Origin of the sequence: Alistipes sp. UBA1686, assembly GCF_002320215.1 — a bacterium.
Classification (GTDB): domain Bacteria; phylum Bacteroidota; class Bacteroidia; order Bacteroidales; family Rikenellaceae; genus Alistipes; species Alistipes onderdonkii.
In genome coordinates, this window is the sequence record NZ_DCKA01000021.1 from 113,984 (window position 1) to 171,654 (window position 57,671).

Annotated in this window: 39 protein-coding genes (1 of these 39 cut by a window edge); 16 read left to right on the forward strand and 23 right to left on the reverse strand. The window is 61.1% G+C overall.

All coding sequences use genetic code 11. The annotated features are described in order from the left end of the window. Positions 1-178: 178 nt before the first annotated feature. Genes B3C38_RS10590 through B3C38_RS10600 form a run of 3 tightly spaced genes read right to left on the reverse strand, consistent with a single transcriptional unit; the run spans position 179 to position 5,097 of the window. Positions 179-508: a glycerophosphodiester phosphodiesterase family protein gene (locus tag B3C38_RS10590; RefSeq protein WP_022333194.1), complete on the reverse strand. Its 330-nt coding sequence runs from the start codon at positions 506-508 to the stop codon at positions 179-181. 23 nt (positions 509-531) lie between these two features. Further along, entirely contained in the window at positions 532-3,699 is a 3,168-nt protein-coding gene (locus B3C38_RS10595; RefSeq protein WP_022333195.1) for a fibronectin type III domain-containing protein, read from the reverse strand. Positions 3,700-3,714: 15 nt separating this feature from the next. Beyond that, on the reverse strand, positions 3,715-5,097 hold the full coding sequence (locus B3C38_RS10600) for a BACON domain-containing protein (RefSeq protein WP_286727042.1): 1,383 nt from the start codon (positions 5,095-5,097) through the stop codon (positions 3,715-3,717). A gap of 558 nt (positions 5,098-5,655) precedes the next feature. Here B3C38_RS10600 and B3C38_RS10605 point away from each other — a divergent pair. Genes B3C38_RS10605 through B3C38_RS10615 form a run of 3 tightly spaced genes read left to right on the forward strand, consistent with a single transcriptional unit; the run spans position 5,656 to position 12,745 of the window. Next, positions 5,656-9,291, forward strand: coding sequence for a SusC/RagA family TonB-linked outer membrane protein (locus B3C38_RS10605; protein WP_286727043.1), 3,636 nt, complete (start codon positions 5,656-5,658; stop codon positions 9,289-9,291). A gap of 12 nt (positions 9,292-9,303) precedes the next feature. Then, positions 9,304-11,136, forward strand: a complete 1,833-nt coding sequence (locus B3C38_RS10610; protein WP_286727044.1) for a RagB/SusD family nutrient uptake outer membrane protein — start codon at positions 9,304-9,306, stop codon at positions 11,134-11,136. A 19-nt stretch (positions 11,137-11,155) separates the two neighbouring features. Further along, positions 11,156-12,745 carry a calcineurin-like phosphoesterase family protein gene (locus B3C38_RS10615; protein WP_286727045.1) on the forward strand — a complete coding sequence of 530 codons (1,590 nt, stop codon included), beginning with the start codon at positions 11,156-11,158 and terminating at the stop codon, positions 12,743-12,745. Positions 12,746-12,913: 168 nt separating this feature from the next. On the opposite strand, the gene B3C38_RS10620 is transcribed toward B3C38_RS10615, so the two are convergent. From B3C38_RS10620 to B3C38_RS10665, 10 genes are all read right to left on the reverse strand, one after another. Further along, complete coding sequence (locus tag B3C38_RS10620) at positions 12,914-14,392, reverse strand: RagB/SusD family nutrient uptake outer membrane protein (RefSeq protein ID WP_286727046.1); 1,479 nt, start codon at positions 14,390-14,392, stop codon at positions 12,914-12,916. A gap of 12 nt (positions 14,393-14,404) precedes the next feature. Then, complete coding sequence (locus B3C38_RS10625) at positions 14,405-17,950, reverse strand: SusC/RagA family TonB-linked outer membrane protein (RefSeq protein ID WP_286727047.1); 3,546 nt, start codon at positions 17,948-17,950, stop codon at positions 14,405-14,407. A gap of 74 nt (positions 17,951-18,024) precedes the next feature. Beyond that, positions 18,025-18,990 (reverse strand): FecR family protein, encoded by a 966-nt coding sequence (locus B3C38_RS10630; protein ID WP_087403462.1) that lies wholly within the window; start codon positions 18,988-18,990, stop codon positions 18,025-18,027. Between the two features lie 269 nt (positions 18,991-19,259). Continuing rightward, on the reverse strand, positions 19,260-19,472 hold the full coding sequence (locus tag B3C38_RS10635) for a hypothetical protein (RefSeq protein ID WP_286727048.1): 213 nt from the start codon (positions 19,470-19,472) through the stop codon (positions 19,260-19,262). Further along, positions 19,424-20,200, reverse strand: a complete 777-nt coding sequence (locus B3C38_RS10640) for a glycerophosphodiester phosphodiesterase (protein ID WP_286727049.1) — start codon at positions 20,198-20,200, stop codon at positions 19,424-19,426. Before B3C38_RS10640 ends, B3C38_RS10635 begins: the two co-directional genes overlap by 49 nt. Before the next feature lie 83 nt (positions 20,201-20,283). After that, entirely contained in the window at positions 20,284-22,332 is a 2,049-nt protein-coding gene (locus B3C38_RS10645; RefSeq protein WP_286727050.1) for an FISUMP domain-containing protein, read from the reverse strand. 30 nt (positions 22,333-22,362) lie between these two features. Further along, on the reverse strand, positions 22,363-23,877 hold the full coding sequence (locus tag B3C38_RS10650; protein ID WP_286727051.1) for a RagB/SusD family nutrient uptake outer membrane protein: 1,515 nt from the start codon (positions 23,875-23,877) through the stop codon (positions 22,363-22,365). A 38-nt stretch (positions 23,878-23,915) separates the two neighbouring features. After that, complete coding sequence (locus tag B3C38_RS10655; RefSeq protein ID WP_286727052.1) at positions 23,916-27,182, reverse strand: SusC/RagA family TonB-linked outer membrane protein; 3,267 nt, start codon at positions 27,180-27,182, stop codon at positions 23,916-23,918. A 40-nt stretch (positions 27,183-27,222) separates the two neighbouring features. Continuing rightward, entirely contained in the window at positions 27,223-29,775 is a 2,553-nt protein-coding gene (locus tag B3C38_RS10660; RefSeq protein ID WP_286727053.1) for a GLUG motif-containing protein, read from the reverse strand. Between the two features lie 387 nt (positions 29,776-30,162). Next, positions 30,163-30,759, reverse strand: a complete 597-nt coding sequence (locus B3C38_RS10665; RefSeq protein WP_022333208.1) for an RNA polymerase sigma-70 factor — start codon at positions 30,757-30,759, stop codon at positions 30,163-30,165. Between the two features lie 143 nt (positions 30,760-30,902). Between B3C38_RS10665 and B3C38_RS10670 the strand changes: the two genes are divergently transcribed. The 4 genes from B3C38_RS10670 to B3C38_RS10685 all read left to right on the forward strand — a co-directional run bounded on the left by B3C38_RS10670 (position 30,903) and on the right by B3C38_RS10685 (position 35,633). Next, positions 30,903-31,985 (forward strand): PHP domain-containing protein, encoded by a 1,083-nt coding sequence (locus tag B3C38_RS10670; protein WP_286727054.1) that lies wholly within the window; start codon positions 30,903-30,905, stop codon positions 31,983-31,985. A 97-nt stretch (positions 31,986-32,082) separates the two neighbouring features. Further along, complete coding sequence (locus B3C38_RS10675) at positions 32,083-33,258, forward strand: mannitol-1-phosphate 5-dehydrogenase (RefSeq protein WP_032135683.1); 1,176 nt, start codon at positions 32,083-32,085, stop codon at positions 33,256-33,258. Then, positions 33,255-34,253: a glycerophosphodiester phosphodiesterase family protein gene (locus B3C38_RS10680; RefSeq protein WP_055210269.1), complete on the forward strand. Its 999-nt coding sequence runs from the start codon at positions 33,255-33,257 to the stop codon at positions 34,251-34,253. The genes B3C38_RS10675 and B3C38_RS10680 overlap by 4 nt, the downstream gene beginning before the upstream one ends. A gap of 21 nt (positions 34,254-34,274) precedes the next feature. Beyond that, on the forward strand, positions 34,275-35,633 hold the full coding sequence (locus tag B3C38_RS10685; protein ID WP_278718997.1) for an MFS transporter: 1,359 nt from the start codon (positions 34,275-34,277) through the stop codon (positions 35,631-35,633). A 146-nt stretch (positions 35,634-35,779) separates the two neighbouring features. Here B3C38_RS10685 and glmS read toward each other — a convergent pair whose 3' ends face one another. From glmS to glmM, 5 genes are all read right to left on the reverse strand, one after another. Further along, positions 35,780-37,624 (reverse strand): glutamine--fructose-6-phosphate transaminase (isomerizing), encoded by a 1,845-nt coding sequence (gene glmS / locus B3C38_RS10690; RefSeq protein WP_286727056.1) that lies wholly within the window; start codon positions 37,622-37,624, stop codon positions 35,780-35,782. A gap of 205 nt (positions 37,625-37,829) precedes the next feature. After that, the gene (locus tag B3C38_RS10695) at positions 37,830-38,612 is read right to left on the reverse strand and encodes an inositol monophosphatase family protein (protein WP_286727057.1); all 783 of its coding nucleotides are present in this window, start codon (positions 38,610-38,612) and stop codon (positions 37,830-37,832) included. A 4-nt stretch (positions 38,613-38,616) separates the two neighbouring features. Beyond that, a complete protein-coding gene (locus B3C38_RS10700; protein ID WP_286727058.1) occupies positions 38,617-39,984 on the reverse strand; it encodes a dipeptidase in 1,368 nt (455 codons plus the stop codon). Between the two features lie 12 nt (positions 39,985-39,996). Then, a complete protein-coding gene (locus tag B3C38_RS10705; RefSeq protein ID WP_055201883.1) occupies positions 39,997-40,434 on the reverse strand; it encodes a copper resistance protein NlpE in 438 nt (145 codons plus the stop codon). A 20-nt stretch (positions 40,435-40,454) separates the two neighbouring features. Continuing rightward, complete coding sequence (gene glmM, locus B3C38_RS10710) at positions 40,455-41,846, reverse strand: phosphoglucosamine mutase (RefSeq protein ID WP_286727059.1); 1,392 nt, start codon at positions 41,844-41,846, stop codon at positions 40,455-40,457. A 125-nt stretch (positions 41,847-41,971) separates the two neighbouring features. On the opposite strand from glmM, the gene B3C38_RS10715 reads away from it, so the two are divergent. From B3C38_RS10715 to B3C38_RS10750, 8 genes are read left to right on the forward strand one after another with little or no spacing between them, the layout of a single operon-like run. Beyond that, entirely contained in the window at positions 41,972-42,850 is an 879-nt protein-coding gene (locus B3C38_RS10715; RefSeq protein WP_286727060.1) for a nucleoside phosphorylase, read from the forward strand. 40 nt (positions 42,851-42,890) lie between these two features. Beyond that, positions 42,891-44,015: a DNA polymerase III subunit beta gene (gene dnaN, locus B3C38_RS10720; RefSeq protein WP_141405617.1), complete on the forward strand. Its 1,125-nt coding sequence runs from the start codon at positions 42,891-42,893 to the stop codon at positions 44,013-44,015. 10 nt (positions 44,016-44,025) lie between these two features. Further along, positions 44,026-44,793 (forward strand): 3'-5' exonuclease, encoded by a 768-nt coding sequence (locus tag B3C38_RS10725; protein WP_141405618.1) that lies wholly within the window; start codon positions 44,026-44,028, stop codon positions 44,791-44,793. Beyond that, on the forward strand, positions 44,790-46,634 hold the full coding sequence (locus B3C38_RS10730; protein WP_414630910.1) for a PBP1 and LysM peptidoglycan-binding domain-containing protein: 1,845 nt from the start codon (positions 44,790-44,792) through the stop codon (positions 46,632-46,634). Before B3C38_RS10725 ends, B3C38_RS10730 begins: the two co-directional genes overlap by 4 nt. Positions 46,635-46,644: 10 nt before the next feature. Then, on the forward strand, positions 46,645-47,301 hold the full coding sequence (locus B3C38_RS10735) for a redox-sensing transcriptional repressor Rex (RefSeq protein WP_286727062.1): 657 nt from the start codon (positions 46,645-46,647) through the stop codon (positions 47,299-47,301). Further along, positions 47,298-48,140 carry an FAD synthetase family protein gene (locus tag B3C38_RS10740; protein WP_286727063.1) on the forward strand — a complete coding sequence of 281 codons (843 nt, stop codon included), beginning with the start codon at positions 47,298-47,300 and terminating at the stop codon, positions 48,138-48,140. The genes B3C38_RS10735 and B3C38_RS10740 overlap by 4 nt, the downstream gene beginning before the upstream one ends. 5 nt (positions 48,141-48,145) lie before the next feature. After that, on the forward strand, positions 48,146-48,559 hold the full coding sequence (locus B3C38_RS10745; RefSeq protein WP_022332075.1) for an acyl-CoA thioesterase: 414 nt from the start codon (positions 48,146-48,148) through the stop codon (positions 48,557-48,559). 19 nt (positions 48,560-48,578) lie between these two features. Continuing rightward, a complete protein-coding gene (locus tag B3C38_RS10750; RefSeq protein ID WP_216600639.1) occupies positions 48,579-48,917 on the forward strand; it encodes a GNAT family N-acetyltransferase in 339 nt (112 codons plus the stop codon). A 322-nt stretch (positions 48,918-49,239) separates the two neighbouring features. On the opposite strand, the gene B3C38_RS10755 is transcribed toward B3C38_RS10750, so the two are convergent. Beyond that, positions 49,240-51,123 (reverse strand): thioredoxin-like domain-containing protein, encoded by a 1,884-nt coding sequence (locus tag B3C38_RS10755; protein WP_276655262.1) that lies wholly within the window; start codon positions 51,121-51,123, stop codon positions 49,240-49,242. Positions 51,124-51,263: 140 nt separating this feature from the next. Then, entirely contained in the window at positions 51,264-53,324 is a 2,061-nt protein-coding gene (htpG, locus tag B3C38_RS10760; RefSeq protein ID WP_141405620.1) for a molecular chaperone HtpG, read from the reverse strand. A 175-nt stretch (positions 53,325-53,499) separates the two neighbouring features. On the opposite strand from htpG, the gene B3C38_RS10765 reads away from it, so the two are divergent. Further along, on the forward strand, positions 53,500-54,018 hold the full coding sequence (locus tag B3C38_RS10765; RefSeq protein ID WP_286727065.1) for a nitroreductase family protein: 519 nt from the start codon (positions 53,500-53,502) through the stop codon (positions 54,016-54,018). Between the two features lie 248 nt (positions 54,019-54,266). Here B3C38_RS10765 and B3C38_RS10770 read toward each other — a convergent pair whose 3' ends face one another. The 3 genes in view from B3C38_RS10770 to dnaE are tightly spaced (at most 30 nt apart) and all read right to left on the reverse strand, a layout consistent with a single transcriptional unit that may run on beyond the window. Next, a complete protein-coding gene (locus B3C38_RS10770; protein ID WP_022331676.1) occupies positions 54,267-55,259 on the reverse strand; it encodes an aldose 1-epimerase in 993 nt (330 codons plus the stop codon). 1 nt (position 55,260) lies between these two features. Next, positions 55,261-55,575: a thioredoxin gene (gene trxA / locus B3C38_RS10775; protein ID WP_018695986.1), complete on the reverse strand. Its 315-nt coding sequence runs from the start codon at positions 55,573-55,575 to the stop codon at positions 55,261-55,263. Positions 55,576-55,605: 30 nt separating this feature from the next. Further along, a protein-coding gene (gene dnaE / locus B3C38_RS10780; protein WP_286727066.1) for a DNA polymerase III subunit alpha crosses the window boundary here: on the reverse strand, positions 55,606-57,671 show its 3' portion. It continues 1,591 nt past the right edge of the window; only the last 2,066 of its 3,657 coding nucleotides appear in the window; its start codon lies beyond the right edge, outside the window — the gene reads right to left on this strand; it ends in the stop codon at positions 55,606-55,608.

The following is a 57,671-nucleotide window of genomic DNA, read 5'->3' on the forward strand; positions in this document are numbered from 1 at the left end:
GCGCAAAGTTAGAAAATATTTGCAGATTGGCGAGCCCGCCTGCCTTTTTTGTTTTCCGCAGGGCAATAAAAACGGCGGCGGGCATGATACCCGCCGCCGTCGGCTGTCGGTCGCGCCTTCAGGGAACTGCGGAGTGCCGGGTGAATTCCCCGGGCATGCGCGCACCGCCCTGCGGCAGTCAGTTGGCCGACACGAATGTCCTGGTGAGGAGCTCCTTCAGGGTCTCGGGGTTGTTGGTGGTGATGAAATCCATTCCCCATGCGATGCAGGTCATCATGTCCTGCACCGTGTCGACCGTCCATACGTTCGTGACCATGCCGTTGGCATGTGCCTCCTTGACCCATCCCGGATTGCCCGAATAAGCCGAGAAGCGGTAGTCGATACCCCCGATGCCGTCCTGCCGGACTGCGGCGGGAGCCAGGTCGCCGTTCAGGTATTGCACCATGGCACCCGGGAGGGCGTTGACGATGCGTTTGCAGGTCGTATAGTCGAAAGCGATGTATTCCACACGGTCGGTCAGCCCCTTTGCCTTTACGGCCTCGATGACGGCATCCGCCGCACGGGCGTTGCCGACGAGGAGTTGTCCATAGCCGAACCGTCGTTGCGGAACACCACGTCGAGCAGGTCGGCCGTCGGAAGGAGCGGCTCGCCGCCGCTGTCCATGGTCGTGGCGTTCGCCGTTTCCGACCAGTCGGAATCGAGGCTGCCGACCGCCTTGACCTTGGCCCAGTAGGAGGTGTTGCTTTCCAGGTTGGTCAGCTCCTGCGACGTTGCCGTGGACGCGATGCCGGTCTTGTAGGCATACTCGCTTTCGGGGGCTGAGGCCGAACCTTTCCAGTAGGCGACCGTGTAGGAAGTCGCATCGGGGACAGCGTTCCATTTGAGCGTCAGCCTGTCGGCCGCCGCTGCGGCGTCGAACGAAACCCCGCCCGGTGCTGCGGGTTTGGTCGCGGGGGTGATGGCCGTGCAGGTGACGACCACGTTGTCCAGCAGGGCGCGTTTCTCGCTCGTCGAGATCACGATGCGGCAATCGGGCGTCACGTTCGTGAGGGTTGCCTCGAACTCGCGGAACCGGGCTTTGGCAGCCGAAATATCCACGGGGTCGGCCGCGGAGACCTCCGTGACCGTGCCGGTGATGGCGCCCTTTGCGCCGAGCACGGCGCCGCGGACGGCCTTGACGAGGATTTTCCCGGCATCGGCGCCCGAACCGTCGTATTTCTCGCTGTAAGCCTGTGCCGAGAAGCGCACCTTGACGGTCGCCGCATCGGGCAGGGCGGTCAGTTCGGGGGTGTAAAGCGAGGCGGCCGCACTTCCGGCGCCCATCTTGACATAGCCCGGGCGGCCAGCGATGTTGCCCGACTTGCCCCAGGCCGAAAGGCCCGTGCCCTCGGTGTAGGGCGCAGCCACGCCGCCGCCGCTGAACAGGTCGAACTCATTGGCCGTACAGCGGGTGGCCGAGAACCCCGAAGGATTGTCGCCCGAAGCTGCGGCGTAAGTCCCGCGGTTCGAGCTCGGGGGATAGTAGCCCGCGGCGAAATTGGCGATGTCGCCGCCGTGGATCACCTTGGAGAAATCTTCCGCCAGGAGGATGTCGCCCGCCTTTGCCGAGCCGGGAGCGGTGGCACCCGCCTGCGGCCCCGCGGCGGCAGTCGCATATGCGAGCGGGTCGGAGAAGAAATCGTTGGTCTTGTCGTCCACGCAGACGTAGTAGGTCGTGGCGGGGGCCAGTCCCGAGAAGGTGAAGCGGAAGCGGTTCCCGGCCGTGATGCCGAAGACGTTCGAGGCATTCCAGCCGACGAAGAGATCCTTGCATTCGGCGTCGCTGTAAAGTTTCACGTGGTAGACCTGCGCACTGCTGTTGACACACGCCTGGCCGTCCGCACGGGCCCATTCGACCGTGAGGGTCGAGGAGGTCGCCAGCACTTTCGACACGACGATCCCGGCCTGTACCGGGGCTATGTCCGTCTTCTGCGACACGACGGCGGAGTAGTCCGAATCGTAGCCGGGGTTGTTGTAGCGGCACGCCTTGACCTTCGCGTGGTACTCGGTGCCGGCCTCCAGTTCCTTGAGCAGGTACGAGGCCGAGGTGATGCCCTCCGCTATCGTGGCGTCCTTCTCCTCTGTGCCGTCGGCCCACCAGGCCACCGTATAGGAAGCCGCCCCGGCCACTTCGTCCCATTCGAGGGTCAACTTGTCGGAATAGACGGCTTCGGCGTCGAATTTCACGTTCGCCGGAACGGTGAGTTTTTCCAGTTTGGTCTCGCCGTCGTAAACCACGACGATGTCGTCGAGCAGGTAGCGGGTCTTGTTGGCGCCCGCCTGTGCGGGGTTCGACGAAAATGCGATGCGCGACGTGGGCGAGAGGCCGTCGAGCGTCACCGTGAAGGTTTCGAACCGGCCTACGGCCGACGAGATGTCCACGACCTTCGAAGCCACGGCCGTGCCTTTCTTGCTCACGGAGTTGTTCGACCCGAACTCGGCGCCCTCGATGGCCTCGACCACGATGTCGCTGCCATAGACGTTTTCGCCTTCGGCATAGGCGCTGGCCGAGAAGCTCACCGTTACGGTCGTGTTCTTGGGCAGGGCCGCCAGCTCGGGCGTATAGAGGATGCCGATGCCGCCGCCACCGCCGCCGCACTTGATGTAGCCGGGGCGGGTCGAGGTGTTGCCCGACGACCCCCAGCCCGTCATGCCGAGGCTTTCGACATACTCGGCCGAGGTTCCGCCCGTGTGGATGTGGAATTCCGTAGCCCAGTTGCAGACCGGACGGTCGCCGTCGGCCTGCGGGTTCTCGCCCGTGGCGGGTTCCCAGGCCTTGCGGTAGTCGGTCCCCGATACGGCGTTGTAACCTGCCGCCGAGCGGACGATGTCGCCGCCGTGGATGAATGCCGCGAAATCCTGCGCCAGCACGATGTCACCGGCCTGTGCCGGATTGTTCGGCGAGGCTTCGGGCCCGGCCTTGGCCGTGGTTCCGGCGACGACGGGGGTCATGATATTGCCGAAGCTGGCATTGGTAACCCGGGCGTAGTAGGTCGTTTCGGGATCGAGCCCCGAGAAGGTGAACCGCACGACGGGATAACCCGCCAGGGCGGTGAAGATGCCTTTGTCCGACGCGAGTTTTCCGTCGGCCAGCCAGCTGACATGCAGCTCGCTGCACGCCTCGTCGCGGAACAGTTCGATGTTGTAGAGGCGCGTGGCGTCGGTCGCCGCATCTTCGGTATACGACCACTCGTAGGTGAGCGTCGACCCCGTCGCGGCATTGAGCGTGAGCTTCGGGTCGAGTTCGAGGATACCCACCGAGGCCATCAGCATGGCCGGCTGCTCGTTTGCCGTGACGTATACCCAGTCCGAGGTGGAGGAGTAGGGGAAGTTGGCCCTGACGCGGCCGTAGTATATCCGGTCGGTCGCCAGGTCGGTGAATTCGTGGTAGTCGATCGCGTCGGTGGTCTTGCAGAGCGCTTCGCTCACGGGGTTCATCTCCCCGTCGACGAGCTGTACGGTGTACGACGTCGCGCCGCGGATGAAATCCCAGCAGATCGTAAGCGACGTGGGCCCGTATTCGAGCAGTTTCACGTTCTTCGGGGTCTTGGACTTGTTGGCCCCCGATATTTCCACGCCGTCGTCCTTGCAGGCCGTCAGCGAGACTGCGGCCGATAGCGAGAAGAGGGCGAACAGAATATATAAAATGCTTTTTTTCATGGTAGTTGTCCGGTTTTAGTATACGAGCTTGATGTCGTCGATGTACCAGCGGCCCGCCTTCACCGAGGAGCCCGAGAACCAGCTGTCGGCCGTGGAGATGAAGAATGCCAGATTGGCTTTCGCGCCGGGATTGGGGATGACGGCCGTGACCTCGACCCACGTGTAGGCGGGGATGTCGAGCGAAACGTAGCTCTTGGTCGAAGCTACGATCTTGTCCAGCGTGCCCTTCGGGATCCAGAACCCGTCGTTCTTCTCGCAGATGCCCACCATGCCCTGGTCGGGGGCTGCGGCCCAGATGGCGACCTTGCAGGTCAGCAGCAGGTCGTAGCCCGCGGGGATGTTCAGCACCGGGGAGATGAGGTTGCCCGGCTGCCCGTCGGCATTGTCGCTCGCGGCGCCCAACTGGATGTAGCCCGGACACATGTAGTTCAGGTAGCCTGTCCACCCCTCCATGCCGATGGCGCGGTAGAACGCCGCGTTGCCGTTGCGTACGGTCGAGGTGATGCCGCCGATGCTGGCGTTGGTGCCCGCCGTAACGCTCACCGTCTCGTTGTCGAGGCTCAGGTTGGCCACGGTCTTGTCGGCCGTCGTGACACCCGCCTTCTGGCCGATGCAGTCGCCGCCCCAGGGGAATTTGCCGAAGTTCTGCGTCAGCAGGGGAAGCTCCTCGCCCTGGGCGTCGAACCCGGCGCGGACGATGGTCGAAACGGAGCCGAAATCCTTCTCCGCGCCAGCCTCGTCCGTAGCCTTCACGGCGAAGGTCACGATGCCCTGCTTGGTGGCGGTGCCCGTCAGGGGCACTTCGATGTAGCCGTTGCCGGCCGTCGAGATCGAATAGCTGCCGCTGGCGGCCGTGATCCCGTCGCCGCCGGTCTGCGTCACCGTGACGGTGTATTTTTCCGTGCCGAGCGCCTTGATGTAGGGGATGCGGAGCTTGGCCCCGGCTTCCGCGTTGAGTTTGAGCATACCCGAGACGTCGAACTGCTGTCCGTTGTCGAAGGGTTTCCACTCGAAGATACCGTTGTCCTGCCTGATGGCGATGGCGACGTTCTCTTCGCCGCAGCCGTGCAGGTAGATGGTGGCATTACGCTCCTCGGAGGTGTTCTGGTCGCAGGTGACCGTCACCTTCTGGTAGGTGCCGGGGTCTCCCTTGCCCGAGAGCTGGTCGACATGCACCCAGCCGTAGGCGTTCGTCCACTCGCGGCTGTCGGGAGTGTCGCTGATTTGCCAGTCCCCCGTGGCGCGGATCGTAAACGTATCGCTCGATTCGACGTACGGGAAACTCATCTCGCGCAGGTTGCGTTTGAGGAACCCCTGGTCGTCGTCGCTGCACGCGGCAAGACCGCAGATCCCGCCCAACGCGAGAACTATCGTCAGTTTATGAATAAATTTCATCATGATTGGATCGTTAGTTTGTTTGTAAAACCAATAAAAAAACAGAAACCGACTCCGGATACACTGCCGGATGTCAATTTCCTACACGGTTTCTAACGATATCGAATGACTTGCACTGCAAATATAGCAATTTTCCGGGATTCGCAAGAAAAATGTTTAAAATTTTACGAACCTTGCAGCGAAAAACCGAAAAATAAAATATCTGTAATATATAGGTATAAAAATTTGCATTGTAATCTTGTGAAAAAAGCTTCCGGCATTGGGTAGTTTGCCCCGGTCGCTTGTATCTAATGCAGACCGGGCGGAAAACGCCGGCCGCAACCGCCCCAATGTAAACTTTAAAAAAGCGATTATTAACCGGAAACTTTAAAACAGCTTCGAAAAATGCCTGACTAATCCCCCTACACCAGCACTACACGGTTTTTTATCGGACGACGGATGACTTGCAAGGTTCTGTCTGCCGTATCGGAACGAATTTCCCCGGAGCCCGCCTGCACGGCGCGGCTGCGGACGTGCTTTGCACGCGGCAGCGGGAAATAACCAATTAACCGAATTGAAACTATGAAGAAATTATTCCATAAAGGACTATGTCTGGTCATGGTGCTCTGCGCGGGGGCTTTCGGCTGCTATGCCGCCCAAGGATCGCTCCCCGGTGCGCAAGGGCAGGGGTATGACCTGAATTTATCCTACTCGCGGACGACGCTCAAGGCCGTTGCCGATGCTATTACGCAGCAGGCGGGCATCGCCTTCTCCTACGAAACGGCACTGGCCGGCTATCCGATGGAGAACCTGGAGGTCTCGGAGAAGGGTGCCACCATCGAGGCCATCCTTGCGACCGTATTCACGCCCCGCGGCATCGACTACCGGGTGGTTGACAAAGTGGTCGTGCTGACGCGCAGCACGCGCCCCGTCCCGGCAGCCAGGGCCGCCGCCAAATCGGAGGTGAAAGGGGTCGTCCGCGACGCTGCGGGCAACCCGATGATCGGCGTGACGGTCACTATCAAGGGGACGCTGGTCGGCGTCTCGACGGGTGTCGACGGCGGCTATGCGATCCCGGCCGACGGGAACGCCACGCTGCTCTTCTCGTATATCGGCTACCGCCCCCATGAGGAGGTGGTAGGGCGCCGCACTCAGATCGACGTCACGATGCAGGAGGACGAGCTGGTGATGGACGAAGTGGTCGTCGTAGGCTACGGCACGCTCAAGAAACGCAATATCGTGGGCGCGGTCGAGAACCTTTCGGGCGACGCGGTCGAAAACCGGCCCAATGCCAACATCACCCGTTCGTTGCAGGGCCAGATCCCCGGCCTGAACATCGTACAGGTCGACGGTAAGGCCGACCATGCCGGCGAAGTCACCATCCGCGGCGTGAACAACACGTTCAAGGCCCGTGTGAGCGGCGGTGAAAAGACCAACAAACTCGGACAGGGCGGCGGCGCGCTGGTGCTCATCGACGGAGCCGAAGGCGACATGGGTTCGGTGAACCCCGACGACATCGCCTCGATCTCGGTGCTCAAGGACGCTTCGTCGGCCGCAGTATACGGCGCCCGCGGCGCATTCGGCGTGATTCTCATCACGACCAAGGATCCCGAGAAGGGCAAGGTGCGCGTGAGTTACAACGGCTCCGTGTCGCTGCACCGCCGTACGGTGATCTGGGAGGACAACGTGGTCACCGACCCCGTGCAGTGGGTCGATGCCTTCCGCGAGTCGTATCTCAACTCCTCGCCGACGGCGACCGTACCGTCGCTCTTCAACAACTACATGCCCTATTCGAACGCCTGGTTCGAGGAGCTCAAACGCCGCCGTGCCGATCCGACGATGGACAACTACGACATCGACGCCAACGGCAACTACAACTACTACGGCGAGACCAACTGGCTCAAGGAGATCTACAAGTCGGTGAACTATTCGACCACCCACGCCGTCAGCATCCAGGGCGGCCGCGAAGGGGTCAGTTACTACATTTCGGGCCGTTACTACAACCAGGACGGCATCTACAAGGTGGGCGAGGAGACCTACAAGAAGTATAACCTCCGTGCCAAGGGCTCGATCCGCATCCGCCCGTGGCTGACGCTGGACAACAACACCAGCCTGATGAGCAGCAAGTACCACCAGCCCATGGTGCACTACGGCCAGCAGGTGATCTCGCGCCAGATCGACATGTTCGCCTTCCCGTTCGCCCTGCTGAAGAACCCCGACGGCACCTGGACGCAGACCGCGGCCAAGACCGGTTATGCGGCCTTCGCCGAGGGCACCTCGTGGCAGGAGAACAACAAGCTCGAAGTGGCCAACACCACGACGTTCAACTTCGAATTCGTCCCCGATGTCTTCAAGGTCTCGGCCGACGTGACCTACAAGGGATCGCGCTGGTCGCGCGACCGCATGGAGAACCTCTACACCTACTACACCGGCGTGAACGTTTCGGGGCAGGACAACAGCTATTCGTCGCTCGAAAACTGGACGTACCGCTCGGACTACATCTCGACGAACATCGTCGGCACGGTCACGCCCAAGCTGGGTTCGGATCACGACCTGAACGTGGTCGCCGGATGGAACCTCGAGGACTACGACTACCGCACGCAGAAGACCTACCGCCAGGGTAACCTCTATCCCTCGAAGCCGAGCTTCACGCTCATGGACGGCGAGTATTACTCGACCACCTCGGGCGGCTACACGTGGGGGCTGGTCGGATTCTTCGGCCGCGTCAACTACGCCTATGCAGGCCGTTACCTGGCCGAAGTGAGCGCCCGCTACGACGGGTCGTCGAAATTCCCGTCCAGTTCGCAGTGGGGCTTCTTCCCCTCGGCATCGGTCGGATGGCGCCTCTCCGAAGAGCCGTGGCTCAAACCGCACGTCGAAGGGTGGCTGGACAACTTCAAGGTTCGCGCCAGCATCGGTTCGCTCGGCAATGCCAACATCGACCCCTACCAGTACCTCGAGACCATGACCGCTTCGGGCAGCGCCTCGATCGCCAAGTCGTCGGTCATCATCAATGGCCAGAACGTACCTTACACGTCGGTGCCCAGCCTGATCCCCGACGACATCACCTGGGAAAAGGTCACCACCTACAACATCGGCCTCGACCTCGACCTGTTCCACAACCGGCTTTCGTTCACCGGCGACTATTACCGCCGCAATACGACCGACCTCTACACCGTCGGCCCGAACCTCCCGCAGGTACTCGGTAGCGCAGCGCCCTACGGCAACTACGCCAGCCTCAAGACCAAGGGGTGGGAGCTGAGCCTTTCGTGGCGCGACTCGTTCAACCTGGGCGGCAAGCCGTTCAGTTACAGCATCAAGGGTATGCTGTGGGACAGCCGCAGCTGGATCACCGACTACTATAACGAAACGGGCGACCTGACGACCTACTACAAGGGCATGGAGATCGGCGAGATATGGGGTTTCCGCACGGCGGGCATCTACGCCAGCAACGCCGACGCCCTGAACGGCCCGGCCTACAACTTCTTCAAGAACGGCGAGATGTTCCGCGCCTATGCCGGCGACCTGCGCTTCGTCGACGTGGACGGCGACGGCATCATGACCAAGGGCAACCGCACGCTGTCCAACCACGGCGACCTGGAGATCATCGGCAACCAGTCGCCGCGCTACCAGTACAGCATCAACATGTCGCTGAACTGGAACGGCATCGGGCTTTCGATGCTGTGGCAGGGCGTGGGCAAGCGCGACTGGTACCCGTGGACGGAGTCCGGATTCTTCTGGGGCAAATGGAACCGCGCCTACAACTCGCTGATGAAGACGCAGACGGGCGACAACGTAGTTAAGATCGACAAGAGCACCGACAACTGGCGCGTCACCAACATGGACAAGAACCCCTACTGGACACGCATGGTATCGCTCGCCGCCAACCGCAACGACGGCCCGCTGACGTGGGAGAACGACCACTACCTGCAGGACGCTTCGTACATCCGACTGAAGAACATCACCGTCGACTACACCTTCCCCAAGCACATCTGCAAGAAGCTGCGCCTCGAGGGGCTGAAGGTCTACCTGTCGGGCGAGAACCTCTTCACCCACTCGCCGATGTTCAAGCACACGGACATGTTCGACCCCGAAGTCATCACCAGCGGCGACTCCGATTTCGCGGCCTCGACCACTTCGGGCCTGAACGGTACGGGTAACGGCTATTCCTACCCGATGCTCAAAACCGTGACCCTGGGTATAAACGTAACATTTTAACCGACAGCAACCATGAGAAAGATACTGCTATATACGCTGATGACCCTCGCTGCCGCGGGAATGGCCTCCTGCGAGGATTTCCTGACGCGCGACACCTACGACCAGATCGGCAGCGACGAGTTCTGGAAATCGGAAACCGACCTGGAACTCTATGCCAACGGTTTCATCCAGAAGATGATCCCCGGCGACGGAACCATCACGCGCGGCGACATCTATGCCGACTACTGCGCCGTGGACATCCCGACCGACCTGCTGCGCCCCGACGGCAACGTCTCGCCCGACAACCAGACCGGATGGGCCGAGAGCAACTGGACGAACCTTCGCCGCGTGAACTACATGCTCGACAATATGCACAAGTGCAAGGGGCGTGTGAGCGACGAGATCTACAACCACTACGAGGGCGTCGCCCGTTTCTGGCGCGCCTGGTTCTACTACGACAAGGTGCAGACCTTCGGCGCCGTGCCCTGGTACGACTTCACGATCGCGGCCAGCGACAAGGAAGCGATGATGAAACCCCGAGACAGCCGCGAGTACGTCATGGACAAAGTGCTGGAAGACCTCACCTTCGCAAGCACCTACTGCCTCTCCGACGCCAAATTCACGAAAGGCTCGGCGCTCATCAACAAGTGGGTGGCACTGGCCTTCAAGTCGCGCGTCTGCCTCTATGAAGGCACCTTCCGCAAGTACCACTCGCGCGAGCCGTCGTCCGACAAACCGTGGCAGGCCGAGTATAACGCCGACAACAAATTCCTGCGCGAGGCCGCTGCCGCCGCCAAGGAGATCATGGACAAGGGGCCCTATTCGCTCGTCACGGGCGATGTGAAGACCGCCTACCGCTCGCTCTTCACCAGCGCCGGGCTGCTCACGCAGGAGGTGATCTTCGGCCGTGAGTACAGCAAGGAGCTCTCGGCGTTCCACGAGACCAGCTGGTACTACTATTCGCCGACCTACGGTGCCAAGATCGCCATGACCAAGAAGTTCATGAACACCTACCTCACGACCCGGGGCACGCCGTTCACCGACATCGACGGTTACCAGACCATCGACTTCATCCGCGAGTTCGACGGCCGTGACGCCCGCATGGCGCAGACGGTCATCAGCCCGACCTACAAGATGAAGATCAGCGGCCGCGAACGGCTCTATTCGCCCAACTGGAAAGTGACCCGTACGGGCTACCATCCGATCAAGTGGTCGATCGACGACGATGCCGACAACGTGCTGTCGAAGGCCGCGAGCTGGAATTCGCTGCCGATCCTCCGCTATGCCGAGGTGCTGCTGAACTACGCCGAGGCGAAGGCCGAGCTGGGCGAAATGGACGCCGCGGTATGGGATCAGACCATCGCGCTGCTGCGCAGCCGTGCCGGCGTGACCCCGGTCGTCCCGGACAAGGCCGACCCCTACATGGAGGCCTATTTCCTCAATACCGTGACCGACAAGTGGATCCTCGAAGTGCGCCGTGAGCGCGGCATCGAGCTCTGCCTCGAAATGGGGCTGCGCTGGGACGACGACATGCGCTGGCACATGGGCGACCTGCTCACGAGCGACAACAACCCCTGGACGGGCATCTGGATCGGCAACACGGGCTACACCTACGATTTCACGGGGCAGAGCACCGACGACAACGGCGATCCCGTGCCCGACTTCTACATCCGCCCGGGCGAGGATACCGAACATTCGATCGCCATTTCCAATACGGGGGCCAACCAGACCTTCTCGCTCAACGCCGCGGGGAATATCGTCTGGGAGTACAAGCGCAAGTGGGGCGAAAAGAAATACCTGCGCCCGATCCCCCAGACGGCGATCACCCGCAACCCGAACCTCGAACAGAACGCGCTTTGGAAATAAGCAATAAAAAACTCAGGATATGAAAACGAAAATCATGTTATTATGCTGTATGGCGGCGACGCTGATGCTGGCATGCAGCAACGACAAGTCCGGCGGGCATGACGGCGGCGAGGGTGTCGAAACCGAAGTCAACGGCACGCAGCTCGACGGCAATACGACCCTCTACGGACTGGTGACCGACACGTCGGGGAACCCCGTCCCGGGCGTGGTCGTGTCGGACGGCTACGGCTGCGTGGAGACCGATGCCAACGGCGTCTACCAGATGGAGCGCTACAAGAAGGCGCGCTTCGTACATTACAGCACGCCGGCAGGGTATGCCGTCAACACGTCGGCGGACAACTACCCGCTCTTCTACGCCGAGATCGTCCATAAGAACATCGCCGACCGCCACGACTTCGTGCTGACGCCGCTGCCGGCCCCGGAAAGCGATTTCACGCTGGTCTGCATCGCCGACCCGCAGTGTTCGACCACGGCCGAGATCAGCCGCTACGTCAACGAGACGATCCCCGACATCGAGGCTACGGCCGACGCTTACAAGGCCAAGGGCACGCCGGTCTACGGCATCACGCTCGGCGACATCGTCTTCGACACGCCCGACCTGTGGAGCAACATGAAGGAGTCGATGGCCAACCGCAACCTGCCCGTCTTCCAGACCATCGGCAACCACGACCATTTGCAGACCGAGACCTCCGACGACAATGCCGCGGCCAATTTCGAAACGCAGTTCGGCCCGCGCAACTATTCGTTCAACCGCGGCGACGTGCACATCGTGTCGATGGACAACGTCCTCTACGAAGGTAAGAAGAAGTACAAGGGCGGCATCACCGACAAGCAGCTCGAGTGGCTGCGCCAGGACTTGTCGCACGTGGACAAGGACAAGCTCGTGATCTTCTGCGCGCACATCCCGTTCCGCGGGGGTACGAGCGTGACGGACGAGAGCCACGAGAACTACGACGGCGTGCTCGACCTGCTGTCCGGGTTCTCCGAGGCGCACATCATGATCGGCCATACGCATTACCACCAGAAATACATCCACAAGCGTAACGGGAAGACGATCCTCGAACATGTCCACGGCGCCGCCTGCGGTGCATGGTGGACGGCGAACATCTGCGCCGACGGCACGCCGAACGGGTACAGCGTCTACGAGATTTCGGGCAACACCATCGCCAACCAGTACTACAAGTCGACCAACAAGGAAGCCGGCTACCAGATCCGGGCCTATTCGGCCACGCAGGTGTTCGGCAAGTCGGGCAGCCTCACCTTCGGCTGGGCGGCCAACTCCCCGGCCATGAACGATGCGAAGTGCATCGTGGCCAACGTCTGGAACTCCGACGCCTCGGGCAACTGGAAAGTCTCGCTCTGGCAGAACGGCACGAAGGTCTGCGACATGACCCGCGTCAAGACCTACGACTACTGGGCCTATGCCTACCACGTGCTCTATTACAGCAAGAGCGTGGGCACGACCTGGGGCAAGAACCTCGACCATTACTATTACGGGAACCTGGCGTCGGGAACGCCCGAGACCGCCGATTTCGAAATCGTGGCGGAGGACGGCATGGGCAACACCTACCGCACCTCGAAGCTCCAGACCGACTTCACCGGCTTCTGATCCTCCCGCCGCGTAAAAGCGATGCCGCGCCCTTTTCGGGGCGCGGCATTTTTCTTGCCGGTTCACAGGCGCGGTTGCAGGCACGTCGCCTCCCGGGCGCAGGTTCCTCCTCCCGCCTTGCGGGAACCCCGTCGCCGCCCCTATACGGCGGCGTTCCGTCCCGGGCGGTCAATACCAGCCTTCGGTCTGCGTGAGGTTGTAATTTCGGCTCATGGCCGCCTGCGTGATGGGCCATAGCAGTATGTTGGGGTTCTTGTCGCGCTGCGCCGCGATGTCGGCGCTGTACTCCCATATCTTGTCCGTGCGCAGGAGCATCCACCAGGTGCGGCCTTCGCCGACCATCTCCCTGAGGTATTCGTCGACGATCGCCTGCAGGACGGCTTCGGGCGACGTGTCGGTATAGTAATCCCTCCGCCCGTAGGCCCTGGCGGCCAGCGGTGCCAGGGCTTCGAGCGCACCCGCGTAGTCCTTCCCGTAATACCGGGCTTCGGCCGCCATCAGGAAGGCTTCGCCGTAGCGGTAAAGGATGAAATCCGAGTCGAAGATGCGTGTGCCGTTGTCTACGCGCCCCATCAGCTTCTCCGTCCAGCCGATCCTGCGGCCGCCCGTGCCGTAATCGGCCGTGCGACAGGTCAGCGCTGCACGCGTATCGGCGGGGTCGGCCTGCAGCAGGGCCCGGTAGGTGTCGGTATACCACCACCACTGGTTGCCCCCGGTGGTGGGGACGGGGTTGTTGCGGTAGGCCGCTTCGACGTAACTCTCGTTCCAGCCGAGGTAGTAGGCCGGGCCGTTCAGGGCTTCCGACACATCCTGGTGCACGGCGAAAATGACCTCGCGGCCGCATTTGTTCGACGAACTGAAAATATCGGCATACGCGGGCTCGAGCAGGGCGTCCGACAGGCCGAGTTCCCCGAGCGCCTCTTGGGCCATCGCCAGGTAAGCCTCGCCCCCGGCCTGCATACGATACATCCACAGGGCATAGTCGGCCTTCAGCATCGCCACGGCGGCCGGCGTGGCCACGGTCTTGTCCGACGTATCGGCGACGTACCTTTCCGCGTCGGCAATGTCGCGTTCCACGCGCATCAGCACTTCCGAGACGGGGGTGCGTCCGAGGAACAGCTCCGTGTCGGTCGATTCGTAGCCCCAGAGCGGCAGCGGGGCATCGCCCCAGATGCGTGCGATCTGGAAGAAGCAGTACGCGCGGACGAAGTGGGCATTTCCCAGGCAGAAGGCCCGCGGTTTCTCCTTCAGCCCCATTGCCGGGACATGCCTGATGACCAGGTTTGCCTGGTTGACCGTCGTGTAGAGCGCCGTCCAGTCGGCATACTCGTTGACCGAGCTCATGGTGCTGGTGCGCACCTGCGACTGGTCGACGCCGTTGAGCGTGTTGTGCGTCCCCGGGCCCCACAGCCCGTTGCGCAGCTCGCCCCAGCAGAGGTAGATGTCGTTCATGCTCTTGAGCGCACTGCGCAGGTAGACGTACAGCCCGTAGGTGGCCGACGTGGCGTCGCTCTCCTCTTTCCACATGTTGCTGGCCGAGAGCTTGTTGTCCTGCATGATGTCCAGGTCGCCGTGACAGCCGCCCGCCCCGTATGCGCAGAACAGCAGCGCGACTCCGGCTATAGTCTTTCCGAATTTCGTTTTCATGGCAGTAGGGTGTCAGAACGTGAGTTTGGCCGTGAAGAGCACTTTGCGCGTCGGCGGGTAGGGACTGAACCCGGTGTCGTAGGTCGACGACGCGGTGTAGAGGCCGCCGGTGGTCGCGGCCTCGGGCGAGACCCCGTGCACGGCCGTCCAGTAGCAGAGCGTGTTGCCCGAGACGGTGAGCGTCACCTGGCTTATGTGCAGTTTGCGCAGCCACGCCTTCGGGAGCGACCACGAGAGCGAAACGTCGCGCAGGCAGAGGTAGTCGGCCTTCTCGACGAATATGTCGGACGTGCGCCCGTAGTTGCGGTTGCCCCAGTCCGTATCGTTGGCCGTGAAACGGGCGTAGCGCGTGTCGTCGCCCGGCTGCGACCAGCATTTTTTCACCTCGTTCACCAGGTTGTAGTTGCAGTTGCCCATCGTCGACTGGAAATAGCGCATCTGCATGTCGTTGCGCACCGAATGTCCCAGGGCATAGTCCATGTAGACGTTCAGCGTCCAGTTCCGGTAACGGAACGTATTGCCGATGCCGCCTGTCGAGTGGGGCAGGGCATACCCCAGCAGGAACTGGTCTTCGGCGTTGATGATCTGCCGGCCGTCCATGCGCGTCGATCCCGGACGGTCTTTCCACTCATAGTCGCCGATGTCCTTGCGCCCGGCTATCTGCCGCCGGTCGCTGCGCCGGTAGCCGCGCGACTGCGTGTCGTACCGGGCCGCGTCGGCCTCCTCCTGCGTCTCGATGATGCGCTCTGCGACATAGCCGAAGATACGCCCCATGCGCTCGCCCTCGGCGATGCCCCCGAACTGGCTCCCATCACCGACCGAGATGCCGTTGATGCGGTTGCGGGGATTGCCGTTGTCGGGCAGTTCGAGCACGCGGTTCATGTTGTAGCTGTACGTAAAATCCGTCCTCCACGAAAAACCCTTGCGGTCGATGTTGACCGACGACAGAGACAGCTCCGTGCCGTAGAACCTGACGCGCCCCAGGTTGGTCGAAACCGAGTTGTAGCCCGTCGTATTGGGGAGGCTGACGTCGAACAGCAGGTCGCGCGTCTCCTTGTTGTAATAGTCGAGCGCCAGCGTGATGCGGTTGTCCAGCAGCCCGAGGTCGATGCCGGCGTTGAACTGGAGGGTCTTCTCCCAGATCAGGCCGTTGTTGGGCATCGTATTGGTCGTGGTGGTCGCGTTGCCGTTGTAGGTGTAGAGCGAATTGTAGCTGCCGTAGGTGTCGTACAGCCCGATCCCGTTGTTGCCCGTCAGCCCGTAGCTCACGCGCGCCTTGAGCATGCTGACCGCACTGTTTTGGGGCCAGAATCCCTCCTTGCTGACCACCCATCCGGCCGATGCCGCCGGGAAATAGCCCCAGCGGTGGCCTGCGGCGAATTTCGACGAACCGTCGATGCGCATCGTCGCGGCGAGGAGGTAACGCCCGCCGTAGTCGTAGTTCACACGCCCGAAATAAGAGATCAGGCACTCCCGCGTGCGGGTACTCTTCGGATAGTTGGCGATGTTCGAAGTCCCGGCGTCGAGCACGGGCAGCTTGTCCGACACGGCGCCCTGCACCCGCACGTCGAAGCTGTTGAGTTTGTCGAGCATGTATTCGTAGCCCGCCACGGCACCCAGGCGGTGCCCGTTGCCGAACGTACCCTTGTAGTCGGCATAGGCCTGGAAATCCATGCGGTTGGTCTCCGAAAAGCCCTCCTTCATGGGCCGTATGTTCGAGCCCGTCGTGGGGTTGTCCTCGACATAGAAATAGCTGCGCGTATGGCGGTTGTAGTTGGTGAACTGCCCGACCAGGCGCAGCCCGTCGAACACCTCCCAGTCGAGGTTGATCGTGGCCGTCGAACGCTTGATCGTCGACCCGGCATTGTGGTAGTAATAGGCGTAGTAGGCGGCCGGTATCGTCGTGTTGTTGGTGCCCAGCGCGGGCGTGCCCGCCAGCTCCTCGCCCGCCTCCTCGCCGTACCAGTCGCGGTGGGTGTTGGGGACGGAGAGCCCGCGTATGACCGAGTTGCGCAGGCTGAGCGGCGCACTCTCGAAGGTCTGCTGCTCGATCTGCGAATAGTCGAATGTCGTCGAGGCCCTGAGCCGCCGCGTCACCTGGAAGGTCGTGTTGCCGTGGAACGTGAAGCGCGAATAGCCCGTCGTGATCCCGATCCCGCTGTCGTCCGTATAACCCGCCGAGGCGGCGTATTGGATGTTGTCGCCGCCTCCGTCGATGCCGACGTAGTAATTCTGCCAACATGCGTCGCCGAACCATTGGCTCTGCTGGTCGTTGTCCTCGAAGACGATGATGCGCCCGGGGTTCACCGGGTCTTCGACCCATTGGTAGCCGGCGGGAACCTGCTCGTCCGGCCGGAGGTAACGGGTCGTCCAGAGCGATTTGGCCGTATTGCCCGTGCCTGCCGACTGTTCGCCGCCCAGCACCGATGCCGGATCCATGCCGCCGCAATACCCCTCCATGAGCGCCGGACGCACCGTGAGGATGTAATCGCGGGCGTTCATCAGGTCGAACTTCGTGGCGGGCGACGCCCAGGCCCACTGCCCCTCGAATACGATCCGGGGGCCGAGGTGTTTCGAACCTTTCTTCGTGGTGATGAGGATCACGCCGTTCGACGCGCGGGAACCGTAGATGCCCGCCGCCGCGGCATCCTTGAGGAACGAAACGGATTCGATGTCGTTGGGATTCAGCCCGGCCATTTCGCGGACTACGCCGTCGACCAGCACGATCGGGTCGTTCGACTGGTTGATCGACGATCCGCCGCGGATCAGGAATTTGGGGTCTGCGCCCGGTGTCGCATCGGTCGTGGCGACCCTCACGCCGGGGATGCGTCCCTTCAGGGCGTCGCCGACCGAATTGACGGGGATACCCTCCAGGAGATGCCCGTCGAATTTGCTGATGGCCGCAGTCACCGTCCTGCGCGACTGCGTGCCGTATCCGACCACCACCACGTCCTCGAGCACGGCTTCGTATTCCTCCAGTACGACGTCGATGGCCGACCTCGTCCCGATGCGTTCCTCCCGGTCGGCATAGCCTATGTATGAGAAAACGAGGGTGGCGTCCGGATCGGCGAAGATCCGGTAATTGCCCTCCGCCCCGGCCGAAACGCCCCGCATCGTATCCTTCACGACGACCGAGGCGCCGACCAGCGGCGTCCCCGAGCCGTCCTTGACGCGCCCCGTCACGAGTACCAGCTGCGAACGCGCGGAATCCGTGTCGTAGGTCAGCACCACGATGCGGTCGACGACCTTGTAACGGAATCCCCGTCCCTTGAATACCTTTTCCAGGATATGTTCCAGCGGCGCCGCGGTTTCATGCACCGACACGTCGCCGAGCGGCATCTGCGACAGTGCCGATTCGTAGGAGAACAGTACGCCCGTCTGTGAGGTGACGGCCTCCGTGAAGGTCAGCACCGTTGCGGATCCGAGCGTGAGATCCACAGCGTAGGTCTTTTGTGGCGAGGCATTTCTGCCGTCATCCGTAGCATGGGCCTGCGGACACATGCCGGTCAACAGGAGAAGAAATACCAATTCCAGCTTGGGGATGGAATTTTTCTTCATATTTTAAGGTTCGTGAAGCGTGTTCCGGGTTGTGCGGTGCAAAAGGCCTGCGGTGGTCGGCCGCAGGCCCCGTATCATTCGTTGCGGATCACCTCGCAATGCGTTCCGGTCATGAACTCGACGATGTCGACGACCTCCTCGAGCGAATTGCTCCGCAGGTAGTTGATGTCGTAGCGTTTGCCGTCGTCGGGCGACATGATGCGTATGCGTACGCCGTAGCTCTTTTCGATGCCGGCGATGATCTCCGTGATCGTGGCGCCCTTCATCGTGACCAGGTTGTAACGCCTGGTCACATAGAGCGGCGCGTTGATTTCGGCCACCTCCATGTCGCCCATCCGGGCGTCGTACACGGCGCGCTGGTTGGGATGCAGCCGCACGAGGTTGTCGCCGCCGGGGGTTTCGAGGCGTACGGCGCCGCGTTCGAGCACCACCTCCGTGAACGGGTCGCCGGCGAGCGCCCGGACATTGAAGGCCGTGCCCAGCACCCGGATCGCCAGCTCGCGGGTCTCCACGACGAAGGGATGCCGCGCATCGTGCGACACGTCGAAATAGGCCTCGCCGTCGAGCCGCACGATCCGCTCCCCGTCCCCCTTGCCTACGGCATAGCGCAACTCGGTGCCGTCTTGCAGCCACACCTGCGTCCCGTCCTCCAGATGCAGGACGGCCACGTCGCCGGTATGGTTGGCATAGGACTGGAACCGCCCGGCTTCCGGCAAGCGCAGACCTGCCAGCCAGGCTGCCGCGACCGCGATCACGACCACGGCTGCCGCAGCCGCTGCGGACATCCAACGCCGCCATGCGAACCGCGCGGGGCGCTGCATGGCGTCGTCGGCGTCGATACGCGCGTTGAGCCGCCGTAGCATGGCATCGCAGCGCTCGCCGGTGGCGGGGGAGATGAGCGTCCTGTGTGCGCTCCATACGGCCGCGACTTCGAAAAACAGGCTGCGGTTCTTCTCCGAGGCTTCGAGCCAGGCATATACCTCCCGGTCTTCGGCCCCGCTCGTCCGGCGGACGAGGTATCTGTATAGCAATCCCTCCATGTCGGTTATGGTAGGGGTATCTGTATGGCGTTCCAATATGTATACTTTTAGGGTGTTACCTATACTATACAGCCATAGGCACAAAAATACCTAGTCTGTTTTCACTTTTTTTTCGAAAAAGTGCATTTTTTCTGGAATCCCGGGAAATACGGGTCGAGGACGAAGCTGCGCAGGGCTAAAGGTAATAAAAATATCCGGGCTTCAAAGCCCGGATATCATCCCGGCCGTACCTCCGGCACAGGTGCCGGGCAGGATACGGAACGGTTCGGTCAGTTCCATTTGCCCAGCAGCTTGCGGGGGTAGTTCGTGCAGATGGCGTAGAGTTTGTCCTTGTAGGCCAGGTAATAATCCATGTCGACATCCAGGTCGGCATTGTATACGCTGAGCTTCAGCCCCGCATCGAGGAATTTCTGCACCGAATAACCGTTCTTGTTCACGGTCTTCCCCTCGAAATAGAGGTTTTCGGTCGAGAGGTCGCCCACGGATAGCCGTAGGAGATGTAATCGGCCGGGTTGCGGAAGCTCATCCACCCGGCATTGCTGCCCACGGCGCCCGCCGCGGCGAGCGAACGCTGCCAGATGGTGACGGGGCTGCTCGAACTGATTTTCGTCGCGTTGCCCGTGACGATGAACTCGCAGAAATTCTGCGCGCCCATCTCTTCGATGATCTCGCACGCCCGCTCACACGCCCTGGCCGAAGCCTCGCGCCCCTCTTCGGTCGATTTGCCGTCGATGGTAATGTTCTTCACGTCGAGCCACAGGCGCGTGGTTCCCGCCTCGAGCACCACGTCGATGAAGTCGGCCAGCGAGGGCAGTTGTTCCCCGTTGGCCAGCGTCCCGGCGGCACGCAGTTCGGCGAGCGTATGCTCCCACGGCTTGAGGTTGTTGATGTAACACCCCGCCGATGCGTGCGCCACCACGACATCGTCGTCCTTCGTAAGGTAGATGTCGCACTCCGACGCGTAGCAGCCCAGCCCGATGGCATAGTTGAGCGCCGCCACCGAATTGTCGGGGAACTGCCGTGTCCCGGCCTCCGTCGAACCGCCGCGGTGCGCGACGACACGGTTGCCGACCTCGGCCGGGGTTTTGATCTCGGTGCCGGGCTTCGAGGGCCCCGTCCAGTCCTTCAGCGGATCTTCGTCGTCGCTGCATCCTGCCGCCAGGCCGGCTGCGACAAGGGTGAGGAGCATAAGCATTTTATAGTATTTCATAGGTTTTTCTTTTTTATTCGTTTCGTTCCATGGCCGGAGCCCGGGCCGGACTGGGGCGGTCTCCCGTCCGGCCCGCTCCGGATTCAGAAATTCTCGTAATTTTTCACACAGCGCACCGCGGCTCCCGAACCGTTGCCCACGTCGAACCCGTCGTCGAATACCATATCGGCCGAGGTCGTACAGTAGGCGCGCCACAGGGCCATCTTCGAGGCCGTGGTCTGTCCCATCATCGGAATCAGGCAGTAGAAGCGCACGTTGCCCGAGTTGGCACAGTAGTCATAGCCGCTCTTGTAGAGGCGCCACCCCTGCGGGTAGAGGTTGAAAGCGAAGGCCTCGGCACCGTTCGAAATAACGGTCGCGGGGTTGAACTCGGCGTCCTGCCACTCCTTGCAGCGCAGGTGCGCCGCCACATTGGCCGCATTGCCCGAGGTCATGGCGCCGTACGATGCCGTCGCAGCCGCCACGGGGTAGTCCGAATAGCTCTTCGACGACTCCGCCACCGCGTAGATCAGGTCTTTCCAGTCGGACATATTGGCGATATGCCAGCCGTAGGGACAGATGCCCTGCACCTGCATCGAGAGCGACGGGTGGTCGGCCTCGGCCTGCGTATTGCCGCCGTCGGAGGCTGCGTAGTCTTTCAGGTCGGCCTTGAGGATCGGTTCCAGCGTGATGCTGTTGCCCACGGCATCCACGACCACCGTCCCGGCGCCTCCCAGCGGGAAGGGCATCAGCAGGGCCGGGCTCAGCGCGCCGGCCGGGTCGCCCGTCAGCGTTTCGTACGAACTGTAAAGGCGTCCGTAGACCGAAGCGCGCGTCGTCACGCCGTCGGGCATCATCAGCTCCTTGAGCGTCCCGCCGTTCTCCTCGGTGTCATAGGCCGGGTTGCGCATCGAATACTCCGCTTCGTCGTAACCGCCCGTCTTCGAGCCCCCGACCAGACCGCTGCCCAGCTTGTAGGTGCCCATCGCCGCGCCGCCGTTCCAGTGCAGGCCGGTCGTCATCCACGTCTTGGTCTTTCCGTCACGCGTGACGTATTCCTTGGTGGGGTAGCCGGCCAGTTCCGATTCGGGCATGCTGTTCACGGTCGAGATGCGCGTGAACTCGGCCTTCGAGTCGGCTGCCACCACGTTGTTGTCGTCGTCGAGCGCGATCGTCACGCGCAGGGCGTTCATCCCCGCAATGCCGAACGTGAGCTCGGGCGCTGCGGCCTCGGCAGCCGCGTCGGCCAGTACGGTGAGTTTGCCGTCGGCCGTCAGCGCATAGCGCGGATAGGCGTCCGGCGTACGCGAAGTCGAGAGGATCACCTTGCCGCTGCGGAAATAGTGGTCGAGGCCGAACACCAGGTCGTTCTTGTTCATCTGTGCGGCATCGCCGAAGGCCGCAAAGTGGGGTATGCCCGACCCGTAAATAAACAGGTAGGTTTCGTTGGCCAGCTGCCGCACCTTGATCTGCCTTGTGGCGAGGCTCGTATCCTCCGTCCCGGCGCTCACGGTCACCGTCGCCTCCCGCATGTCGGTGGGCGAGGTGTTGTCCGAAGCCGCGAGGACGATCGTCCCGGCCTCCCTGTCGAGCGTGCAGGTAAGCCACTCCACGCCCTCTTCCAGCTCGGCCGTGACGGTCGAGGCGGGCATGTTGGTCTCGAAGGCCACAGTCACCTCGGCAGGCTCCAGGGCCATCATTTCGATGTCCGATTCCGTCGAGAGGGTGAGCGTGGCATCGGGTTTGAGCCCGACCTGCATGATCGAAAAATCGACGCTTTCGCCCGTCTTGGAGAGCGTTACGCGCAGCGTTCCCGTGCGCTTGTAGTCCGTGTTCGCGGAGCAGGTGATCCGCAGCGCCTTTTCGACCGCGCCGTCGGGCGAGGCCGTATGGTAGTCGAGCGTGGCCCAGTCGGTGCCGACCAGTTCGGCATGCCAGTCGCTATACATTTTACCGTAGGGGTTCACCGTCACGATGTAGGTGCCGAACGCCAGTCCGTCCGTCGTCCGCCCGTCGGCATCGAACCCGATCGCGGCGGGCGAAATCGAGATGCGCGCCTCCCGGCTCGTGTTGTCCGCATCGGTGCCCGACTCGTAACAGCCTGTGAATGCCGCCGCGGCGATGGCGAGCAGGCCGGATATGAATTTTCTCATAGCTGAATAGTTTTCTGTTGGGTAAATGGATTAAGACCAGCCTTCGGTCTGCCTGAGGTTGCTGTTCTTGTTGATCGCCGAGGTCGAGATCGGGAAGAGGTAGATGTTGGGGTTCGTCGAACCGCCCACGCCGCCCTCGACACCCGTATTGGGCCAGTATTTGAGCGGGCAGTAGGTGTCGATGTAACCCAGGCGGATGTAGGTGAACCACAGGTTGCCCTCCTCGGCGAATTCCCAGCGGTTCTCCGCAGCCAGCGCTTCGAGCACGTTCTGCTGCGTGGCCGAGGTGTAGAAGTCGGCCTTCCCGTAGGCGCGCTGGGCGACCACGTTCAGCTCCCCGAGCGCCTCCTTGTACTGTTTCCTGTAATAGTACAGCTCGGCACGGAACATATAGTACTGCGCATACCGGTAGAGGATCAGGTCGTCGTCGTAGAGCAGCGTTCCCGAAGACCAGTCGCCCGTGAACTTGTTGGGCCATCCGACCTTTTCGTACATGTCGCTCACGCCCGTGCGCTCCATATAGGTCACGTCGCTGCGCTGGTCGTTGTTCTGCTCCTTGTTCCGCTTCAGCTCGCCGATGAATTCGTCCGCATAACAGAACCACTGGTTGCTCGATACCGGCACGCCGCCCTCGACGTTGCGGTACGAGGCCTTGACCTGCGTCGAGCCCCAGATGAAACGCTGGATGTAGCTGGCCGAATGCACCTCGTTCGTCGCATCGACATGCAGCGCGAAGGCGATCTCCTTGTTGGCCTTGTTCTTCACGTCGAACACGTCGGCGAACTTGCCGAGCAGCGGCGTGCGCGTAACGGCGTCGAGCGCCTCCCCGGCCATCGTCAGGTAGGAATCGCCGCCTTTCTGTGCGGCGTACATCCACAGCGCGAAGTCGGCCTTCAGCATGTTGATGTTGTCCACCGTGGCATAATAGCAGCCCTTGGCGTTGGATGTGATGTGCGTGAGCGCGCTTTCGATGTCCTGCGCCACCTGGGCGTATACCTCGGCCCGGGGCGAACGCGAAGGGTAAATCTCCCGCCCGGTGCTCTCGGTGGGCGTCAGGATGACGGGCGCGTCGCCCCATACGCGGGCGATCCAGTAGTAGACGTATGCCCGGACGAAATAGGCGTTCCCGAGGCAGTAGCTGCGCGTCTCGTCAGACATTTCGACCGACGGCGCGTACTTTATCACCGAGTTGCACTGGTTGATACAGGTGTAGAGGTTCGTCCAGCTTACCGACGACGTGCCCCCGTTGAGCAGGCTGTGCAATACCTCCAGCATGTCCGAGTCCATCAGCGAACGGTTCGTACCGCGATCCCACATGGCGGGCCCGACGCGCAGTTCGCCCCAGAAGAACTGGTTCGTGTAATTCTGCCGGAAGGCGTTGCGCAATTCGAAATAGATACCCGTCGTCGCGCCCGTGACGTCGCTTTCGTCCACCCACATGTTCGTCGTGTTGAGCTGGTCGGAGTTGACGATATCGAGCTCGCACCCCGCCATCGCCATCGAGGCGGCGCCTATCGCTGCAATATATAGCTTATGGAATTTCATATTCGTATATTCGATTTAGTTGTTGAGAATCATCCCGTTCAGAACGTGGCCTTCAGGCTGAACATCACCTTGCGCGTGGGCGGGTAAATGCTATAATCGGCCGAGCTGGTATTCACCACGCTGTACATGCCCGTGCTCGATCCCGAGGCGGCAACCGCCGACTCGGGCGACACGCCCTTGACCTTCGTCCAGTACACCAGCGTGTTGCCTGATACCGAGACCGTCAGGTTGCCCAGCCCGAGCTTGCCGATCCACCGCTTGGGGAAGCTGTACGACAGCGTCACGTCGCGCAGGCAGAGGTAATCGCCCTTTTGCACGCTGATGTCCGAGATGCGCGAATAGTTCTTGTTGCCACCGTCGGCGTCGTTGGCCGACAGGCGCGCCAACTTGGTGTTGTCGCCCGGCTTCTGCCAGCAGTCGTTCGCATCGTAGATGAGGTTCCAGTTGCAGTTGCCCATCGAGGTTTGCAGGCCGCGCGTATACATGTAGTTGTAGACCGAGTGCCCCAGCGCATAGTCGACGTAGACCGACAGCGAGAGATTCCTGTACTTGAAGGTATTGTTCATACCGCCGGTGGAGTGGGGCGTCACGTACCCCAGCAGGAACATGTCCTCGTCGTTGATCTGCTCGCTGCCGTCCGCCGTACGCGCCGACCCGGCGCGGTTGAGCCATTCGTAGTCGCCGATGTCCTTGCGGCCGGCGATCGAACGGCCGTCCGAACGGCGGATGCCGTGCGAATTGACGTCGTACAGCGCCGCGTCGGCCTGCGCCTCGGTTTCGATGATGTAGGCGGTCTTGTAGCCGTAGATGCGCCCCATGCGTTCGCCGACGGCCGTGCCGCCGAAACGGAATCCCGTCTCCGACATCGTGTACCCGCCGATACGCCATGCATCCTTGCCGTCGACGTCCTTGTACCTGTACTCGTCGGGGAGCGACAACACCTTGTTCATGTTGAACGAGTAGGTGAAGTCGGTCGTCCAGGTGAAGTTCTTGCTCTGGATGTTCACCGTCGAGAGTTCCACCTCGGCGCCGTAGAAGCGTACCGAACCGACGTTCTGCCGGGCCGAGCCGTAACCCGACGTATCGGGCAGCGTGACGCTGAAGAGCAGGTCGGTGGTCTTCTTGTTGTAATAGTCGGCCATCAGGCGGATGCGGTCGTTGAAGAATCCCATGTCGACGCCGATGTCCAGCTGGTGGGTGGTCTCCCATTTGAGCCTCATGTTGGGCAGCGCCGTGGGCAGGATGGCGCTCGCGCCGTTGTAGATCGACGTTGCGCCGAACCCTCCGTAGGCATCGTAAAGGCCGATGTAGTTGTTACCCGTCAGGCCGTACGAGGCGCGTATCTTGAAGCTGTTGAAATTGCGCACGTTCCAGAATTTCTCCTCCGAGACCACCCAGCCGGCCGACGCCGCAGGGAAATATCCCCAGCGGTTTCCTTCGGCGAATTTCGACGAGCCGTCGGCGCGGAACGTGAACATGAAGAGGTACTTCTTCCTGTAGTCGTAGTTCAGGCGCCCGAAATAGGAGGAGAGCGCCTCGTTGGTGTTGGTGTCCGCCCAGCCCGTGGCGTCCGTCCCTGCGGCCAGCGTCGGCACCTTGTCCGAATCGGCGCCCGTGACCGTCAGCGAAAGGCCGTTGACCGTGTTTTTCATGTAGTCGAACCCGACCGTGCCCTCGATCGCATGATCCTGCGCGAAGGTCTTGCGGTAGTTCAGGTAGCCCTGCGTGCTGAAGCGGTTGGTCTGCCCCCACTTCTCGTAGGTGCGGCGCTGGTTGGAGATAGCGTTGCCCGCCAGGCGCTGGTTGTCGATCCTGTAATAGTTGTGATTGGCAACCTGCATCACGGCGCGCAGCCCGTCGACGATTTCCCATTCGAGGTTGAAATTGGCCGTCATGCGGCGTGCCGTGTAGTTGCTCGTATAGTAACGGTCGAACCATGCGGCCGAGATGGTCGTGTTGTTGGTTCCCTGGGCGGGCGTGCCGTCGTCCAGGTAGTCGCGGTGCGTGGCGGGCATGAACATGCCGCGGCCCACGGTCGTCCAGTAGGTGGCGATACCCGACGAGGGGAGCGTGTTGCCCTTCGTTTCCGAGTAGTCGAACACGGTCGTCGCCTTCAGGTTCCTGAGTATCTTGAACGAGGTGTTGCCGTGGAAGGTGAAACGCGAGAAATCGGTGTTGATGCCGATGCCGCCGTCCTTCGTGTAGCCGGCCGACGCGGCATACTGCACCTTGTCGTTGCCGCCGTTCACGCCGACGTAGTAGTTCATCCAGTACGAGTCGTCGAACCATTGCTTCTGCTGGTCGTTGTCCTGGTAGGCGATCAGTTTCGAGTGGTCGATGGGGTCGACCATCACCTTCCAGCCTGCGGGGACATCGGCCGGCGTATCCACGAATTTGGGCGTCCACACCGAATTGTCGCCGTTGCCGATACCGGCGGAGTTGGCGCCCGTCAGGATGCCCGAGCCGTAGGCGTAGGTCGAAGGGTATTCGTTCAGCATCGTGCGCATCGTGCGCAGGTAGTCGCCGCCGTCCATCAGGTCGAACCTCACGGCGGGCGAAGTCCATGCGGCCTGCGCCTCGAATGTCACCTGCGGGCCCCGTGCCATGCTGCCCTTCTTGGTCGTGATGAGGATTACGCCGTTCGAGGCGCGGGCACCGTAGATACCCGCCGAAGCGGCGTCCTTCAGCACCTCGATCGACTCGATGTCATTGGGGTTCAGGCCGGTCATTTCACGGTTCACGCCATCGATGATAATGATCGGGGCGTTCGACTGGTTGATCGACGAACCGCCGCGAATCAGGAACACGGGGTCGGAACCCGGCTGGTTGTCGGCCGACGATACGCGCACGCCGCCGACACGTCCCTTCAGGGCATCGCCGATGGAGTTGACCGGTGCGCCGGCGAGTTTCTCGCCGTCCACCTTCGAAACTGCGGCCGTGATCGTGCGGCGCGACTGCGTGCCGTAGCCGATCACCACCACGTCGTCCACCATCAGCGCATCCTCTTCGAGCACAACGTCGATCGCCGAGCGGGTGCCTACGGGCACCTCCTGTTTCTTGTAGCCTATGAAGCTGAATTCGAGCGTTGCATCGGGGCCCGCCTGGATCGAATAGCGGCCGTCGGCCCCGGATGTCGCGCCGGTTGCGGTTCCCTTCACGATGACGGTGGCGCCGATCACCGGTTCGCCCTTCGCATCCCTGACCGCACCCGTTACGAGGTTGCCCTGCGCCTGCGCGTCCATCCCGCCCAACACCAGAGCAATTATACATACACTTTTCAAAAGTGTCGTAAGGACTCTTTTCATAATAGGTTTCTTTCAGTTAAGTAATTAATGATTTGCCGGGCTATTTCTCCCCGAAGGTGATGCCCGACGACGAGCCCCCGTCCTGGAAGCCGACCGCCAGTTCCGCATAGTTCGTCCCGGTGAGTGCCGTGCCGTTCACCGAACCGCCTGCGGCGCTGTCCTCCACGCTTTTCTTGTTCCAGCCCACGAGCGCCCCCGCATGCAGCGCACATGCCACCGCGCCGAAATTCCTGCATCCGGACACGGCGCCCACGTCGTTGCGCCCGATGATGCCCCCGGCCGCCAGCAGCGCCGAAGTGCCCTCGACGGTGGCCTGTACCGCACCGTTGTTGACATTGCCCGTGACGGCCGACTTGTCCTTGGTATTGTAGTCGTAGCCGACGATGCCGCCCGCATAGGAGCTCTTGCCCGCCTGGGCATTGTGCATCGAGACCGCACCGTGGTTGGTGTTGTTGGTCGCATTGCCCGACTTGATGATGCCCGCGATGCCTCCGGCGCCGATATTGGCGTTGCTGGAATTTACCGTTGCCGAGACCTTGCCGCTGTTCGTGCAGCCATTGGTCACCGCCGTGCCGTCCGTGCCGTCGTAGAAACCCACGATGCCGCCTGCGGCCTCCCAGTTGTTGGCCGTCGCCGTATAGGCCAGGGTGATGTCGCCGCTGTTCGAGCAGTCGTCTATCGTGCTGGCGTTGTGCGTACCGACGATACCGCCGATGCGGGTCACCTGCAGTTTGTCGGAGCTGACGGCCGCCCTGTTGGCACATCCCGTGACCTTCGCCCCGCTGTACGTCTGCCCCGCGATGCCGCCGATGCAGAGGTAACCCGCGCCTGCGGCATTGGCCTGCACGAATTTCACCTCGGCTTCGTTCGTGCAATCCCGGATCGCTGCCGCATAGTTCACGCCCGCGATCCCGCCGATGAAGCAGTTGCCGTTCATGTTCGAGACGACGGTGCCTTTGTTGGTGCAGTTGTCGATCACCAGCGTCGGGCAGCTGTCCACGATATAGGCGACGATACCGCCGATGCGGTGGGCTGCCGACGCGCCCGCGTTGTCGAACCGGATCTCGCCCGCATTGGTGCAGTTGCTGATGGTCGTATTGACCGCGGTCTTCATCACCGAGGCCGTAATTCCCGCCACGGCGTTGCCCAGCCCGAGCGAAGTCATCACCGGGCCGTGGTTGTGGCATCCGTCCAGCGTGATCGCCCCGGCCGCGTCGCCCGAGCCGTCGACGATGCCCGCGATACCGGCCACATAGCTCGCCACGCCCGCCGTCGCCACGTTGCTCACCGCGCCGTAGTTCCTGCAGCCGCTCATCTTCCCGTTATACAGGCTGCCGACGATGCCGCCCGTGCGCGACTTGCATCGGGAATCCGCCGAGACGGTCACGGGTACGAAGCTGGTCACGCCGGTGAGCGTATTGTTCGATTGTGCGACGATGCCCGCATAACACCACGTATCGGTGTCGGCGCTGTATTTGAGCTCGATGCGGCTCGTCCCGTCATAGGACGTGCCGTCCTTCGACCCGAAAACCACATCCGAGATCGCCCCCTTGGCATAGGCGAAGAACCCGGCATAACGCCCGTCGGTCGATACGTTGATATTGTAGATACGGTGGCCGTTGCCGTTGAACGTCCCCGTGAAATTCTCGATCGGCGTCCACGGGACATTCCGCATGTCGATGTCGGCCTGGAGGTCGACGATGGCACCGCCGTTGTCGTCGGCACACTCCTGCGCGAAGTTCACCATGTCTTCATAGGTGGCGATCCTCAGCCGGAAGAAAAGCTCGGTCACGGCTCCGACGCAGTTCCCCGCAAAGGCCACTTCCTGCCCTTCGAACAGGTTTTTGACGAAGACGCTCCCGTCCTTACAGGAGATCGTCGCCTTCAGCCCGCCGTCCACCTTCGTACCGCTGGCGGTCAGGAAATTCACCGTCTGGGCCTGCACCAGCGACATTTCGCCGATCTCCATCGTAAGGATGTCCGACACCGCGGCATCCTCGCCGACAGTCACCGCACCCGTCCGGGGATCGACCACGGCCTCCGATACGGCCAGGTGCCCCTCCACACCGTCGGGGTCGACCGGTTCGAGCGTGATTTTCGAAATGGTCTTCGAAGCCTCCTCGCCGATCGTGAGCGACAGCACCGAAGCCAGCGGCTTGAAGTGCAGGCCGAGGCTGCCCTGGGCGGGTGCGGCATCGGCCGCATAGGCATACATCGGCAGGGTAGCGCCCGTTTGGTCGGCACCGACCGCGAATACGCCGTCGACGGCCTTGAAATAGGCCGTCACTTCGCCGCGAGCGTCCGCGGGCAGCGAAAGGGCCACCGGATGGAACTCGACACCGTTGCCGGCGTCGTAGGTTTCGTACACATAAGAGATCCCCTTGTAGCCGACGACGATCTGGTCGCCTTCCTGCCATAGGGGAGCATACGCCTCGCCGTCCCCGGTAGCGGACGGGATCGCATCGATCGTCGCGAGGATCGTCACGGCATCCGCCGAAGGTTCGTCCACGGGGGATACCTTCGGATGCGTGTTGTCCTCCGAACAGCCTGCGATCGCCAGCATTGCTGCTGTGAAAAGAAAAATTTTTCGCATGGTTTTGTTTTGTTGGTTAAGAAATATTTGGTTGGTGGAAATACGGGTTGCAGGGTTTGCCCGGCGCGGGCAAACCTTTCGTACGGCTGTCGCGCACCGGCTCTGACGGCAGAAAAACATACTTAAAGCCATCATGCAGGTAAATCATACGATATACTTATATATCAAATTTATGGCACCTCTGCAAATGAGGGTGTGGTCGGCGGCTGAAGGCGCCTTCGGAAATGTCGTTTCCATCGGTCGAGTAGTTTAGGCGGTGTTCATAGATACATACAGCCGACCCGCTCAAACCACTTACCGGAAATTGAAAAAATCGGGAGCAGGATCAAACGAAAAAGCGCCGGGATACTATGTATCCCGACGCCTTGGGGTCTGTGCCTCTCCGGCCTATACGCCCCGCATGAAGAGCAGCGAAAGCAGCAACAACAGTTGTTCCTTGGAGAGTTTCCGGCGCAGTTGCTTGAGCGCCGCATACATATGGTTTTCCACCGTGCGCGGCGAAATGCCCAGTTGCTCTCCGATCTCGCGGTTCGAAAGGTCTTCGATGTAGCTCAGACGGAACACTTCGCGGCATTTGGGCGGCAGCGACTCGATGGCCGCATCGAGGCTGGCGCGCAGGTCGTCGTTGTAGAGTTTCTGCACGACGGGGCTGTTGTCGGGTGCATAGTACGAACTGCCCAGCGCGGCGATGCGCTCCCGGTAGTAGGCGCCGTATTCGCCGGCGCGCCTGTTCTTGTCCAGGTAGTTGAGCGAGCGGTTGTAGACCGAACGCAGCAGGTACTTGTACAGCGAGTTCGAATCGTCGAGCGTCTCCCGCCGCTGCCATACGTTGTAGAACACGTCCTGCACCACGTCCTCGGCCCAGTCGTCTCTGAGGAACAGGCGGGCATAGGAAACCAGCATGGCATAATATTTCCGGCACAGTTCGTCGAACGCCTTGCGGTCGCCCGCGCGAACCCGTGATATAAGCGAGATTTTCTCCATCGGATAATCAGATTCGGTACAAAAATAAACATTCTCGCCGAACGAAACAATGTCCGGTGCCTTTTTTAATTTTTTTGTAATCCGGTTAGGTGGTTTCCCGCGATCGGTTGTATTTAATATGACACGACCAAACTACACGACCGATGAGAAAAAACCTTACCCTCGCATTTTTTGCCCTTTTCTGTGCCCTGACCGCCGCCGCACAACTGCATAACGACGATGTCCACGTCCATCAGGCCGTCAGCCGCCAGAACTACCGCCAATACCTCCGCATACCCGACATCGGCGGCTATATCACGCTCAAATGCGATTTCCACGTCCATTCCGACATCTCCGACGGACAGGTGTGGCCCGTCGGCCGGGTCAACGAAGCGTGGAACGACGGACTGGACGCGATCGCCATGACCGACCACATCGAGGTGCACAAGAACGCCGACATCATCCGTTGCGGCCTCAATAAACCCTACGAACTGGCCAAGGCACGCGGCGACATGATCGGGATGATCGTGATCCCCGGTGCGGAAATCACCCGCAAGAAGCCGTTGGGGCACATCTGCACGCTCTTTATCCGGGATGCCGACAAACTCGACGTCGAGGACGAGATGCAGGCCGTCGAGGAAGCCTGCCGCCAGGGCGCCTTCCTGCTGTGGAACCATCCCGGCTACCCCGACCGGAAAAGCGACATCTATCCCGTCCACGAACGCCTGATCGCCCAGAGCAAACTCCGTGGCGTCGAGGTGTTCAACAAGACCGAATCCTATCCCCGCGCATTCGACTACGCGGTTCAGTACGGCCTCGTGCCGTTCGCCAACAGCGACATACATTATATGAGCGGGAGCATCTATCCCGTGCGCGGCAGCCGTCCGATGACCCTGGTCTTCGCCACCGCCCGCACGGCCGGGGCGATCCACGAAGCGCTCCTCGCCGGGCGGGCCCTGGCCTGCTTCGACGGCAACCTGATGGGGCGCGGGGAGTACATCGGCCAGATGATAGACGCTGCGCTCGAAATCCGCGAGATACGCCAGGTCAGCAAGACCAAACGCACGTTCGAGATCGCCAACAAGTCCGACCTGCGTTTCGCCGTCCGTCCGGCCTCCTACGACTATCCCATGCCCGTCTATGCGGGGCAGGTGCTGCGCATCGACATCACACAGGGCGAGGAGGTCGAATTTACGAACTGCATCCTCGGCAAGGGCAGGTATTACACCCGCATATTCTGGGAATAGGGCGCAGGGCATACGCCGCCGGGGCTCAGCGCTGCGACGGGCCGCGGCAACCGATACGGTATTTTGTTACAGAAGCCATATTTAAACCACGAATGCAATGAAGAAAGCTATTCAATTCGGAGCCGGGAACATCGGCCGCGGATTTATCGGCGCCGTGCTGGAACAGGCGGGCTACCATGTGGTATTCGCCGATGTGAACGAACAGGTCGTCGCGAGGATCAACTCGGACAGGGCCTATACGGTTCAGATCATGGACACGGTCTGCGAGCAGATGCGCATTACCGACATTTCGGCAATGGACTCCCGGAGCCCGGAACTTGCCGCCCAGATCGCCGGGGCGGAACTCGTCACCACGGCGGTGGGGCTGACCGTGTTGCCCCGCATCGCCGGGGCCATCGCGGCGGGTATCGCCGCACGCAGGGATGCAGGCGTCACCGAGCCGCTCAATGTCATCGCCTGCGAAAACGGCGTCCGCGCCACCACACAGCTCCGGGAGGCTGTCCTCAAGCACCTCGACGAGGCCCAGCGTGACTGGTGCGAGCAGTACGTCGGCTTCCCCGACTGCTCGGTCGACCGCATCGTGCCGCCGGTCAAGAGCGAGAACCCGATCGACGTGGTCGTCGAACGCTTCTTCGAATGGAACGTCGAGCGCGCCGCATTCAAGGGCGCCGTGCCCGAAATCCCCGGCATGAATCCGGCCGACAACCTGATCGCCTATATCGAGCGCAAGCTCTTCACGCTCAATACCGGCCACGCCATCACGGCTTACCTGGGACGGATGAAAGGCTACATGACCATCTGCCAGAGCATCTCTGACGAACATATCCATACCATCGTGAAAGCCGCCATGCGCGAAAGCGGGCGGGGGCTGGTGGCGCTCTACGGCTTCGACCGCGACGCCCACTTCGCCTATATCGACAAGATCATCGGGCGCTTCCGCAACCCCTACCTCTGCGACGACGTGACCCGCGTGGGACGCGAGCCGCTGCGCAAGCTTTCGGCAGGCGACCGCCTCGTCAGGCCCATCCTCACGGCCCGCCGCTACGGTATCGGCACGCCCGACCTGCTGCTGGGCGTCGGCGCCGCGCTGCATTACGACAACCCCGAGGACGTGCAGAGCGTGGAAATGCGCCGTCTGGTCGAAAAAGAGGGTGTCAAGGCCGCCCTGGCCCGCATCGCCTCCCTTCCCGACACCGACCCGCTGCTGCCGCTCGCCGCACAGGCCTACGACGAAGTGGAACGTATCATCGCCAAAATCCCCGAAGCACAATGAAAAGACCGAGCCCCCTTCTCCTGCTCCTGGCCGTATGCTGCGCCGCCGTGCTGCCCGCGTGCGCCCAGGCCCCGATACCGCACGCCGTGCGGATCGGGTCGATCGAAGAACTGCAAGCCTATTTCACCTATGACCCCGGCCGTGACATCATCGTCAGCGGACACCGCGGGGGCATGATGCCCGGCTATCCCGAAAACTGCATCGAATCGTGCGAAAAGACGCTGTCGATGATGCCGACCTTCTTCGAGGTCGACTTCAGCTTCACCCGCGACAGCGTCATGGTACTGATGCACGACCTGACGATCGACCGCACGACCACCGGCAAGGGGCGCGTGGCCGACTATACCTACGAAGAGCTGCAACAGTTCTGCCTCGTAGACCGCGACCGCAACGTCACCCCCTACAAGATCCCGCGCCTGAAAGACCTGCTGGAATGGGGCAAGGACAAGGTCGTCTTCAATTTCGACAACAAGTACATCAACACCCGAGGCGTGAGCGACGAGGTGCGCCGCGCCAGCCTCGACTACTATATCAAGCAGTTGCAGCCGGGCGGCGACTGGTCGATGTACCACAACATCATGCTGAGCGTCCGCTCCGTCGAAGAGGCGCTCTATTACTGGGAGCACGGCATCCGCAACGTCATGTTCTGCGTCGAGATCAGCTCGATGGAACATTTCAGGGCTTACGACGCATCGCCCATCCCCTGGAAATACATCATGGCCTATATCCGCCTGGCCGTAAACCCCGACCTGCAACCGGTCTACGACCTGCTGCACGCCGAGGGCGTCATGACGATGACCTCGATCACCGGCTCGTCCGACAAGGTGAAAAACCCCTACGACCGCCGTGTGGCCTACCTGCGCGAGCTGGTCGCCGAACCCGACATCATCGAGACCGACTACCCGTCGGAATTCATCGGCCTGCCGTGGTCGCGCGATGCGATCCACGCCCTGCAGGAAGCTGCGATGCGCAGCCACCGCACCAACCTGAAGTAAAACCCGAACCAACCTGAATAAATGTCTGCAAAACAACTCAATCCGGCCTATGACGGCATGACCGACCAACAGGTCAAGCGTTTCAAATACTGGGAATTCCGCACCATGGCGATGTGCATCTTCGGCTATGCGCTCTTCTATTTCGTGCGTAAGAACCTGAGCATCGCCATGCCTTATCTCAACGAGGAGATGGGCATCTCGAAATCCGACCTCGGCCTGTTCCTCACGCTCCACGGGCTGATCTACGGGCTCTCCAAATTCTTCAACGGCATCTGGGGCGACCGCAGCAACGCACGCTATTTCCTGGTGACGGGGCTCGTCTTCTGCGGCATCTGCAACCTGCTTTTCGGGTTCAGTTCGTCGGTGCTGGCGCTGGGTATCTTCTGGGTACTCAACGGCTGGTTCCAGGGCATGGGCGTCCCGCCTTGTACGCGGCTGATGACCCACTGGATCGTCCCCGAGCGGCTCGCCACCAAGATGTCGGTCTGGAACACCTCCCACTCAATCGGCGCCGGCCTGGCCATCATCTTCTGCGGCTACGTCGTCAGCCTGAACTGGGGCGCATGGTTCGACGCCTCGTCGATCCTCTCGCAGCACTGGCGCTGGTGTTTCCTGCTCCCGGCGACGATCGCCATCCTGGGCGCCGCCGTCGTCTGGGCTTTCGTGCGCGACACCCCCTCGTCGGTAGGGCTGCCCGAACTGAAGACCGGCAAGGCGGCCCCGGCCGACGCCAAACCGCATACCAAGGCCGAGCAAAAAGCCGAACACAAGGCGTTCCTGCGCCGCAAGGTCTTCCTGAACCCGACGATCTGGATCATCGCCGTGGGTAATTTCTTCGTCTACATCGTGCGCTTCGCCGTGCTGGACTGGGGGCCCACGATGCTCAAGGAGCACCTCCACATGGACATCAGCCACGCCGGATGGACGGTCGCGGCATTCGAAATCGCCGGCATCGCGGGTATGCTCGCCGCAGGCTGGGCCACCGACCGTTTCTTCGGCGGCCGCGCGCCCCGCACCTGCGTGATCTGCATGCTGATGACCGCGCTCTGCCTGGTGGGGCTCTATACCCTCAATGAACATACGCCGCTGGCCGTTGCCATCGCCATCCTGATGTCGGCCGGATTCTTCATCTACGGCCCGCAGGCCCTCGTCGGCATCGCCGCGGCGAACATCGCCACCAAGCGCGCCGCCGCCACGGCAGGCGGTTTCTGCGGCCTGTTCGGCTACGGCAGTACGATCGTCTCGGGCTGGGGGATGGGTATGCTGGTGCAGTACACCGACTGGAGCGTAGCGCTCTACACGCTGGTCGGCATGGCGCTTGTCGGCACGGCGGTCTTCGCCGCCGCATGGAAGGCCAAGCCGAACGGCTACGACGACTGACGCAGTTTTAGGTTAATGATAATTGTGTGTAGAGAAACCCCCGCAGACTTCCTTGACTGCGGGGGTTTCCGTTGGTTGGATCTCTCGGGCGGGTCGGTTCGCACAGCCGTCCAGACAGCTCTTTTCCGGCAGGCCGCGCCGGGAGGTTATTCCACCGTCACCGACTTGGCCAGGTTGCGCGGCTGGTCGACGTTGCGGCCCTTGTTGACGGCGATGTAATATGCCAGCAGCTGCAACGGCACCGACACGACGATCGGCATCAGGCAGTCGGTGACCACCGGCACCTCGATCGTATAGTCGGCACTGCGGCGCACATGCGTGTCGTCGCGGGCGATCACGGCGATGATCTTGCCGCCCCGGGCGCGGATCTCCTCGATGTTGCTGGCCGTTTTCTCGTAGGTGTTGTCCGGCGTTGCGATCGCCACGGTCGGCATCTCGTTGTCGATAAGCGCGATGGCGCCGTGTTTCATCTCGGCGGCGGGGTAGCCCTCGGCGTGGATATAGGAGATCTCCTTCAATTTGAGCGCCCCCTCGAGCGCCGTGGGGTAGTTGTAGCTGCGCCCCAGGTAGATAAAGTTGTGCGCATAGGTAAATATCTTCGAGAGGTCGGCGATCCGGTCGCCCAGCCCGAGCACGTCCTCCAGCACGGCGGGCAGCTCCAGCAGTCCCTTCGCCACTTCGCGGTAATATTCTTCCGTCACGGTGCCCTTTTCGCGGCCTACGGCCAGCGCCAGCATCGCCATGACGGTCACCTGTCCCGTGAAGGCCTTGGTCGAAGCCACGCCGATCTCGGGCCCTACATGGATGTATGCCCCCGAGTCGGTCGCCCGGGCGATGGACGATCCCACGACGTTGCAGATGCCGAAGACGAATGCCCCGGCCTTGCGGGCCAGCTCCACGGCGGCCAGCGTGTCGGCCGTCTCGCCCGACTGCGACACGGCGATCACGATGTCGTCGGCATTGATGATCGGGTTGCGGTAGCGGAATTCCGAAGCATACTCTACCTCCACGGGGATCCGGCATATATTTTCGATCAGGTGCTCGCCGATCAGCGCCGCATGCCACGATGTCCCGCACGCCACGAATACGATGCGGCGGGCCGCGAGGAATTTCCCGCGGTTGTCGATCACGCCCGACAGCTTCACCTCGTACGTGTCGGGGCTTATGCGCCCGCGGATACAGTCTACGATGGTCTTGGGCTGCTCGTATATCTCCTTGAGCATGAAATGCGGATAGCCGCCCTTTTCCAGCTGCGAGATGCTCATCTGCAGTTTCTTGATATCGACCCGGCCCTCGTGGTTGTCGAGCGTGACGATCTTGAGGGGCTTATGGCGGTTGATGACGGCAATCTCGCCGTCGTTTACATAGACGAAATCCTGCGTGTATTCGATGACCGAAGCGGCGTCCGAGCTGAGGAAAAATTCCCCTTCGCCGATGCCGATGGCCATCGGGCTGCTCTGGCGCGCGGCGATGATCTCGTCGCGGTTGCCCTTCTCGATCACGGCGATGGCATAGGCGCCTACGACCTGCCGCAGGGCCTGCTGCACGGCTTCGAGCAGCGTGCAGCCGCCCGTGGTACGGATGTACTCGATCAGGTTCACGAGCACCTCGGAATCGGTGCTGCTGCGGAACGTGTAGCCGTTCTCCTCGAGCGCGTCCTTGAGCACCCGGTAATTCTCGATGATGCCGTTGTGTATCAGTGCGATGTTCTCCGATTCGGAGTAGTGCGGATGGGCGTTCACGTCGTTCGGCACGCCGTGCGTCGCCCAGCGCGTATGCGCGATGCCGATGCTTCCGCCCAGCTCCTTGCCCTCGAGGAAATGCTCCAGGTCGGAGACCTTGCCCTTACACTTGTATACGTTGAGCGCACCGTCCTTGCCGACCATGGCGACCCCCGCGCTGTCGTATCCGCGGTATTCGAGCCGGTGCAAACCCTTCAACAGAACCGGGCAGGCCTCGCGTCCCCCGACATATCCTACAATCCCACACATTCGTTCTCAAAATTTTTATCCTGCCAAAAATAAGAAAAAATTTTAAAGACAGATTCCCGCCGTAAATAAAAAAGGACATCCGGGCATAATTTTGCGCCATTTGTCGCAAACGGGCAAATGCCTCCGCCCGCAAAAAAACGGGATGCAGACCGCATGTCCGCACCCCGTAACAATTATCTGCCGTCTCAGCGTCCCGCCGCCCGGCCTATCGGATATATTTGAGCATCTCCCCGACGAGCACCTCGTTGCCCGCGGCCTGCGATACGCCGCGGTTGCGCCTGAAATCGCAGACGACGCCCCCGGCTTCCCGCACGATCAGGTTCGCGGCACAGACATCCCACTCGTGCAAATCCAGCTCCCAATAGCCGTCCAGCAGCCCCGCCGCGATGCAGCTCAGGTCATAGGCCGCCGATCCCAGCCGCCGTATGTCGCGCACATAGGGTACGATCCGCGCGACGTTGTCGCTGTTGTTGTCCGGATTGACATCCTTGTCGTAAGGGAAGCCCGTGGCGAGCACCGACGTGGCGAGGGTCTGCTTGGCGGAGACTTGCAGCCGCTTCACCTCGCCTGAACGGCTCTTCATGTAAGCCCCGCCGCCTTTCGACGCCCAGAACAGCTCCCCGAGGTAGGGTGCATAGACCACCCCGGCGACGGTTTCCCCCTTGTGCTGGAGTGCGATCGACACCGAGAAGATCGGCAGCCCCTGACTGTAATTGGTCGTGCCGTCGAGCGGGTCGATCACCCAGCGGTAATCGCTCCCCGTCGTGCCCATTACGCCGCCCTCTTCGCCCAGTATCCCGTGACCGGGATAGCGGCCGAGGATCGCCTGCACGATGTAGGCTTCGCTCTCCTTGTCGGCCCGCGTCACCACGTCGTACGCGTTCGATTTGGTCTCTATCCCCAGGTCGTTGCCCCGGAAGTAGGCGAGTTGGATCTCCCCGGCCCCCTTTGCGAGCGGGAAGATGAAATCCAGGAATTCGTCGTACATGGCGCTATTTCTCCGCTGCGAAATACTTGTAGAACAGCGGGATGGTCTCCACGCCCCGGTCGAACTGCTCCAGCCCGTAGCTCTCGTTGGGCGAGTGGATCGCGTCCTCCGCGAGCCCGAAACCGATAAGCAGCGACTTGATGCCCAGGATCGACTCGAACCCGCTGATGATCGGGATCGAACCGCCCGAATAGAAGGGCAGGGGTTTCTTGCCGAAGGTCTCGGCGATGGCCTTCTGGGCAGCCTTGTAGGCCGGCATGTCGGTCGGTGCCACGTAGGGCATACCGCCGTGCAGCGATTTCACTTTGACCTTCACGCTCTTGGGCGCTATCGACCTGAAATATTTTTCGAACAGCCTGCTGATCTTGCGGTAGTCCTGGTTCGGCACCAGGCGCATCGAGATCTTGGCCGAGGCTTTCGACGGGATCACCGTCTTGGTTCCCTCCTCGGTGTAGCCGCCCCAGATGCCGTTGACGTCGAGCGACGGGCGTACGCCGGTGCGTTCCAGCGTCGTGTAACCCGCTTCGCCCTCCACATCGCCGATCGACAACGATTTCTTATAGCCCGCGAGGCTGAACGGGGCCTTGTTGAACGCCTTGCGCTCGGCGGGCGTCAGCTCGCGCACATCGTCGTAGAACCCGGGGATCGTCACGCGGCCGTCCTTGTCCACGAGCTGCGCCACGAGGCGCGTCAATACGTTGGCCGGGTTGGCCACGGCGCCGCCGAACAGCCCCGAGTGGAGGTCTTTGTCGGGGCCCGTCACCTCGACCTCCATATAGGCCAGCCCGCGCAGGCCGCAGGTGATCGACGGGGTCTGCATCGAGATCATCGAGGTGTCCGACACCAATATTATATCCGCCTTGAGCATTTTTTTGTTCTGTTCGCAGAACTTGTAGAGGCTCGGCGAGCCGATCTCCTCCTCGCCTTCGAGCATGAATTTCACGTTGCAGGGCAGGCTCTCCATGGCGCACATCGCCTCGAATGCCTTGGCGTGCATCCACAGCTGCCCCTTATCGTCGTCAGCACCGCGCCCCCAGATACGGCCGTCCTTTATGACCGGCTCGAAAGGCTCCGTGCGCCACTCCCCGCGCGGGTCTACGGGCATCACGTCGTAGTGGCCGTAAACCAATACGGTCTTGGCCTTGGGATCGACAATCTTCTCGGCGTAAACGACCGGGTTGCCCTCCGTCGGGAAGACCTCGGTGCGGTCGGCGCCCGCCTTTGCGAGTGCCGCGGCCAGCCATTCGGCGCACCGTGTCATGTCGGGCTTATGCTCGCTCTGGGCGCTGATCGAAGGAATGCGGAGCAAGTCTAACAACTCGCTGATAAACCGTTCTTTATTGGCTTCTATATAACTTTTTACTTTATCCATCCGGCAAGGGTTTTATTCGGTTTTCTTCAATACGTAATTTTCGGCCAGCGCCCCCGTGACGGGTTGTTTGTCGGCATTGAGCTTGCGCACCTGGTTCTCCTCCACCTTGTAGTACTCCGGCTGCCCGTCCATCGGGGTCAGCGTCAGCAGGTTCCCCTTCACCTTGTAGGCGCCCTTCTCGTCGAATTCCGAGTCGCGATCCAGGTATTTCATGTGCAGGCTGTAAGTGCCGTCCTTCTTCAGCGTGAGGCGCATGTCGATCCCCGGGCAGTCCGCCGCCGGGAAAACCCCGGTGTATGTCCCCTGGTAGTCGAGCGAGCTCTCTGCATCGTGCATGTCGACCTTCACGGCATCCGCTTTGACCTTTTCAGATACCGCCTTTTTCTGTTGGTTGCCCCCGCAGGCGACAAGCGTTATCGCAGCCGCGAGGATCATGACTTTATTCTTCATAGTCGTTTCGTTTAAACTGTTTATATTTTACAGATTTCCTTGATTTCTCCGATGAACCGCTGTGCCAGCGCCTCGGCCGCAGCCATCGACTTCGCCTCGGTATAGACCCGGATAATGGGTTCGGTATTCGACTTGCGCAGGTGCACCCAGTTCTCCGAGAAGTCGATTTTCACCCCGTCCGTATCGTTCACGTTCTCATCGGCATAACATTCCTTTATCTCACGCAGCACTTTATCCACGTCGATCGCCGGTGTCAGCTCGATTTTATTCTTCGACGCATAGTATGCCGGATAGGTCGCACGCAACTGCGTCATGGTCATCCCCGTCTGTGCGAGCCATGTCAAAAAGAGTGCCGTTCCCACCAACGCATCGCGCCCGTAGTGCAGCCCCGGGTAGATCACGCCTCCGTTGCCTTCTCCGCCGATCACGGCGCCCACCTCCTTCATCCTGGCCACGACGTTCACCTCGCCGACGGCCGAAGCATAATATTTGCCGCCGTGCCGCTCCGTCACGTCGCGCAGCGCCCGCGACGAGCTCAGGTTGGAAACGGTGTTCCCGCCCGGGTGCTTCGTGAGGATGTAGTCGGCCACAGCCACCAGCGTGTACTCCTCGACGAACATCGAGCCGTCCTCGCTGACCAGTGCCAGCCGGTCGACATCGGGATCCACGACGATCCCCAGGTCGGCCTTCTCGCGGCGGATCACCCCGGCTATTTCGGTCAGGTTCTCCGGCAGCGGCTCGGGGTTGTGGGCGAATTCGCCCGTGGGGTCGCAGTTCAGCTCCACGACCTCGCACCCCAGTCGTCGCAGCAATTCGGGCATCACGATGCCGCCCACCGAATTCACGGCGTCCACGACGACCTTGTAGCGGCGCGCACGGATGGCCTGGGCATCGACCAGCGGGAGCGCCAGCACCTGCGCGATGTGCCGTTCGTTGAACGGCTCGCGAGAAAGGACGCGCCCGATGCCGTCGACGGTGGGGTATTCGTAATCCTCCTCTTCCGCCATCGCCAGCACCTGTTTCCCCTCGGCGTCGCTGAGGAATTCCCCGTCGGCGTTGAGCAGCTTCAGGGCGTTCCACTGGCGGGGGTTGTGCGAGGCGGTGATGATGATGCCGCCGTCGGCCTTGTGCGTGATGACGGCCATCTCGACCCCCGGCGTGGTGCACAGGCCGACGTTTATCACATCCGCACCGCACGCCAGCAGGGTGCCTTCGACCAGGTCGGCGACCATCTCGCCCGAAATCCGGGCGTCGCGGCCGACGACTATGGTAAGTTTTTTGCCCGGGTTACGGCGGGCGGCCAGACGGGCGTAGGCCGTGGTGAACTTCACCACGTCGGGCGGCGTCAGGTTCCCGGCCTGGGCCCCTCCCACGGTGCCCCGGATGCCGGAAATGGATTTAATCAATGTCATATTTCAAGGCTTTGATGCGGAGTTTCCGCTATACATATATTTATGAAAAATTCCCTTCGAAGTTTTGATATTCGAGGTAAATATATTACTTTTATGCCAATTATGAAAATTTAAAAACGACTATTATGAGAACGATTCCAGCTTCCGAATTGATTATCAACGACGACGGTTCCATTTTCCATCTGCACCTGCTTCCGGAGCAGTTGGCCGATACGGTGATCCTCGTCGGGGATCCGGGCCGCGTGGCCCTCGTGGCGGAACATTTCGATACGAAAGAGTGCGAAGTCGCAAACCGTGAATTCAAAACGGTGACCGGCACCTACAAAGGCAAACGCATGACGGTGCTCTCGACGGGCATCGGCATCGGCAACATCGACATCTCGGTCACGGAGCTCGATGCGCTGGCCAACGTCGATTTCGCCACCCGGCAGGAGAAGGCCCACAAAAGGCAGCTCACGCTGGTCAGGCTCGGCACGTCGGGGGCCATCCAGCCCGATATCAAGGTGGGGGAGTTCGTCTTCTCGCGCACGTCGGTAGGCTTCGACAGCCTGCTCAACTACTACAAGGGGCGCAACGAGGTCTGCGACCTGGAGATCGAAAAGGCTTTCATGGAGCATGTCGGCTGGAACGAGCTGCTGCCCAAACCCTATTTCATCGACGCCGACAAGACGCTCTTCGAGCATTTCAGCGACGTGACGCGCGAGGGCATCACCATCGCCGCCCCGGGCTTCTATGCGCCGCAGGGCCGCTGGGTTCGCCTCGAACCGCAGGACGCCGAACTCAACGCGAAGATCGAATCGTTCGGCTACCACGGCCGCCGCATCACCAATTTCGAGATGGAGGGCTCGGCGCTGGCCGGCCTGGCAGCCCTGATGGGACACCGCGCCGCGACCATCTGCACGATCATCGCACAGCGTATCGCCCAGAATGTCGACACCGATTACAAGCCCTTCGTGCGCAAAATGATCTCGACGGCGCTCGACAAATTGGCAGTATTGAAATAAGCAATCCATATAACAGAAAATAAAAGAAAGGAAACAACGTATGAAATTTTCAGTATCAAGCTCGGCCCTGCTTTCGCTCCTGGCTACAACCGGCAAGGTTATCAGCAATAAAAACACGCTGCCCATCCTGGATTACTTCCTCATGGAGCTCAATGGCAACGAGCTGAAGGTCACCACTTCCGACCTCGAAACGACGCTCATAGGCTCTATCACGGTCGACAGTGTGGAAAGCGAGGGCACCATCGCGGCTCCCGCCAAACTGATGCTCGACTCGCTGAAGGAGTTTTCCGAGCTGCCGCTGACCATCGACGTCAACGACAAGAACTGGGAGATAACGATCAACTGGAAGAGCGGTTCGCTCTCGATCCCCGGCGCCAGCGCCGTGAGCTATCCCGCCGTGCCGCAGCTGAGCGCCGAGAAGAAGGAGCTCCGGCTGGATGTGGACATGCTCGTGAACGGCATCAACAAGACCATCTTCGCCACGGCCGACGACGAGTTGCGCCCCGTGATGAACGGCATCTACATCAACCTCGCACCCGGGGCACTGACGTTCGTGGGAACCGACGCGCACAAACTCGTGAAATACGAGTCCGAGGCCGAAAACGAGGTCGGCGCATCGTTCATCCTGCCCAAGAAACCGGCCAACCTGCTCAAATCGGTGCTCCTGAAGGAGGACGACGCCATCGAGGTCAGCTTCGACTCGAAGAACGCCATGTTCAAGCTCAAGAGCCACACGCTCGTATGCCGCCTGATCGAGGGCAACTACCCGAACTACAACGCCGTGATCCCGGCCAACAACCCCAACAAGGTGCTCGTCGACCGCATCGAGCTGGTGAACGGCATCAAGCGCGTGGCCGTCTGCTCGAACCCGACCACCAACCTGATCCGCATGGACATCGGCGACAACCGGATCAACCTCACGGCGCAGGACATCGACTTCTCGGTTTCGGCCAACGAGACCATCACGTGCAGCTACGACGGCGAGCCGATCTCGATCGGTTTCAAATCGACGTTCCTGGTCGAGATACTCTCGAACATGGACACCCCGACCGTGGTGGTCGAACTGGCCGACTCGACCCGCGCGGGCGTATTCAAACCCGTCTACGACGACAAGCAGACCAGCGCGACGCTCATGCTGCTCATGCCGATGATGATCAACGCATAACGCCCGGCAGATGAAGTTAAACCTCAAGCGCCCGATCGTCTTCTTCGACCTCGAAACCACCGGCGTGGACACGGCCAAAGACCGCATCGTCGAGATCTCGATGGTCAAAGTGATGCCCGACGGCGAGCAGATCGTCAAGACCCGCAAGCTCAACCCCGGGATACATATCCCGGCGGAAGCCACGGCCATCCACGGCATCACGGACGAAGACGTCAGGGATTGCCCGACCTTCGCGCAGGTCGCCAAATCGCTCGAACAGTTCATCCGCGGCTGCGACTTCGGCGGCTTCAACTCCAACCGCTTCGACCTGCCGGTGCTGGTCGAGGAGTTCCTGCGGGCGGGCGTCGACGTGGATTTCAAACGCCGCCGTTTCGTCGACGTGCAGAACATCTTCCACAAGAAGGAACAGCGCACGCTGGTCGCGGCCTATAAATTCTATTGCGACAAGGATCTGGAGGACGCCCATTCGGCCGAGGCCGATACGCTGGCGACCTACGAAGTGCTCATGGCGCAGCTGGAACGCTACCCCGACCTGGAGAACGACATCGACAAACTGGCCGAGTTCTCGACCCGCGGCGAGGCGGCTGACTACGCCGGGCGCATCCTCTTCAACGAAAAGGGCGAGGAGGTCTTCGGGTTCGGCAAGTACAAGGGGCGCCCCGTCGCCGAGGTCTTCCGCGCGGAGCCGAGCTACTACGCATGGATGATGAACGGGGACTTCCCGCTCTACACCAAGAAGGTCATCACGGAGATCCGTATGCGCGAAAAAACGAAATGACGATGAAGCGATTCTGTGCGACAGCCCTGCTGCTCCTGTGGAGCCTGTGCGCCCTTGCGGTGCAGAAATCCGGGACGATCGTGTATATCAACGGCTCGAAATTCTACGTCCACACGGTGCAGCCCGGCGAAACGCTCTACGGGCTTTCGAAGGCCTACGAGGTGGGGGAGAAGGTCATCCTGCAACATAACCCCGCGGCAGCGCAGGGGTTGCGCGCAGGGGAGAGCATCAAGATCCCCTTCGTATCGAACGTCCCCCAGCCCAAGTCGGAGCGCAAGCTGCGCAAGACCTTCGACATCCATACCGTGACGCAGGGCGAAACGCTCTACGGCATCTCGCGCAAATACGAGATCCCGATCCAGACCGTCATCGAGGACAACCCCAACCTCGACCCGGTGCACCTGCGCCTCGGGGAGCGCATCCTGATCCGCAAGAAGGAGATCGGCTCCGAAGACGAGGCCGGCACGAGGGAGCAGTGGGAGGCCTACCGCAATTCGCTCAACAGCGTAGCCGAGGAGGGTTTCGCCTACCACATCGTGAAACCGGGCGAAACCTTCTATTCGCTTTCGCGCCGCTTCGGCATCACCGAGGATCGGCTCGGGACACTCAACGGGGGGCTGAAACCCGCCGACCTGAAAGCCGGGGCGATCATCAAGGTGCCGGGTTCTGCGGAACAGCTCGCAGCCGCCGAAAACGGCCCGCAGGCCGACAGCCTGCAAGTGCAGGACTCACTCCCGGGGATCTTTGCCAGCAGCAGGCCGAAGCAGGTCGAATTCCGCGCCCTGCGCCGCAGCGCACCGCTCAAGGTGGCGCTGATGCTGCCGATGGCCGTCGGCAACGAGCCCAACAGCAACTACCTCGAATTCTATCAGGGCTTCCTGCTGGGGCTGGACAGCGTGCGGACGAAATACGGCAACTCGATAGACCTCACGCTTTACAACACGGCCCGCAATGTGGATGCGATCCGCGAAATCGTCAACAGCGACGCCTTCGCCGGCACCGGGCTGATCGTCGGCCCCGTATACGAGGAGGGGCTCCATCCCGTCATCCTCTATGCCGAGGAGCACGACGTCCCCGTCGTATCGCCGCTGGCCAGCATCACGGGGATGAACAGCGACGCCCTGTTCCAAATGGCACCCGACCCGTCGCACAAATGGGACAAGGTCGCCGACCTGGTGAACGGGGACAAACAGGTGACGCTGATTTACAGCGACAGCACGGACAAGGACTTCGAATCCGAGATCCTCGCCCTGCTGGGCGATTCCGACTACCGGAAGTATACCTATACTTATGTGCACCCGTCGAACCGTTCCTCCAACAATCCGGGCGACCTGACGCCGCTGCTGGATAACGGCCAGGACAATGTTTTCGTCGTCATGACCGACGATGAGGTCGAGGTCGAGCGCATCCTCGCGGCCATCGCCTCGGCCGATACGAGCATCACGGGCCGCGGGCGCACGGCTCCGCGCTTCGTCGTGCTGGGCAACACCCGCTGGAACCGCTACGGCAACCTCGACCGCACGGTATTCTTCAAAGACCGCGTGGTGTTCATCTCCACCTACCACGCCAAGCGCGACTCGCAGGCGATCCTCGATTTCGACCGTGCCTATATCCGCGCCTTCGGCGCATTGCCTTCGCTCTACTCCTACCGCGGTTACGACGCCGCGCTGATCTTCTGCCCCGCGATGTACAACGACATCGAATACGACCTGGAAGGGCGCAGCTATACGCCGCTGCAAACCACCTATCTCTTCGGCCAGGGCGAGCAGCGCGACAACCACGTCAACCGCAACTGGACGCGGGTGAACTACAACAGCGACTTTACGATAACCATCGAATAAAGCGACCTCTATGGCAGCATTGACCAATACGATCCCCGAAAAAACCATCGAGCGGCTGAGCGAATACCGCCGTACGCTCCTGGCCAGCCACAAGCAGGGCATTACGCATATTTTCTCGCACGTATTGGCGGGCATCCATGGCATCACGGCCGTGCAGGTGCGCCGCGACCTGATGCTCATCGGCTTTTCGAGCGATACGAAAAAGGGATACGACGTACAGGTGCTCATCGAGTACATCAGCAAGATACTCGACAGCCCCTCGCAGATGAACATCGCAGTGCTGGGCATGGGACACCTGGGACAGGCCATCACCAAATATTTCAACGGCAAGGGGCTCAAGCTGAAGATCACGGCTGCCTTCGACGTCGATCCCGAGAAGGTCGGCAAGACCATCGACGGCATCCCGTGCTACCACATGGACACCTTCGAAGACATGGTCGAAAACCAGGACATCAGCATCGTCATCGTCTCTTCGCCGACGAAGGTCGCCCCGGGGCTCGTGGTGCCGATCATCAACGCCGGCATCAAGGGCGTGCTCAATTTCACTTCCACGCCGCTGAATTTCCCGCAGGGCATCGTCGTCGAGAACTACGACATCACCACGCTGCTCGAAAAGGTGGCCTATTTCGTCAAGGAGAACGAAGAAAGCAACAGCAGCAACGCATGATGCGACTCGAAGGAAAAAACGCAGCGGAGGGCGGAGAAACAGGCAGCCTCGACATACACGGCGACCTTACGGAACACCGGCCGGCTGCCGGGCAAGCGGACATGCGGGTTTTTTACGGGTTCGATGCACTCCCGCATTTCGTCCGTCCGACGGTCACCGTCGGATCGTACGACGGCGTGCACAGCGGACACCTGGCCCTGTTGCGCACCGTTGCCGGGAGGGCCCGCGCACAGGGCGGCGAGAGCGTCGTACTCACGTTCGAACCCCATCCCCGCGTGACGCTCGGCCGGGCCGACGGCCTGCGGCTGCTGACCTCGCTCGAAGAGAAGATTTACCTGCTCGGACAGCAGGGCATCGACAACCTGATCGTCATCCCGTTCGACAAGGCATTCAGCGCCCTTGCGCCCGACACGTTCATCCGCGACTACCTCGTGGGGCGCATCGGCGCCGAAACGCTGGTCGTGGGCTTCAACCACCGCTTCGGGCGCGACAAGCAGGGCAGTTACGACTATCTGGGCAGCCACGGCTTCGGACTGGAGGTCGTGGAAGTCGGCGAATGCGACGTGGACGCCGAAAAGGTCAGCTCCACCGTCATCCGCCGCCTGGTGGCACAGGGCGACATGGCCCGTGCAGCCCGCCTGTTGTCGCATCCCTACCTCGTCATCGGGACGGCGGCGGCCGGCCGCATCCGCACCGACGACCCCCTCAAGCTCCTGCCGCCCGCAGGGTCGTACCAAGTCCGCATCGGCGGCCGGCCGGCAAGGCTGACGGTCGACGCATCGCAAAACCTGATAATCCGCGACGGCTGCCCCGACGGGCGTGCCGTCCTAACCTTTTAAGCACCATGCTGAGTTACGATTGCCAAATCCGCGTGTGGTACAAACACACCGACCAGATGGCCATCTGCCACCATTCGAACTACATCTGTTACTACGAAGCCGCGCGCAGCGAACTGCTCCGCTATCTGGGCATGTCCTTTGCCGAAGTCGAGAAGCGGGGCATCATGATGCCCATCCTCGAGGTGCAGTCCAAATACCACCGCCCGGCCTACTACGACGAGCTGCTCACCGTGCGCATCATGCTCCGCGAACTGCCCACGGCGCGCATCAACTTTTTCTACGAAATCTACAACGAGAAGGGCGAGCTGCTCAACACGGGCATGACGCAACTGGGCTTCATCCACAGCGACACACGCCGCCCGTGCCGCGTCCCCGACTGGTTCCTGAAACTGGTCGCCGACAAATGGACGGAAGAGTAGAGGCCGCCGCGGCACTCCGATGCTTCTCACAACGGAAAGGCTCCGGATCGTTCCGCTGACACCCCGGCAGCTGGGGCTCTGGCTGCATGACATTCCGGCACTGGAAAAGGAGTTGGATTGCCGCTGCACAGCCGGAAGCCCGCGCGGCGACTTCCGCCGGATCGTCGCGTGCAGCGTGCAGCATGCACTTGCCGCCGCCGACCCCGGCAATCACCTCTTCCACACCTTCTGGTTCCTGATCTTACGGGATGGCGGTGCCGTTGCGGGATCAGCCTGCTTCAAAGGGGCGGCGGATGCCGACGGAAGGGTAGAGATCGGCTACGGACTGGAAAAGCCTTTGAAAAACAGGGTTACATGACCGAAACCGTCCGGGCATTGTGCGCCTGGGCGAAGCAACAGCCCGGTGTCCGGCACATCACTGCCGAGACCGAACCGGATACCGCGCCTCGCATCGCGTCCTGCAAAGGGCCGGGTTCCATCCCGCCGAAGCGGACGCAGCCCGATGGCGGAGCCTGTGAAACCGGGCTGCCACCCGGAAAATACAGAAGGCCGTTCCTGCGAACGGCCTTCTGCATTTTCGTCGATCCGGAACCGTGGATCCGGAATTCCGGCTTTCCGGGGAGCGGGGCCGACTCGTGGCAGGAAAAACTGTTCCCGACGGCCGGCAGGCTCCCGCAAAGTCATTCGAGCATCCCCTTGAGCGTCTTTTTCATCAGGTCGTGGTCGCGGAAGTCGTTACGCAGCTCATAGCTGCCGTCGCGGTCGACCAGCACATAGGACGGAATGCCGTCGATCCGGAATTTCTCGCAAAGGTATTTCCACTGCGCGTCGTCGAGCCGGTAATGCTTGCCCGCGATCTTGGCGATGCTGGTCTTGTAGGCGACCAGCGGCGAGGTCTCGTTGGCGATGTATATCCACACCAGGTCGTCGCTCTTCAGTTCCCCGCTCTTGAGCGGCTCGTTCGCTTTGATCGAAGCCCGGCAGGGGCCGCACCACGTGTTCCAGAAATCGACGAACACCACCTTGCCCTTGTAGGGCGCTACAATCGCATCGAACAGCTTGTCGACGGCAACCTCGGGCGTCGTTTCGATACGGACGTCCTTCACCGACTCCAGCTCCTTGCGCACACGCGCCTGCATCGCCTCGCAGGCCTCGGCGTAGAACGGCTCCTTGAGCGAATGCAACAGGTCGAGGTCTTCCTGCGTAAGGGCGTTGTTTTCGGCCTTGGACGGAAGCTGATATACCTTGGGAAGGTCGGCCAGGATGCCCTCGGTAGCGTGTGCGATATTCGCCCAGCCGATATGCGGGGCAATGATGGAGTAGCAATAGTCCGAGGAGGACATGCCCATCAGCAGTTTCGGGTTATTCAGGTCGAAAAGCCCGGCCAGCACCGCATAATGCTCCGGTGCGAAAACGGCGAATTCGTAGTCGGCCTTCTTGCCGTAATCCCAATCCTCGTGCCGGCTCCGGTAATTGTGTTCCAACAGTCCGGGCCCGTTGGACATGGCCCCGAGCGCCTCCTGCTGCAACGTGAGCAGGGACAATTCCTTCATCATCCCGGACACCGGGCTGCGCGCGATGCTGTCCGCCAGGCTTTCGTATTTCGACACGACCATCTGCGTATACTCGTCGGCACTCATGCGGTAATCCGCGAAATCGCCCGAATAGAGGTTCATGCGGATACTGCTGCCGCCGCTCGCATCCACCAGCGCATTAAGATCCGCATACGCCCCGGTCGTATAGAGCCTGCGCCCGGGCGCAGGCTCGCATTCCTTGTCGCGGCGCTGCACGACGGCCCGGCCGCCTGCCTCCATAGCGATATACATGTCCAGCGTTTCACCGGGGGCAATCCAGCACATCCCGAATACCGGGCCGCACGAAACATAGGCCATGGCCGTACCGTACTGTTCGAATCGCAGGGTTGCCGTGCCGCTTTCGGGGTCGATGGCCGCCGTATGCTCTTCCTGACCGTTCAGCAGCGAATTGACATACATGGCGACCTCCTTCACCATTCCCCTGCGGTACCCCAGCAGGCGGACGTTCACGGTGGTCGTCCCCACCGCGAGTATCGGTTCGGGAACGGGGCCGTCTTCGGGGGCCTTCTGCAGTGCGCGGGGTAACCCCTCGGGATAACGCGGATACTCCTTTTTACCCGTCAGGTCGACCCCGTAGAGTTTGAAGCAGTCGTCGCAGTCCGATTCGATGAAATCGAACGATTTGGTTCCCCGCGGCAGCGGCCCGAATTTCAGCACGAACGACGCTTCGCCCGAGTCGGGCATCCAAAAGAGCGAATCGGGGAGGATACCTTCGCTGCCCTGCAACATGTATTTCTGCCCGTCGGCCAGCAAGTAAGTGCCCGCGTCGATGCGGATCCAGTTGTGCGGCCGGAAATAGGCATCGACATGCAGCACGGTCGCCGTGTCGCTCAGTTCTATTTTCGGAAAGTCGAGCGTCATGGTGTTGGCAGCCCCGATCAGGGGGTTCTCGACGACACGGTTCGCCGGGGTGCATGACGCAAGGAGCATCCCGACCGCCACCGCACCGGAGGTTAGCAGTTTTCTCATAATTCGGGGTTTTAGGTTATGACAAATATAACCTTTTATTCCTTTGCGCAACTATTTCCGCACAAGTATTTTACGGCCCGCCGGCAAATAAAAGGGGGCTGCACCCTGCGGCGCAGCCCCTCCTCATTAACCCCTGCCCGTTACTTTTCGATCAGCGAAATCGAGCGCTGGATGAAATCCGTCAGGCTCTTGCCCTTGAGCATGCCGTTCGTGAGCAACGCCAGGTCGATGATCTGCTTCACGAGCCTGTTTTCGCCGCCGATCTCGCGCAGCCGCTCGTTGCGCTCATCGCGCAGCGTGACGACCTTCTTCGACAACTCCTCACGCATGGATTTCTCTTCGGGGGTAAGCTCCTCCTCTTTCTTGCCCTTGGTAACCTCCTCGAAGCGGTTTTCCTCGGCCACGGCCGCGTCGATCTTCTTGGTGATGGACTTCAGCTTGTCGCCGTAAGCCTTCTCGGCATCGGAGAGGATGTCCGCGACGATGGGGTGGTTGCCGTTCACCGCGATGGTGAAGTTGTCGGGCATCTGCCCGTAGAACTGGCTCATGCCCCCGCCGCCCGCTGCGGCCATCTCCTTCATACGGCGCATGAATTCGTTCTGCGTAATCACCACGGGCGCCTCGTCGGGCGACATCGCCTCGAACGAAATGTTGTAGTGTATCTTGTCGTCCTTGGGCATCTGGCTTTCGAAGACCGGGCGCAACAACTCCTGCTGCGCTTCGGTGAGCGACATCCTGATGTTGTCCTCCTTCTGGATGAGCTTGTCGATCACGTCGCTGTCCACACGCACGAAACGCGTCTCCTTGTTTTTCGACTCGTACCAGTTGACGTAGTGGTTGTCCAGCTGACCGTCCATCAGCAGCACGTCGTAGCCCTTGCCCCTGGCGGCTTCGAGGAACGTGTGTTTTTCCACGGGGTCGTCCACATAGAGCAGCACGACGGTCTTGTTCTTGTCGGTCTGGTTCTCCTTTACCTTTTCGAGGTACTCCTTGGGCGTGAAATACTTGCCCTCGACATTCTTCCAGAGCATGAAATCCTGCGCCTTCTCGGCGAATTTCTCGTCGGTGAGGATGCCGTACTGGATGAAAATCTTCAGGTCGTCCCATTTCGACTCGTAATCCGGGCGCATCGTGTTGAACAGCTCCTGCAGCCGGTCTGCGACCTTGCGGGTGATGTAATTCGAGATCTTCTTCACGTTGGCATCGCTCTGCAGGTAGCTCCGCGACACGTTCAGCGGAATGTCCGGCGAGTCGATCACGCCGTGCAGCAGCGTCAGGTATTCGGGCACGATGCCTTCGACCTGGTCGGTGACGTAGACCTGGTTCGAGTAGAGCTGTATCTTGTTCTTCTGTATCTCGAAGTTGTTGTGTATCTTCGGGAAATAGAGGATACCCGTCAGGTGGAACGGGTAGTCGATGTTCAGGTGGATCGAGAACAGCGGTTCGTCGCTCATGGGGTAGAGCTCGTGGTAGAACTCCTTGTATTGCTCCTCGGTAATGTCGGCCGGCTTGCGCGTCCACAGCGGGTCGACGTTGTTGATGACGTTGTCCTTGTCCGTGTCGACGTACTTGCCGTCCTTCCACTCCTTGACCTTGCCGAACGCAATCGGGATCGGCAGGAAACGGCAGTACTTGCGCAGCAGCCCTTCGACCTTCGAATCCTCGGCATATTCGAGCGCATCCTCCGACAGGTGCAGGACGATGGTCGTACCGCGGTCATGCGCCTCGTCGGTCTCCTCCATTTCGAATTCGGGCGTCCCGGTGCAGCTCCAGCGCACGGTCTTGGCACCCTCCTTCCAGGATTTCGTAATGATCTCCACCTTGTCGGCCACCATGAACGACGAGTAGAACCCTAGTCCGAAATGCCCGATGATCGCCTGGTTCTTATACTTCTCCATGAACTCTTCGGCCCCCGAGAAAGCGATCTGGTTGATGTATTTGTCGACCTCTTCGGCCGTCATGCCGATGCCGCGGTCGGTTACGGTCAGCGTTTTGGCATCCTTGTCCGCCGAAACGCGGATCGTCAGGTCGCCCAAGTCGCCCTTCATTTCGCCGATCGACGAGAGGGTCTTCAGTTTTTGGGTTGCGTCGACTGCATTGGAGATCAGCTCGCGCAGGAAAATCTCATGATCCGAATAAAGGAATTTTTTGATTACGGGGAATATATTCTCCGTCGTTACTCCGATTTTTCCGTTTTTCATAGTTTATCGTTGTATTTTGATTCGATTCGTCTCTGTCTTGTTTCAACAAACCGTGTGCCAGCCCCCGATTCCTGCCAAACTGTCAGTTGCGCATGACAGGGTATGCCGAAAAAAAGTTGCCGCAGCGAGAGTTTTGCCTTATATTTGTATGGCGAATTCAAACACACGACCAACTATGGATTTCCTCTCGTTAGCCAAGAAACGGTATGCCTGCCGTAAATATACGGCCCAAAAGGTCGAACAGGCAAAACTCGACACGATCCTCGAAGCCGGCCGCGTGGCTCCCACGGGCGCCAACCGCCAGCCTCAGCGGCTCATCGTCGTGCGTTCCGAAGAAGGCATGGCACGCCTGGCACGCTGCACGCGCGATTTCGGGGCGCCCTGCGCCATCATCGTATGCGCCGATACCGGCCAGACCTGGGAGCGGAAATACGACGGCAAGGTGATCGGCGACATCGACGCTTCGATCGTCACCGACCACATGATGCTTTGCGCCGCGTCGCTGGGGCTCGACACGCTGTGGATCTGCATGTTCAAACCCGAAGCCGTACGCGCGGAATTCAACCTGCCGGAGCATGTCGAACCGGTGAATATCCTGCTCGTGGGCTACGGCGCCGGCATCCCGGCCGACCCCGGCCGCCATGAGCTGCTGCGCAAGCCGCTGTCGGAGACGGTCGTCGAAGAACGATTCTGAGACCTTGCCCCGCTAAAAACAATCCGGGAGAACGCAGCCGGGGTGCTGCGGCAATGCCCGGCGGCCGTCCGCTCGTCCGTCGAGCCGGAGGCTGCCCGCGTCCCGCCCCCATGAACCGGATCGGCTCCGAATTCATCCATGCCGGCATCCGACACCCCGATAATCCCCGAAAAACGGGCGCCGCAAGGTTCATACCGACCTGCGGCGCCCGTTTTCATCGGACACGGTTCCGGATTCCGGAACAACAACTATTTGGCGTACAACCGGAATTTCATGCTCCACGTGCCGCCCGTGGCGATCGACCGGAAACCTTCGGCTTCGGGGTCGGGCATGTTCGGGGCGTTGGTCGTCCACGACTGCGGCTCGGGGCAACAGTAGGGCACCTTGCCGCCGTTGTTCCAGATCGTCCAGCAGGTCGTCTGTCCGTCGACCTCGTAGCAGGTGCGTACACCCGTGCGCAGGTTCTCGACCAACGCGCCGCGGAACGGCTTGCCGTCCACCTCGATCTCGCGCACTGTGAAAGCCGCCTCGATCGGATCGCAGTCCGTTACCTGCAACCCCGCACCGCGCAGTCGGGCAAACTTCTCCGACAACGGCAACTTGCGGCCCGTCGGGATGTTACGTTCGCTCAGCTCAACCCGTTCTCCAACCGCCGCACGCATCACGTAATCGCCTGCCGCACCTCCGGCGAAGGGAATCCGCATCGGTGTATGGAACCCCACGCCGACGGGCATCGGCTCCTTGCTGCGGTTGGCGAACATCACCTCCTGTTCCAGCCCCCGGGCCGTGAGGCGGTATACGATCTTGCACTTGAACTCGTGCGGGAAATCGCGGAATATCGCATCGTTCCCCGCATTCGAATAGTAGCGGCATTCGACCAGCACCTCGTCCGCGGTTTCCCACGCCTTCGACACGGCGAAAGGCTGGCTCTTGAGAATACCGTGGTGATAGTGGCCTCCTTTCGCGTCGGTGATCGGGAAGCGGTAGGTGCGCCCGTCGAACGTGTATTGCCCGTCTGCAATGCGGTTGGGCGGGAAGAGGATCGGCAGTCCGAACACATGCGGGCGCCGCCGGAACTCTTCGACCTCATCCCCGGCGGGTGCACGCAGGATTTCGATACCGCGCCGCGTGTCGGCCAGCCGCACGAGGTTGGCGCCCATGTCCGGAACCAGCAGGGCCGCGTAGTCCCCTTTCGAAAACTCCACGGCCCGCATTCCATGCCACGCTATGCTGCGCAGCATCTTAGAGCAGCTTTTCGATCTTGGCGACCAGCGCATCCTTCGATGCGGCGCCGACCTGCTTGTCCACCAGTTCCCCGCCCTTGAGGAAGATAATGGTGGGGATGTTGCGCACGCCGTATTTCGCCGTGATCTCATCGTTCTCCTCCACGTCGCACTTGGCGATCAGAACGCGGCCCTCATACTCGGTGGCGAGCTCGTCCACGATGGGGGCTACCATGCGGCAGGGACCGCACCATTCGGCCCAGAAGTCGATGACGACGGGCAGCTCTGACGAAAGTACTTCCTGAAAATTCTCCTTTGTGATTGCTAAAGCCATAATTACAAGGTTTTTAATTGTTTGTATAGTTTATGCGATCGAATACTTTATGTCGTTGTCCTCCAAATATCCTACCAGCGACTGCGTGAGGCTGACCTTGTAGCTCTTCGAGAAGAGGCTCAGCGAGACATGCGCGTCGCGGTCGTAGACATTGACCCGGAACAGGGTTTCGCCCCGAGCTTCGCGGACACGTTCCGACAGGTCGCGGATCAGCTCCTGCGTCACCTCCTGCACGGGCAGCTGCACGTGCATCTCCTTGATCATCGTGTCGCGCATCTCCGAGAGCTGCACCATCGAGATGATCTTGAATTCCAGCTCCTTGTCGTTATAGGGCTTGGGCTGCACGCGGCCGCGGATAAAGAGGAAATAGTCCGCGAAGAGGTATTTGCGGAAATTCTCGTAGTCCTTGCCGAACAGCGCGAATTCGTGCGTGCCGTTGTAATCCTCCAGCACGAACTTGCCCCACGGCTTGCCGGTTTTGGTCATCAGGTTCTGCACGCTCACGACCATGCCCGCCACGGCGATCTCCTGCCCCTTGAAAGGTTCGAGGTTCTCCAGCTCCGTGAGCTGGGTCTTGCACATGTGGTTGATGATGACCTTATAGTCGTCCAGCGGGTGTGCCGACAGGTAAAGGCCGATCATCTCGCGCTCCTTGGCAAGGGTCTCCAGCTGCGTCCAGTCGGCGCACGCCGGCAACACGGGGCGCTGGATGTCCACCTGCCCGCCGCCTCCGAAAAGGCTCTGCTGGGCGTTGTTCTTCTCGGCCTGGAAACGCTGTCCGTAACGCATCAGCTGTTCGATGAAGGTAATGCCCGTATTGTCGCGTGCATCCGCCCCGAAGAACTTGCCCCGATGGAAGCCCGATATCGAATCGAACCCGCCGGCATAAGCCAGGTTTTCGAAGCATTTGCGGTTCACGGCCGTGAAATTCACCCGTTCCATCAGGTCGTATATGTCCTTGAAGCGGCCGTTGGCGTTGCGTTCGGCGATGATGCTCTCCACGGCGGCTTCGCCGACACCCTTCACGGCCCCCAGCCCGAAACGCACGTCGCCGGACTTGTTCGACGAGAAGGTGCGCATCGACTCGTTGATGTCGGGCCCCAGCACCCGGATGCCCATGCGCTTGCACTCGTTCATGTAGAGCGTCAGCTGCTTGATGTCCGCCAGGTTTCGGCTCAGCAGCGCCGCCATGAACTCCGAAGGGTAGTGCGCCTTCAGGTAACCGGTTTGGTATGCCACGTAGGCGTAGCAGGTCGAGTGCGACTTGTTGAAGGCATAGGATGCGAACGCCTCCCAGTCGCCCCATATCTTGTCGCAGATCTTCTCGTCGTGCCCGCGCTCCTTACAGCCGTTGATGAACTTGGGCTTCATCTTGTCCAGCACGTCGCGCTTCTTCTTACCCATGGCCTTACGCAGCGTATCGGCCTCGCCGCCCGTGAACCCGGCGAGCTTCTGCGACAGCAACATGACCTGCTCCTGGTAGACCGTGATGCCGTAGGTGTCGCTCAGGTACTCCTCCATGTCGGCGATCTCGTAGGTCACCGGCTCCTGCCCGTGCTTGCGGGCGATGAAATTGGGGATGTACTCCATCGGGCCCGGACGGTAGAGGGCGTTCATGGCGATCAGGTCTTCGAAACGGTTGGGCTTGAGGTTGCGCAGGTGCTTCTTCATGCCCGGGGACTCGAACTGGAACAGGCCGGTGGTATCGCCGCGGGCAAAGACCTCGTATGTCGGGGCGTCGTCCAGCGGGATGTCGTCGATGGCCACGTCCACGCCGTGCACCGCCTTGACATTCTCCACGGCGTCCTTGATGATCGACAGCGTACGCAGCCCCAGGAAGTCCATCTTGATCAGGCCGACGCTCTCGACCTCCTTGCCCTCGAATTCCACCACGTTCAGCTCGGCGTCCTTGGCAATGGCCATCGGCGCGAAGTTCTCCAAATCGTCCTGGCCGATAATCACGCCGCAGGCATGCACGCCCGTCTGGCGGATCGAGCCTTCGAGCTTCTCGGCGTATTTGAGCGTATTGCGTATCAGCTGGTTGGGCGACTCGCGCTCGGCGGCCAGTTCGGGGGATTCCTTGTATACGAAATCGA

What these genes read in the sequence shown, in the direction of transcription:
- B3C38_RS10605 (WP_286727043.1), top strand. Translation starts at nt 5,656, where the DNA reads ATGAAGAAATTATTCCATAAAGGACTATGTCTGGTCATGGTGCTCTGC.
- B3C38_RS10620 (WP_286727046.1), bottom strand. Translation starts at nt 14,392, where the DNA reads ATGAAAACGAAATTCGGAAAGACTATAGCCGGAGTCGCGCTGCTGTTC.
- B3C38_RS10725 (WP_141405618.1), top strand. Translation starts at nt 44,026, where the DNA reads ATGAAGTTAAACCTCAAGCGCCCGATCGTCTTCTTCGACCTCGAAACC.
- B3C38_RS10730 (WP_414630910.1), top strand. Translation starts at nt 44,790, where the DNA reads ATGACGATGAAGCGATTCTGTGCGACAGCCCTGCTGCTCCTGTGGAGC.
- B3C38_RS10595 (WP_022333195.1), bottom strand. Translation starts at nt 3,699, where the DNA reads ATGAAAAAAAGCATTTTATATATTCTGTTCGCCCTCTTCTCGCTATCG.
- glmM (WP_286727059.1), bottom strand. Translation starts at nt 41,846, where the DNA reads ATGACATTGATTAAATCCATTTCCGGCATCCGGGGCACCGTGGGAGGG.
- B3C38_RS10645 (WP_286727050.1), bottom strand. Translation starts at nt 22,332, where the DNA reads ATGAGAAAATTCATATCCGGCCTGCTCGCCATCGCCGCGGCGGCATTC.
- B3C38_RS10680 (WP_055210269.1), top strand. Translation starts at nt 33,255, where the DNA reads ATGAAAAGACCGAGCCCCCTTCTCCTGCTCCTGGCCGTATGCTGCGCC.
- dnaN (WP_141405617.1), top strand. Translation starts at nt 42,891, where the DNA reads ATGAAATTTTCAGTATCAAGCTCGGCCCTGCTTTCGCTCCTGGCTACA.
- B3C38_RS10650 (WP_286727051.1), bottom strand. Translation starts at nt 23,877, where the DNA reads ATGAAATTCCATAAGCTATATATTGCAGCGATAGGCGCCGCCTCGATG.
- glmS (WP_286727056.1), bottom strand. Translation starts at nt 37,624, where the DNA reads ATGTGTGGGATTGTAGGATATGTCGGGGGACGCGAGGCCTGCCCGGTT.
- B3C38_RS10655 (WP_286727052.1), bottom strand. Translation starts at nt 27,182, where the DNA reads ATGAAAAGAGTCCTTACGACACTTTTGAAAAGTGTATGTATAATTGCT.
- B3C38_RS10695 (WP_286727057.1), bottom strand. Translation starts at nt 38,612, where the DNA reads ATGTACGACGAATTCCTGGATTTCATCTTCCCGCTCGCAAAGGGGGCC.
- B3C38_RS10740 (WP_286727063.1), top strand. Translation starts at nt 47,298, where the DNA reads ATGATGCGACTCGAAGGAAAAAACGCAGCGGAGGGCGGAGAAACAGGC.
- htpG (WP_141405620.1), bottom strand. Translation starts at nt 53,324, where the DNA reads ATGAAAAACGGAAAAATCGGAGTAACGACGGAGAATATATTCCCCGTA.
- B3C38_RS10670 (WP_286727054.1), top strand. Translation starts at nt 30,903, where the DNA reads ATGAGAAAAAACCTTACCCTCGCATTTTTTGCCCTTTTCTGTGCCCTG.
- B3C38_RS10770 (WP_022331676.1), bottom strand. Translation starts at nt 55,259, where the DNA reads ATGCTGCGCAGCATAGCGTGGCATGGAATGCGGGCCGTGGAGTTTTCG.
- B3C38_RS10625 (WP_286727047.1), bottom strand. Translation starts at nt 17,950, where the DNA reads ATGAAGAAAAATTCCATCCCCAAGCTGGAATTGGTATTTCTTCTCCTG.
- B3C38_RS10705 (WP_055201883.1), bottom strand. Translation starts at nt 40,434, where the DNA reads ATGAAGAATAAAGTCATGATCCTCGCGGCTGCGATAACGCTTGTCGCC.
- B3C38_RS10755 (WP_276655262.1), bottom strand. Translation starts at nt 51,123, where the DNA reads ATGAGAAAACTGCTAACCTCCGGTGCGGTGGCGGTCGGGATGCTCCTT.
- B3C38_RS10685 (WP_278718997.1), top strand. Translation starts at nt 34,275, where the DNA reads ATGTCTGCAAAACAACTCAATCCGGCCTATGACGGCATGACCGACCAA.
- B3C38_RS10675 (WP_032135683.1), top strand. Translation starts at nt 32,083, where the DNA reads ATGAAGAAAGCTATTCAATTCGGAGCCGGGAACATCGGCCGCGGATTT.
- B3C38_RS10765 (WP_286727065.1), top strand. Translation starts at nt 53,500, where the DNA reads ATGGATTTCCTCTCGTTAGCCAAGAAACGGTATGCCTGCCGTAAATAT.
- B3C38_RS10665 (WP_022333208.1), bottom strand. Translation starts at nt 30,759, where the DNA reads ATGGAGAAAATCTCGCTTATATCACGGGTTCGCGCGGGCGACCGCAAG.
- B3C38_RS10600 (WP_286727042.1), bottom strand. Translation starts at nt 5,097, where the DNA reads ATGATGAAATTTATTCATAAACTGACGATAGTTCTCGCGTTGGGCGGG.
- B3C38_RS10700 (WP_286727058.1), bottom strand. Translation starts at nt 39,984, where the DNA reads ATGGATAAAGTAAAAAGTTATATAGAAGCCAATAAAGAACGGTTTATC.
- B3C38_RS10715 (WP_286727060.1), top strand. Translation starts at nt 41,972, where the DNA reads ATGAGAACGATTCCAGCTTCCGAATTGATTATCAACGACGACGGTTCC.
- B3C38_RS10660 (WP_286727053.1), bottom strand. Translation starts at nt 29,775, where the DNA reads ATGCGAAAAATTTTTCTTTTCACAGCAGCAATGCTGGCGATCGCAGGC.
- trxA (WP_018695986.1), bottom strand. Translation starts at nt 55,575, where the DNA reads ATGGCTTTAGCAATCACAAAGGAGAATTTTCAGGAAGTACTTTCGTCA.
- B3C38_RS10615 (WP_286727045.1), top strand. Translation starts at nt 11,156, where the DNA reads ATGAAAACGAAAATCATGTTATTATGCTGTATGGCGGCGACGCTGATG.
- B3C38_RS10640 (WP_286727049.1), bottom strand. Translation starts at nt 20,200, where the DNA reads ATGAAATACTATAAAATGCTTATGCTCCTCACCCTTGTCGCAGCCGGC.
- B3C38_RS10750 (WP_216600639.1), top strand. Translation starts at nt 48,579, where the DNA reads ATGCTTCTCACAACGGAAAGGCTCCGGATCGTTCCGCTGACACCCCGG.
- B3C38_RS10745 (WP_022332075.1), top strand. Translation starts at nt 48,146, where the DNA reads ATGCTGAGTTACGATTGCCAAATCCGCGTGTGGTACAAACACACCGAC.
- B3C38_RS10630 (WP_087403462.1), bottom strand. Translation starts at nt 18,990, where the DNA reads ATGGAGGGATTGCTATACAGATACCTCGTCCGCCGGACGAGCGGGGCC.
- B3C38_RS10610 (WP_286727044.1), top strand. Translation starts at nt 9,304, where the DNA reads ATGAGAAAGATACTGCTATATACGCTGATGACCCTCGCTGCCGCGGGA.
- B3C38_RS10735 (WP_286727062.1), top strand. Translation starts at nt 46,645, where the DNA reads ATGGCAGCATTGACCAATACGATCCCCGAAAAAACCATCGAGCGGCTG.